This is a genomic window from Aquimarina acroporae (assembly GCF_023195925.1).
GTDB lineage: Bacteria > Bacteroidota > Bacteroidia > Flavobacteriales > Flavobacteriaceae > Aquimarina > Aquimarina acroporae.
The window spans coordinates 1-57,671 of record NZ_JALPRE010000012.1 but is presented as its reverse complement, the minus strand read 5'-3'; the positions used below and the strand labels follow the sequence as shown (position 1 = coordinate 57,671).

Annotated in this window: 47 protein-coding genes (1 of these 47 running past the window's edge); 16 read left to right on the top strand and 31 right to left on the bottom strand. The window is 34.1% G+C overall.

Annotated features, from left to right (window positions below; genetic code table 11):
• From M0D21_RS17580 to M0D21_RS17475, 22 genes are all read right to left on the bottom strand, one after another.
• Positions 1-287: the 5' portion of an outer membrane beta-barrel protein gene (locus tag M0D21_RS17580; RefSeq protein WP_248332000.1), read on the bottom strand. Its footprint begins 268 nt before the window's first position; 287 of the gene's 555 nt are visible here — the first part of the coding sequence; the start codon lies at positions 285-287; the stop codon falls past the left edge of the window.
• Positions 288-495: 208 nt separating this feature from the next.
• Positions 496-1,761, bottom strand: a complete 1,266-nt coding sequence (gene ilvA, locus M0D21_RS17575; protein WP_248331999.1) for a threonine ammonia-lyase IlvA — start codon at positions 1,759-1,761, stop codon at positions 496-498.
• 117 nt (positions 1,762-1,878) lie between these two features.
• Positions 1,879-3,354, bottom strand: coding sequence for a ketol-acid reductoisomerase (ilvC, locus tag M0D21_RS17570; RefSeq protein ID WP_248331998.1), 1,476 nt, complete (start codon positions 3,352-3,354; stop codon positions 1,879-1,881).
• A 175-nt stretch (positions 3,355-3,529) separates the two neighbouring features.
• Positions 3,530-4,063, bottom strand: coding sequence for an acetolactate synthase small subunit (gene ilvN / locus M0D21_RS17565; RefSeq protein ID WP_248331997.1), 534 nt, complete (start codon positions 4,061-4,063; stop codon positions 3,530-3,532).
• A gap of 2 nt (positions 4,064-4,065) precedes the next feature.
• Positions 4,066-5,799, bottom strand: coding sequence for a biosynthetic-type acetolactate synthase large subunit (ilvB, locus tag M0D21_RS17560; protein ID WP_248331996.1), 1,734 nt, complete (start codon positions 5,797-5,799; stop codon positions 4,066-4,068).
• A 54-nt stretch (positions 5,800-5,853) separates the two neighbouring features.
• Positions 5,854-7,530 (bottom strand): dihydroxy-acid dehydratase, encoded by a 1,677-nt coding sequence (gene ilvD / locus M0D21_RS17555; RefSeq protein WP_248331995.1) that lies wholly within the window; start codon positions 7,528-7,530, stop codon positions 5,854-5,856.
• Positions 7,531-8,078: 548 nt separating this feature from the next.
• Positions 8,079-8,726 carry a response regulator gene (locus tag M0D21_RS17550; RefSeq protein ID WP_248331994.1) on the bottom strand — a complete coding sequence of 216 codons (648 nt, stop codon included), beginning with the start codon at positions 8,724-8,726 and terminating at the stop codon, positions 8,079-8,081.
• A gap of 16 nt (positions 8,727-8,742) precedes the next feature.
• A complete protein-coding gene (locus tag M0D21_RS17545) occupies positions 8,743-9,522 on the bottom strand; it encodes a sensor histidine kinase (protein ID WP_248331993.1) in 780 nt (259 codons plus the stop codon).
• Positions 9,495-10,199, bottom strand: a complete 705-nt coding sequence (locus M0D21_RS17540) for a hypothetical protein (RefSeq protein ID WP_248331992.1) — start codon at positions 10,197-10,199, stop codon at positions 9,495-9,497. The genes M0D21_RS17545 and M0D21_RS17540 overlap by 28 nt, the downstream gene beginning before the upstream one ends.
• 34 nt (positions 10,200-10,233) lie before the next feature.
• Positions 10,234-10,620, bottom strand: a complete 387-nt coding sequence (locus M0D21_RS17535) for a hypothetical protein (protein ID WP_248331991.1) — start codon at positions 10,618-10,620, stop codon at positions 10,234-10,236.
• Positions 10,621-10,838: 218 nt separating this feature from the next.
• Entirely contained in the window at positions 10,839-11,696 is an 858-nt protein-coding gene (locus M0D21_RS17530; RefSeq protein WP_248331990.1) for a 5-oxoprolinase subunit C family protein, read from the bottom strand.
• Entirely contained in the window at positions 11,693-12,418 is a 726-nt protein-coding gene (gene pxpB, locus M0D21_RS17525) for a 5-oxoprolinase subunit PxpB (protein WP_248331989.1), read from the bottom strand. The genes M0D21_RS17530 and pxpB overlap by 4 nt, the downstream gene beginning before the upstream one ends.
• A 5-nt stretch (positions 12,419-12,423) precedes the next feature.
• Entirely contained in the window at positions 12,424-13,155 is a 732-nt protein-coding gene (gene pxpA, locus M0D21_RS17520) for a 5-oxoprolinase subunit PxpA (protein WP_248331987.1), read from the bottom strand.
• 25 nt (positions 13,156-13,180) lie between these two features.
• Positions 13,181-14,404: an Nramp family divalent metal transporter gene (locus M0D21_RS17515; protein ID WP_248331985.1), complete on the bottom strand. Its 1,224-nt coding sequence runs from the start codon at positions 14,402-14,404 to the stop codon at positions 13,181-13,183.
• An 89-nt stretch (positions 14,405-14,493) separates the two neighbouring features.
• Positions 14,494-15,627, bottom strand: a complete 1,134-nt coding sequence (locus M0D21_RS17510) for a DUF2891 domain-containing protein (protein ID WP_394802474.1) — start codon at positions 15,625-15,627, stop codon at positions 14,494-14,496.
• 103 nt (positions 15,628-15,730) lie between these two features.
• Positions 15,731-17,269, bottom strand: coding sequence for a YifB family Mg chelatase-like AAA ATPase (locus M0D21_RS17505; protein ID WP_248331981.1), 1,539 nt, complete (start codon positions 17,267-17,269; stop codon positions 15,731-15,733).
• Between the two features lie 81 nt (positions 17,270-17,350).
• The gene (locus tag M0D21_RS17500; RefSeq protein WP_248331979.1) at positions 17,351-19,510 is read right to left on the bottom strand and encodes a hypothetical protein; all 2,160 of its coding nucleotides are present in this window, start codon (positions 19,508-19,510) and stop codon (positions 17,351-17,353) included.
• Positions 19,511-19,524: 14 nt separating this feature from the next.
• Positions 19,525-20,730: a DUF4249 domain-containing protein gene (locus M0D21_RS17495; RefSeq protein ID WP_248331977.1), complete on the bottom strand. Its 1,206-nt coding sequence runs from the start codon at positions 20,728-20,730 to the stop codon at positions 19,525-19,527.
• A 14-nt stretch (positions 20,731-20,744) separates the two neighbouring features.
• Positions 20,745-21,950 carry a DUF4249 domain-containing protein gene (locus M0D21_RS17490; RefSeq protein ID WP_248331975.1) on the bottom strand — a complete coding sequence of 402 codons (1,206 nt, stop codon included), beginning with the start codon at positions 21,948-21,950 and terminating at the stop codon, positions 20,745-20,747.
• Positions 21,951-21,956: 6 nt separating this feature from the next.
• Positions 21,957-24,716, bottom strand: coding sequence for a TonB-dependent receptor domain-containing protein (locus tag M0D21_RS17485; RefSeq protein ID WP_248331973.1), 2,760 nt, complete (start codon positions 24,714-24,716; stop codon positions 21,957-21,959).
• Between the two features lie 2 nt (positions 24,717-24,718).
• Positions 24,719-25,459 (bottom strand): hypothetical protein, encoded by a 741-nt coding sequence (locus tag M0D21_RS17480; RefSeq protein ID WP_248331971.1) that lies wholly within the window; start codon positions 25,457-25,459, stop codon positions 24,719-24,721.
• Between the two features lie 283 nt (positions 25,460-25,742).
• Positions 25,743-27,077, bottom strand: coding sequence for an aspartate kinase (locus M0D21_RS17475; protein ID WP_248331969.1), 1,335 nt, complete (start codon positions 27,075-27,077; stop codon positions 25,743-25,745).
• Positions 27,078-27,212: 135 nt separating this feature from the next.
• Here M0D21_RS17475 and M0D21_RS17470 point away from each other — a divergent pair, with 135 nt between their 5' ends.
• Positions 27,213-27,857, top strand: a complete 645-nt coding sequence (locus M0D21_RS17470; protein ID WP_248331966.1) for a hypothetical protein — start codon at positions 27,213-27,215, stop codon at positions 27,855-27,857.
• A gap of 53 nt (positions 27,858-27,910) precedes the next feature.
• Here the strand turns inward: M0D21_RS17470 and M0D21_RS17465 are convergent, their stop codons facing one another.
• Positions 27,911-29,974: a M13 family metallopeptidase gene (locus M0D21_RS17465; protein ID WP_248331964.1), complete on the bottom strand. Its 2,064-nt coding sequence runs from the start codon at positions 29,972-29,974 to the stop codon at positions 27,911-27,913.
• A 542-nt stretch (positions 29,975-30,516) separates the two neighbouring features.
• Here M0D21_RS17465 and M0D21_RS17460 point away from each other — a divergent pair.
• The 5 genes from M0D21_RS17460 to M0D21_RS17440 all read left to right on the top strand — a co-directional run bounded on the left by M0D21_RS17460 (position 30,517) and on the right by M0D21_RS17440 (position 36,548).
• Entirely contained in the window at positions 30,517-31,050 is a 534-nt protein-coding gene (locus tag M0D21_RS17460) for a hypothetical protein (protein ID WP_248331962.1), read from the top strand.
• Between the two features lie 201 nt (positions 31,051-31,251).
• Positions 31,252-32,652 (top strand): ATP-binding protein, encoded by a 1,401-nt coding sequence (locus tag M0D21_RS17455; RefSeq protein ID WP_248331960.1) that lies wholly within the window; start codon positions 31,252-31,254, stop codon positions 32,650-32,652.
• A gap of 142 nt (positions 32,653-32,794) precedes the next feature.
• Positions 32,795-34,069 (top strand): carboxypeptidase-like regulatory domain-containing protein, encoded by a 1,275-nt coding sequence (locus tag M0D21_RS17450; protein ID WP_248331958.1) that lies wholly within the window; start codon positions 32,795-32,797, stop codon positions 34,067-34,069.
• A 166-nt stretch (positions 34,070-34,235) separates the two neighbouring features.
• The gene (locus M0D21_RS17445; protein WP_248331956.1) at positions 34,236-35,699 is read left to right on the top strand and encodes a S41 family peptidase; all 1,464 of its coding nucleotides are present in this window, start codon (positions 34,236-34,238) and stop codon (positions 35,697-35,699) included.
• Between the two features lie 336 nt (positions 35,700-36,035).
• Positions 36,036-36,548: a lipocalin-like domain-containing protein gene (locus M0D21_RS17440; protein ID WP_248331954.1), complete on the top strand. Its 513-nt coding sequence runs from the start codon at positions 36,036-36,038 to the stop codon at positions 36,546-36,548.
• A 130-nt stretch (positions 36,549-36,678) separates the two neighbouring features.
• Here M0D21_RS17440 and M0D21_RS17435 read toward each other — a convergent pair whose 3' ends face one another.
• From M0D21_RS17435 to M0D21_RS17425, 3 genes are all read right to left on the bottom strand, one after another.
• On the bottom strand, positions 36,679-37,005 hold the full coding sequence (locus M0D21_RS17435) for a hypothetical protein (RefSeq protein ID WP_248331952.1): 327 nt from the start codon (positions 37,003-37,005) through the stop codon (positions 36,679-36,681).
• 385 nt (positions 37,006-37,390) lie between these two features.
• On the bottom strand, positions 37,391-38,839 hold the full coding sequence (locus M0D21_RS17430; protein WP_248331950.1) for a rubredoxin: 1,449 nt from the start codon (positions 38,837-38,839) through the stop codon (positions 37,391-37,393).
• A 2-nt stretch (positions 38,840-38,841) separates the two neighbouring features.
• Positions 38,842-42,360, bottom strand: a complete 3,519-nt coding sequence (locus M0D21_RS17425; RefSeq protein ID WP_248331948.1) for a nitrate reductase — start codon at positions 42,358-42,360, stop codon at positions 38,842-38,844.
• 570 nt (positions 42,361-42,930) lie between these two features.
• Here M0D21_RS17425 and M0D21_RS17420 point away from each other — a divergent pair.
• Genes M0D21_RS17420 through M0D21_RS17385 form a run of 8 tightly spaced genes read left to right on the top strand, consistent with a single transcriptional unit; the run spans position 42,931 to position 50,114 of the window.
• Entirely contained in the window at positions 42,931-43,359 is a 429-nt protein-coding gene (locus M0D21_RS17420; protein ID WP_248331946.1) for a globin family protein, read from the top strand.
• A 51-nt stretch (positions 43,360-43,410) separates the two neighbouring features.
• Positions 43,411-44,259 (top strand): c-type heme family protein, encoded by an 849-nt coding sequence (locus M0D21_RS17415; RefSeq protein ID WP_248331944.1) that lies wholly within the window; start codon positions 43,411-43,413, stop codon positions 44,257-44,259.
• A 12-nt stretch (positions 44,260-44,271) separates the two neighbouring features.
• On the top strand, positions 44,272-44,754 hold the full coding sequence (locus M0D21_RS17410) for a hypothetical protein (protein ID WP_248331942.1): 483 nt from the start codon (positions 44,272-44,274) through the stop codon (positions 44,752-44,754).
• An 11-nt stretch (positions 44,755-44,765) separates the two neighbouring features.
• The gene (locus tag M0D21_RS17405) at positions 44,766-45,806 is read left to right on the top strand and encodes a ferredoxin--NADP reductase (RefSeq protein WP_248331940.1); all 1,041 of its coding nucleotides are present in this window, start codon (positions 44,766-44,768) and stop codon (positions 45,804-45,806) included.
• Between the two features lie 3 nt (positions 45,807-45,809).
• Positions 45,810-46,532, top strand: a complete 723-nt coding sequence (locus M0D21_RS17400; protein ID WP_248331938.1) for a cytochrome c3 family protein — start codon at positions 45,810-45,812, stop codon at positions 46,530-46,532.
• Between the two features lie 9 nt (positions 46,533-46,541).
• Complete coding sequence (locus tag M0D21_RS17395) at positions 46,542-46,904, top strand: hypothetical protein (protein WP_248331936.1); 363 nt, start codon at positions 46,542-46,544, stop codon at positions 46,902-46,904.
• A gap of 4 nt (positions 46,905-46,908) precedes the next feature.
• Positions 46,909-48,312 (top strand): cytochrome c biogenesis protein ResB, encoded by a 1,404-nt coding sequence (locus M0D21_RS17390; RefSeq protein WP_248331934.1) that lies wholly within the window; start codon positions 46,909-46,911, stop codon positions 48,310-48,312.
• Positions 48,309-50,114 (top strand): cytochrome c biogenesis protein, encoded by a 1,806-nt coding sequence (locus M0D21_RS17385; RefSeq protein ID WP_248331932.1) that lies wholly within the window; start codon positions 48,309-48,311, stop codon positions 50,112-50,114. The genes M0D21_RS17390 and M0D21_RS17385 overlap by 4 nt, the downstream gene beginning before the upstream one ends.
• A 292-nt stretch (positions 50,115-50,406) precedes the next feature.
• Here the strand turns inward: M0D21_RS17385 and M0D21_RS17380 are convergent, their stop codons facing one another.
• The 4 genes from M0D21_RS17380 to M0D21_RS17365 are packed head-to-tail and all read right to left on the bottom strand — an operon-like array spanning position 50,407 to position 54,671.
• Positions 50,407-51,225 (bottom strand): ABC transporter ATP-binding protein, encoded by an 819-nt coding sequence (locus tag M0D21_RS17380; RefSeq protein WP_248331930.1) that lies wholly within the window; start codon positions 51,223-51,225, stop codon positions 50,407-50,409.
• 12 nt (positions 51,226-51,237) lie between these two features.
• On the bottom strand, positions 51,238-52,101 hold the full coding sequence (locus tag M0D21_RS17375) for an ABC transporter ATP-binding protein (RefSeq protein WP_248331928.1): 864 nt from the start codon (positions 52,099-52,101) through the stop codon (positions 51,238-51,240).
• A 15-nt stretch (positions 52,102-52,116) separates the two neighbouring features.
• Complete coding sequence (locus M0D21_RS17370; RefSeq protein WP_248331926.1) at positions 52,117-53,214, bottom strand: ABC transporter permease; 1,098 nt, start codon at positions 53,212-53,214, stop codon at positions 52,117-52,119.
• 53 nt (positions 53,215-53,267) lie between these two features.
• On the bottom strand, positions 53,268-54,671 hold the full coding sequence (locus M0D21_RS17365; protein WP_248331924.1) for a CmpA/NrtA family ABC transporter substrate-binding protein: 1,404 nt from the start codon (positions 54,669-54,671) through the stop codon (positions 53,268-53,270).
• Positions 54,672-55,054: 383 nt separating this feature from the next.
• On the opposite strand from M0D21_RS17365, the gene M0D21_RS17360 reads away from it, so the two are divergent.
• On the top strand, positions 55,055-55,876 hold the full coding sequence (locus tag M0D21_RS17360) for a type IV pili methyl-accepting chemotaxis transducer N-terminal domain-containing protein (RefSeq protein ID WP_248331922.1): 822 nt from the start codon (positions 55,055-55,057) through the stop codon (positions 55,874-55,876).
• Positions 55,877-55,886: 10 nt separating this feature from the next.
• Here the strand turns inward: M0D21_RS17360 and M0D21_RS17355 are convergent, their stop codons facing one another.
• On the bottom strand, positions 55,887-56,573 hold the full coding sequence (locus M0D21_RS17355) for a response regulator transcription factor (protein ID WP_248331920.1): 687 nt from the start codon (positions 56,571-56,573) through the stop codon (positions 55,887-55,889).
• 257 nt (positions 56,574-56,830) lie between these two features.
• Here M0D21_RS17355 and M0D21_RS17350 point away from each other — a divergent pair.
• On the top strand, positions 56,831-57,671 hold an 841-nt coding region (locus M0D21_RS17350; protein WP_248331918.1), incomplete at its 3' end, for an alginate export family protein.

Genomic DNA, 57,671 nt, shown 5'->3' with positions numbered 1-57,671 from the left:
TTAATCATATAACTACCTACTGCTACATTACCAATTTCTGCACTTGGACCAGCACCATCAACAAGGTCTGCTCCAACAAGGAAATCACCTGAATACATAAGAGAAACATCAATATTATCGGTAACTCCATATCCAACTTCTAGGTGTGCAGAAAGACCTCCGTCGGTAAAATCTGCAACATCTCCAGAAGGAATCGCGTACCCTACTCCAAATCCAAGCTTAACTTGAGCATTTACAGATGTTAATCCTAGTAATGCAACTGCTGTTAGTAATAAAATTTTTTTCATAATAGATTTAGGTTTAATCGTTAAAGTGCACGAATATATCGATAAAAAACACATTTTAACAATTTTTTATACTAAAAATTCATCAATAAAAACGTAAAGCGTTAGCAAACAAACGATTACATTTGTATTGTTTTTACTTGTAAATAATAATATTTCCTTAAAAATTATAGTTTGAAAGTGATTTATGGAAAGATATGATACTTAAAATTTATACCAGAAACTGGAATAAGTCTGGTTTGTCATTAAGGTAATCACCGAAGAAATTCAGTTTTTTCATTCTCGTAATGAGAGGCTCCAGATCGTTTTTATCTTTTAATTCTATTCCAACTACGGCAGGACCATTTTCTCTGCTGGATTTTTTAGAATATTCGAAATGGGTAATATCATCATTTGGTCCTAACACTTCTCCTACAAATTGTTTTAGCGCTCCTGCGCGTTGAGGAAACCTTACTATAAAGTAATGTTTCAAATCCGCATATAGCAGTGCTCTTTCTTTAATTTCTGCCGTACGAGTAATATCATTGTTACTCCCACTAATAATACACACTACATTTTTTCCTTTAATTTTATCTTTATAAAACTCCAGAGCTGCAAGCGTTAGTGCCCCGGCTGGTTCAACAACTATCGCATCTCTATTGTATAAATCTAGAATAGTTTGACATACAAGCCCCTCTGGCACCGTATACATATCAGACAAGTGTTCCTTACAAATTTCAAAATTGAGATCTCCTACCTTTTGCACGGCAGCACCATCTATAAACTTATCAATATCAAAAATTTCAGTGTTTTTGTTATTTCTTATGGAGGTTAACATTGAAGGCGCTCCTTTAGGTTCTACACCTATAATTTTTGTTTTAGGAGATAGTGCTTTCATAGCTCCACATAAGCCAGATGCCAATCCACCACCACCAATAGCCACAAAAACATAATCAATAACAACATCACTTTGTTTAAATATTTCCAAACCTATCGTTCCTTGACCTTCAATAGTCTTAGGATCCTCAAATGGATGTACAAAAGTTTTACCTTCTAACTCACAGGCTTTCATAGCTGCCTTAGAAGAATCATCAAAAGTATCCCCTTCTAAAATTATATCAACATGCTCACCTCCAAACATTTTGGTTTGCGCTACCTTTTGCGAAGGTGTAACCGATGGCATGTAGATAGTACCTCTTATACCTAAATGGTTACAAGCAAAAGCAACACCTTGAGCATGATTTCCTGCACTTGCACAAACCACACCTCGTTTAAGCTCTTCTTCAGAAAGGGAGCTAATTTTGTTAAAAGCGCCTCGGATTTTGTAGGATCTTACGCGCTGCAGATCTTCTCTTTTCAACAAAATATTGGCCTGGTACCTTTTTGAATACCGTATACTATTCATCAAAGGGGTAACCATAGCTACTTCATGAATTGTTGAAGCGGCTTTTTGAATATCTTCTAGCTCTGGAAAGTACGCAGTGGTTACTGTACTCATAACTTATTTCTCCTTCCTTATTTTTGTCAGCCAGGATCTATCGAAGGTCACACAATACACATCTCAATACCTTAACAGATCCGGCCGTACAAAAAATCATTGGTTATTAATAGTTGGTTATACTATTGGTTTCATTGCAGTCATAGATGCTCTAAGTCTTGCTCCTACAACTTCGATAGGGTGATTTCTTAATTTAGCATTCACCTCTATAAGTTTGGCATTATCAACTCCATTTAATTTTCCTGCATGATAAGGTTTACCGATAACATCAGTATCTATATTTTTCATAAAATCTGTCAATAAAGGCTTACAAGCATGGTCAAAAAGGTAACAACCATACTCAGCTGTATCAGAAATTACGCGATTCATCTCAAATAACTTCTTTCTTGCAATAGTATTTGCAATAAGCGGTGTTTCGTGTAGTGATTCATAGTAAGCAGATTCTTCAATAATACCAGAGTCTGTCATAGCTTCAAAAGCAAGCTCTACTCCTGCTCTTACAAAAGCAACCATAAGTACTGCATTGTCATAGAATTCCTGCTCAGATATCTCTACCTCTCCAGCAGGTGTTTTTTCAAAAGCAGTCTCCCCTGTCGCTGCTCGCCAAGACAATAAATTTTTGTCGTCATTGGCCCAGTCTTCCATCATAGTTTGAGAGAAATGACCAGTCATGATATCATCCATATGTTTTTCAAACAATGGGCGCATAATTTCTTTTAGTTCTTCAGATAAATCAAATGCCTTAAGCTTAGAAATATTTGGTAAACGATCCATCATATTGGTGATACCGCCGTACTTCATTCCTTCTGTAATCGTTTCCCATCCATATTGTATAAGTTTTGACGCATATCCAGGATCAATACCTTTTTCAACCATTTTATCAAAACACAAAATAGATCCGGTTTGTAGCAATCCGCACAAAATAGTTTGCTCGCCCATTAAATCCGATTTTACCTCGGCAACAAAAGAAGACTCAAGCACGCCTGCTCTGTGTCCTCCAGTAGCAGCAGCATAAGCTTTTGCCTGTTCTAACCCTTGACCTTTTGGATCATTCTCCGGATGTACCGCAATAAGTGTAGGAACTCCAAAACCTCTTTTATATTCTTCACGAACCTCAGAACCAGGGCATTTAGGAGCTACCATGATTACCGTAAGATCTTCTCGTACTTTCATCCCCTCTTCGACAATGTTAAACCCATGAGAGTAGGATAAAGTTGCTCCTTCTTTCATAAATGGCATTACCGTTTCTACAACTTGAGTATGTTGTTTATCAGGTGTTAGGTTGATTACGACATCTGCCTTAGGAATTAATTCTTCATAAGTTCCCACAGAGAAACCATTATCTGAAGCATTTTTAAAAGACTGTCTTTTTTCTTGAATAGCAGTCTCACGCAGTGCATAAGAAATATCTAATCCAGAATCTCTCATGTTAAGTCCTTGGTTAAGACCTTGAGCACCACAACCTACTATTACAATTTTTTTACCTTTCAGAGCTTCAACTCCTGTTGAAAACTCCTCAGCATTCATAAATCTACATTTCCCTAATTGGGTTAATTGATCTCTTAATGATAGCGTATTAAAATAATTTGCCATTTCCTATTTAATTAGTTGTCTTTTCCGTTCGGAAATTTGATTTTAATTTTGATTGTATATGATTACTTTTTTATGGTGTATCCCTTTCGGGTCGGGCTATTCGCTATATCTTTTTGTAATTACCTTTTTGACAAAATCAAGATGTTAAAAACAAAAAGGATGTCACTATTATCCCTTACACAGCTTCTTCTGTAAAATTTTCTAATATTTTAGAGATATGCATTTTCTCCTTGGTTACCGCAATTCTTCCAGATCGGGTAAACTGCATTAGCCCATAAGGATCCAGTTTTCTATATAAAGCTTCTACCTCTCTTCGTCTTCCCGTTTTTTCAATAACAAAAAACTCAGGAGTTACCGTGACGATATTAGCATTACTGTTTTTAATGACGTTTTGAATTTGACGTTCTTCAAACAATAGCTTAGAAGCAACTTTAAATAGTGCCGTTTCCTGATAGATGATATCTTCCTCTTTATGGTAAAAAGCTTTAATGACCTCTATTTGTTTTTCTATTTGTCCCACAATCTTCTTTACCTGCTCTTCGGTAACTTTTACCGCTATTGTAAAGCGAAATACATCTTTTATTTCAGACTGCGAAGCGGTCATACTATCCAAGTTAATATGACGTTTCAGGAAAATCGCCGATATTCGGTTCAGCAGTCCAATGTTATTTTCGGTATAAACCGATATTGTAAAATTTTCTTTTTCCATAACTACTCTAATCTAACATCTGAAACCGATGCTCCAGTGGGAATCATCGGGAATACATTATTTTCTTTCTCTACACATACTTCCAAAAAGTATGGCTCTTTACTCTCTATCATTTCCTTAATAGCATCTTGTAAATTCTCTCTTTGTGTTACCCGTTTCGAATTGATATGGTATCCTTCTGCAATTTTTACAAAATCTGGGTTTACCATCTCTGTAGATGCATATCTTTTATCAAAGAATAACTGTTGCCACTGTCGTACCATTCCTAGAAAATCATTATTGAGCACAACTATTTTCAAAGGTACTTTGGTTTGAAAAATGGTACCTAATTCCTGAATGGTCATTTGGTATCCTCCATCCCCAATAATTGCAATAACTTCTCTTTCTGGAGCCCCCATTTTAGCTCCAATAGCAGCCGGCAATGCAAACCCCATAGTTCCTAATCCGCCAGAGGTGACATTACTTTTCGACTTCGTAAATTCTGCGTATCTACAAGCAATCATTTGGTGTTGCCCTACATCAGATACTATAACAGCATCTCCATTGGTTTCTTCATTAATTCCTCTAAGCACCTCTCCCATAGAAAGGCCTTCTTTTGTAGGGTATAGTTCTTCTTTAATAACCTTATCAAATTCAATAGTGTCATGATCCTTGAACTCCTGCAACCAATCTTGATGAGAATTTGGTTCTATCAAAGGTAAAAGTTGAGCAAGTGTGCGTTTAACATCTCCCATTACGGCCACATCAACTTTTACATTCTTATCAACCTCGGCTGGATCTATTTCAAAATGTATGATTTTTGCCTGTTTGGCATATGTTTCAAGATTACCTGTTACCCTATCATCAAAACGCATACCTATAGCGAGTAACAAATCACATTCATTAGTAAGCTTATTGGGTCCATAATTTCCATGCATCCCGACCATACCAACATTAAGAGGGTGAGCAGTTGGTAATGCCGACAATCCAAGAATGGTCCATGCAGAAGGAATTCCAGATTTCTCGACAAAATCTTTCAACTCTTCTTCTGCTTTCCCCAAAATAACTCCCTGACCAAAAACAATCATGGGTTTTCTTGCTGCGTTAATCAATTTTGCCGCCTCTTTCAAACTATTGGGATCTGTATCTGGAACTGGTATGTAACTTCTAATTCCTTTACATTTTTCATAGGCGAAGTCTAACTCACCAAACTGAGCATCTTTTGTAATATCTATTAATACCGGACCAGGTCTACCCGATCGAGCGATGTAAAACGCTTTTGCTAGTACTGTAGGTATATCTTCTGCCTTTGTTACTTGATGATTCCATTTAGTAATAGGAGTCGATATCCCAATAATATCAGTTTCCTGAAACGCATCAGAACCTAATAAATGTGATCCCACCTGACCAGTTATACATACCATAGGAGTAGAATCAATTTGAGCGTCTGCAATACCCGTTACAAAGTTGGTAGCTCCTGGGCCTGAGGTAGCAATCGCTACACCAACTCTACCACTGGTTCTAGCGTACCCCTGGGCGGCATGTGTCGCTCCTTGTTCATGCCGTGTAAGTACATGATGTAACTTATCCTGATACTTATATAGCTCGTCGTATACCGGCATAATTGCACCACCAGGATATCCGTAGATTAAATCTACTCCTTCTGCAAGAAGACAACGAATAACTGCTTCGGCACCTGTCATACGCTCGGTAACTATGTTAGTTTTCTTTTTTATCGCTTGCGTTTGTGTTTCCATACGCTTTGTTTTGTTTATAATCCTTTTTCTTTTGAGGATTATCTTCTTATATTTTTAAAACTCGTCTGTCACACATCCCTTGGATGCAGACGAAACTGTATTTGCATATTTGTAGAGTACCCCTCTTTGAAATTTTAATGGAGGTTGCACCCATGCTTCTTTTCTTCTTTGCAATTCTGCATCATCAATAGTAACTTCAATTCTATTGGTTTCTGCATCAATTGTGATCGTATCTCCGTCTTTGACTAACCCTATTACTCCTCCTTCTTGTGCTTCTGGTGTAATATGCCCCACTACAAATCCGTGAGTTCCTCCAGAAAATCTTCCGTCTGTAATTAAGGCTACATCTTTTCCGAGCCCTGCTCCCATAATTGCAGCAGTCGGCTTTAACATCTCCGGCATTCCAGGTCCTCCTTTTGGTCCTTCATACCGGATGACGACGACATTTCCTTTTTGTACTTTACCGTCTCTAATACCATCATTAGCATCATATTCACTATCAAAAACAATGGCTTTTCCGGTAAATCTTAATCCTTCTTTACCCGTAATTTTAGCAACACAGCCATCCTCTGCCAGGTTACCAAACATAATTCTCAAATGACCTGTTGGTTTAATAGGCTCTTCCAAAGGTTTGATAACATCTTGACCTTCTGCCAAATCTGGTACATCTAATAAATTTTCTGCCAACGTTTTTCCTGTAACCGTTAAGCAATCACCATGTAGTAATCCTTTCTTCAAAAGATACTTTAGCACCGCAGGAATTCCTCCTACTTTATGCACATCTTCCATTAAATACTTCCCACTTGGTTTAAGGTCGGCTAAAAACGGAGTTTCATCACTTATACGCTGAAAATCTGCTAAGGTAAATTCTACATCTGCAGCTCTAGCAATAGCTAAAAAGTGAAGTACTGCATTAGTAGAACCTCCTAAAATGGTTACTAGTCGTATAGCATTTTCTAAAGACTCTTTGGTTACTATATCTTTAGGTTTAATATCTTTCTCTAGTAAAACCCTCATTGCTCGCCCAGCATTTATACTCTCTTCCTCCTTTTCTTTACTTATTGCGGGGTTAGAAGAATTGTATGGTAAGGACATCCCCAAAGCTTCTATAGCAGAAGCCATAGTATTTGCCGTATACATACCTCCACAAGCTCCTGCTCCGGGTATAGCATTTTTTATAACGCACTTATATTTTTCTTGAGTTATAGAACCGGCTACCTTTTCTCCCCATGCTTCAAAAGCCGAAACGATATCTAACTTTTTCCCCTCATGACAGCCAGAAGCTATTGTACCTCCATACACCAAAATGGCAGGACGGTTTAATCGTAGCATTGCCATTAGGGCTCCAGGCATGTTCTTATCGCACCCCACTACAGTTACCATTCCGTCATAAGACATAGCTTGCACTACCGTTTCCATAGAATCTGCTATTACATCTCTAGAAGGCAATGAAAATCGCATTCCAGGAGTTCCCATAGATATTCCATCGCTAACTCCAATCGTGTTAAATATTAATCCAACAACATCTTCCTCTATGGTCCCCTGCTTTACCAATTTTGCTAAATCGTTAAGATGCATATTACAAGGGTTCCCTTCGTATCCGGTACTTGCAATACCCACTAGTGGTTTGTTAAAATCTTCGTCGGTAAGCCCAATAGCATGAAGCATAGCCTGAGCAGCGGGTTGTGTATCGTCTTGAGTAACTTGTTTACTATATTTATTTATGCTCATTTCTTTATAAATGTGTGTTTTTTGACAATTATTCAAAAAATTAACGGTTTAATTATCATATCATTAATAACTAAAACAAACCGTGATATAAAATTATTTCGTTGCAGTTAAACCTTTAAAAATTATTCAACACCCTTACAACATCCAATAACAATTCTAACATTATTAAACATTGATTATCAAGTATTTAAAACCAAAATATTTACAATCACTACTTGTTAATTTTATTTATTCTTTCTTTTTTTAAAACAAAAAAACTCCCTTCGATCAAGAAGGGAGTTTTTACTATAACATATATCAATACCCTTCTTTATGGTGATCGAATCACCACAATAATAATGACATTGATACTATTGTTTTTTACTATACTCATACTCTTAAATTATAAAATCCCTTTACAAATTGTAAAGGGATTTTATATATATGTTTTATAAATACCGAATCCCTTTCAAGATGAAATAATCACCTCGACAATAGATACAGTACTAATATTTATATTTTTTGCTTTCATTTAAAGGTTCAAATATATATTTTTTTCTTTAGAAACACTATTCAACTTTAAAAAGTTTATTTTTCATACAATAAATCACTAACCCCACCCTTGTTTTTACCTGTAACTTTTTAAAAACGGTTTCTCTATAATTTTCTATAGTCTTCGGACTTAAATTCATTTCTTTCGCGATATCACGATAGGTAAGTTCAGAACATGCTAGTTTCAAAAATTCCCATTCTCGCTCTGTAAGCTTCTCATGAAAATTCTTGTCCTCATAATCTCCAGAGTGACGTAATGCACTTTCTATTTTTCCTGAATAATAAAACCCTTGTTCGATTACCATTTTCATAGCAAATTCGAAATTCTCAGGATGAATATCTTTTAAGAGATATCCTTTTGCTCCAGCCCTAAGCATCTTGATAATGGTCTCTTCATCATCTTCCATGGTAAGGGCTAATACTTTTTGTTCTGGTTTATTCTCTTTTAACCATTGCATGGTCTGAATACCATCCATCACAGGCATTTTTACATCGAGTAAGATGAGATCAGGAATTTTTCTTTTGTGCAAAAAATACTGGGTAAGTTCTTTACCATTCTTAAGGATTGCTAGTACCTCATATTCTTCAAGCTTAGAAATAAGACTTTCTAAAGATTGTGCAAACAACAAATGGTCATCTACAATAACAACGGTCTTTTTTTTCATGTGAATTATTTTTTAATCAATCCTTATGCTTTGTTGGATAAGACAAGATAAGCAAAACTCCTTTTCCAGGAGCAGATTCATATTCAAAAGTCGCATTTACAAGTCCGGCGCGACTTTTCATGTTTAGCAAACCAGAATTTGCCTGAACCGAATTCATATCGAAGCCTACTCCATCATCTTGTATTTTTATTATCACGTTGTCGGATGTGAACTCTAATTTTACATTTATATTGGATGCCTCTGCATGTTTTATGGTATTGGAGAAAAATTCTTGTACGATTCTATACAGAATAATCTCGTCTTTAGGATCAATATGCACTTCTTCACCTATCACCTCTAGACTAGTACTTAAAAAATTAAGTTTCTCAAATCGCTGAAGTTCTACTTGAATAGATTTTTCTAACCCGACATTCTGGATAACTTCGTGATTCAAGGTTTTAGAAAGGTTTCGTATTTCCTGAAGGCTATCACCCACCAGATTACGTACGTCTTGCAAAGATTCTGAAGCTTCTTCATTTACTGAAGTTCCTAAGATATTGATTTGCATCACTGCGGTAGATAACAATTGCCCTATATTATCATGAAGTTCCCAACTTACATTTTTAAGAGCTTGCTCCTGAATCTCAATACGAGATTTGAAAATTTCATCTTCAAAACGCTGTTCTGCTTTTAGTTTCTCAAGAAGTAATTTGTTTTTTCTTCGCTGAAAAGCAATAAAAAATATAATTCCGAATACTATAAAAAAAAGTATTATTACAACGAAATATATTATGAGTAAGATTTGTTTTTCCGGCATAATATGAACCCAATAATATAACAAGTATACATAAAAATATTAGCACAGGATAAAATGATCCATCTAATTTCAACAAATTTCGTAGACTTACTCAAATCAAAATATTCTTGATAAATAAAGAGAGGCGTCACTACCAAATGAAGAGTCAAGGAACCTATTGCAACATAAAAAGGTAATTCTCTATGAAATGAAAGGATTTTGTCACTTTTCAAAATTTCATAGAAATAAAACATTATTCCCAAAAATATCAAAATAGAACCTAAAATATGTCCAACAAAAGAAGGCCCTTTAAAAAAAACATCTGTAAAAATTAAATCTCCAAAACAGCACATCAAATAACAAACCAATGATACGTTAAGAATTTGATTCCCTAATTTAGTTTTTACATTTTCTTTAAAATACAGCACATAAAAGAAAGCATTTACAACTACATAAATATTATAGGCCCAAAGATTATTTAGTAAAAAAGTATTCTTAAGGAATTTGAATCCCTCAACATTCTTGATTAACCATGGAATCCAACCAAAAGCAATTTCATTGACTACCGTTAACCATAAAAAATAAACAAAATACCGAGTCATTCTACTTACTCGGTATTCCGCTTTTTTTAAATATATGGTTCCTGCAATAGCAGCAAGAATTTCTACAAGGTTAATTATTAATTGATAGTATAACATACTTATAATTTCATTTGAAAAATGAAGTCATTTTTCAATAAACAACTGGAGGACTTCCAAGACCACCAAAATTATAAGGTTCTATATCATAATTATTTTGAGCGCTATCCCCATCTTTACCTGTTCCAGCAGGAGCACCTGTGGGAGCAAAAAATACGGTAGCATACCCTCTATTCATTTTACACTTTGTTTCTGGATAAGCTCCAAAATAAATTCTAACTCCAGGATTATCAATCCCTTGCTTTCTAGATTTTCGCTTCACGTACTTTAAGTACTCCATTAATTCTTCTACACTCCACCAAAACTCTCTAGTATCTTCAAAACCAAGACATTTATCAATTTCCGGAGTTCTGGTATCACACCACGCTTGTTGAAGCTCTTTCGCATCTTCTATACTGATGCATTTTTTGGGTTTTCCCATAACATTTATTTTTTTAAGTTCACTCCCGCTAATATATTTAAAAATAAGCCTTATTTACAAACTCCCCTCCCCTTTATTTATGCCCATTTGCAGCAAAACCATAAAAAAAATGAATAAGTATAAAACGTACAGGAGGTTAGCATTTCTTAAAAAAATGTAAAAAAGGGTATTTATCCCCTGTCGAAACAGGGGAAATTCCCCCTACTACCACAGCCTTATTAAAATTCTATTTCTTTAAAAAAGAAATGTTCTTTGGTTCTCTTCTGTGCGATATTATTTATAGATGCTTCACCTAACTGTAAAACCCTAGGGTACCCTCCTGTAGTTTGACAATCTCTCATTAACACCATCAATTTCCCAAAAGGAGTCAATTGCACCGTACCTGGTAAAACTGGAGATGTTAACATAGAAGGGATCGAATTAGGTAATACTTCAGACAATTGTATTGCCATACGACTTGCTACATTAGAAACTGTGAATTTAGAGGTGAATAACAAATCCTTTTGTTCTTCAGTCAATAGATCAAACTCCGGTCCTTTATAAACTTTAATAATAGTCGGTTCATACTTCGATTCCCTTATGGCAACCTTTGCAGAATGACCTTCATAGCCATCCCACTTTTCATAACTAACTTCATCTCCTTTAGCCAATCTATCTGAGCGTGTAATACCTTTATAAAACGATCTACTACCTAATATAACTTCAGACAAAAAACCTTTCTTAATTCCTACATAACCATATTTTTTATTCTTACAAAAATCACCTTTTAAAACATCATTTTCAAAAACCTGTATCTGACGATTATTCTCTATCTTTTTACCATTCAGAAAAAAGTCAGTTTGTGCACCAGTTAACGTTATACAAGTAGATTCAGAAAATCGTAAAACGGGAGGTTTAAAAACCCATTCTAAACAAGCACAATCTTCATCATTATTTAAAAGTAAATTTGCAAAATCGTATGCGCTTTGATCCATTGCTCCACTTTTTGGCACACCCATCTCTCCATAACCCAGACGCCCTCTATCCTGAATAGATGAATAAAATCCTGAATTCAAAATTTCTACAATGCCCATCATAAAAAATTAGGATTTAAATCAAAATTATTCATTTCTACTTTAGCACTTATATCGTTATAAATTTTTTCTTCTATCGATACAAATTGAATACAATCTCCACATCTAACGAAGACAGGATTTTCCTTTTTAACATCGAAAAAACTCAACGGGGATTTACCAATAACATGCCAGCCTCCAGGACTATCTTGTGGATATATACCTGTCTGACTTCCACCAATAGCCACAGCACCTTTTTCAACTGTCAAAGAAGGTGATTTTTTACGATCCAAAAACAACTTTTCGTCTAATCCACCGAGATAACAAAAACCAGGTAAGAACCCTAAGAAAAATACCGTATACACATTACCCGTATGCAGTTGAATTACTTGATCTACGCTAAGTGATTTTGTTTCGGCAAAACTTTCAAGATCTGGCGCTAACGAAGCAGAGTAGCAAACAGGAATTTTCCAAAGTCTTTTTTTAGACACTCCTAGAGAAGAAGAGTCATCATACAATGATCTTAACACCAAAACCTCGCTATAGACATCTTCTATAGTAGACATATAACAAATTAACATCGAGTTATATGATAAGATTACCTCAACAATTAGTTTATCACAGTATTTTTCTATATTTTTTTTATAATAGAGCTGGTCTTTTAAGGTTTTTTCACTGATTTTTGCAGGCCATTCTATCAGAATTGACTTTTCATTATACTGCCTATACCGTAATTCAAACTTCATAAACCCTATCTAAAAACATAATTCAATTGAGAAAATTTTGCATGTAAAAATTTTAATATATCTACAGATTTTGGGTTATCCCCATGAACACAAATAGTATCAAAATCAACAGCTAAATCCTCCCCTCCTATAGTTGTAATTTCCCCTTTAGAAACCATTTTATACACATGCTCAAAAACTTTGTTTGGGTCGGTGATAACAGCATCTTTTTTTTGACGTGACACCAAGGTCAAATCCGCATTATAATTCCTATCTGCAAACACTTCATTTTTCACCAACAAAACACCTTCAGCAGAGACCGATAATCTAGAGTTTCTTTGCGTTAAAACAACTAAACTTTCATCGATATTTTTAACTACACTAACAATAGCTGTGGCAACATCACGATTTTTCACTGCATCATTATAAAGCGCCCCATGTGGTTTAACATGATGCAACTCTCCACCACAATCTTCAACAATATTTTTCACCAACTTCACCTGTCTTGATAATTCTTCCACCAGATCATCTTTTGAAAAAGTCATAGATATTCTACCAAAATTTTCTCGATCTGGATACGATGGATGTGCCCCTATTTTCACTTCATGCTTCAAAGCAAGTTCAACTGTTTTCCTTATCACCTTTTCATTACCAGCATGACTCCCGCAGCTAATATTACACCAAGATATATATGGCATGATTTGTTCATCAAAACCAGCCTCTTCACCTACGTCTGCATTAAAAATCAACCTCTTCATTTCCTACAATATGTATTTTATATTCCTACAAATTTTCGATTACTTTCCAAATACTTCTAACACCCAAAAACAATGTTATCAAGACAATCAATACACCAACCATATTTTGAATCTTAGTGTTTGTATATTTTCCTAGTAACTTTTTATTATTTACCACCCATAAAAGGAAACCTGCAATAACTGGAAGAAGAAGTCCATTTGTGACTTGAGCAAACTGAATGATCTCTATAGGTTTAATCCCTAATGATGAAAAAATAACTCCTAAAACAAGGATAAAAACCCAGACTAACCTAAACTTAATACTCTTTAGTCCTCCCCCCCATCCTAAACAGCCTTTAACAACATATGCGGCCGCTAAGGGAGCTGTAATAGCAGAAGTAATTCCTGCTGCAAAAAGACCTAAAGAAAGAATGTATTTTGCTGCAACTCCAAAAACCGGCTCCAAGCCTTTTGCCAAATCTGCAGCATTGGCAACCTCTATATCCTTAATAGAAGCTCCAGAAACAATAATAGCCATAGACATTACTCCTCCCAGAGCAATAGCCAAAACCGTATCGTTTCTCACCATATTAAGTTCATTGGGATCTCTCCATTTCTCTTTCACCAACGAAGCATGTAGAAAAAGGTTATAGGGAACTACAGTAGTTCCTATCAAACCGATTATAGTAAGAAGTTTTTCTGATTCTAAACTAGGTACAAATCCCTTTAAAATCATCATAATGTCTGGTTTTGTGACAATAGCTGTAAGCAAAAAAGCAACACTCATTAAAAGCACTAAGACAATTAAGCTGCGCTCCAGAATCTTATAGTTTCCCAAATACAACAGTATAAACGCCAATACACCTATAATCAAACTCATATAATTGAAAGTATACGCCCCAACTTGAACATCTGGCCGTCCTAAAACCGTAGACAACCCAAGAACCCCTCCACTTATATTACCGGCTTCGTAAGCTGCGTTACCTATAAAGATCGCAGATATTATGATCACTATAAAACTCCACTTAGCAATTGGATGCTTATCAAATTGAGTTCTTATTACTTCACTCAAACCATTTTGAGTAACCACTCCCAACCTAGCTGCCATTTCCTGAAGTACAATACAGGCGACAACAGACAGCGCAAGTGCCCACAGTAGGGTAAATCCAAATTTTACACCGGCAATAGTGCATACTGTTACTGTTCCAGGGCCAATAAAAGCTGCCGTCACCAAAGTTCCCGGGCCAATTCTTGAGAATAACCTTTTCATATGTTTATCGTACAATTTTATAGATCACATAGCATTCGAAAAACAATTATTACCCTATGTGTTCAAAATTTAGTTGTCACTTATCTCAATTATTGAGTATTGGCATCCAAGGCATAAATAGCAAAAGAACCTAACCAATGTCCTCCTTCATAAGCATCGCCTACCAGATTTGGCAAGGAATAATTGACATGCCTATTTGCCACGTAAAAAAGATGTTCATACTCTTTATATTGTTTAGCTAACCCATACAACACCCAAGCTCTACTAAAATTCAACCCATCTAAATGCACCAATTTTCCATCATTACGATCTGATACTTCTCCCACTTCGATATTGAAGTTTTTAGCTTTTAACTGTGGCATGAAATCAGAAATCCACTGTTCAAATTCTTTTTGATCAAGCACCCTTCTCATAATGTCTATTTCTTCAAAACAAGGAGACAAAAAATCATACCCACTTGGCTCCCATGTAATAGGACATCCTTCGTCGTTTGAATAGAATTCCCGGGCTTTATTCTCAATACTTTCTTTAAGTTTAAGGTTACTCATGGTATTTGCATAATCCCAGGCAAAAGACAACCCAAACGCTGTATTTGTATGTTCACCTACACGGATAGGATATCTAAGCTTAGGTAAAAAATCAATAAACTTTTGAGCGATAAGGTCTGTTAGCGGTTGCAAATTAACCTCTAATTCTCTGGCTACGGGATCATCCCATGTATGCAGCTCCTCTGCCAACTTAAGTAACCAGGCCCAGCCATATGTTCGTTCATATGATTTGTTATGTTTATCTCCAAAATATTCTATTTCTTTCTCAATATTTTCTTTTGAAATATTCTCTTTTAGTTTTACAATTGCCTCTTCTCTTTTCTCTAGTTTTGGAAACTTTTTCAATAACTTAACCAAAGACCAGTGCCCATGTACCGAAGAATGCCAATCGAAACACCCATAAAACGCAGGGTGTAATTCTTTAGGTTCTCCCAGGTTTTCTTTTCCGCCTAACGTTTGATTCAATTTATTTGGATATTCTACTTGCACACATTCTAGAGGTAAATTTGCAAGGGTATTTGCCTGATCAAAAGTGAGTTTTAGAGGTTTTTCAATAGGGTTTGGAGTCTCTACTGAATTAGCAACCTCTTCCTCAGAGTTTTTTTCTTCTGATGCGGTTTCATTTTTACAACATACAACTAAGAATACTATAGCCAAAAAAGATATTGGACGCATTAATGATATTCGTAACATTTTAGAACATTTATTTCTAAAAATATCATTTTTGAAAGGGTTACGAATCAGATTGTTAATAACAACCACAAATAGTTCATAAAATCTATCCCAACCAACCTTCCCGGTCAAGACTTCTGTACTGAATTGCTTCAGAAATGTGATGTTCCTGTATATCTGAAGACCCTTCTAAGTCTGCAATAGTCCTTGATACTTTTAAAATTCTATCATACGCTCGAGCTGATAAATTCAGCTGTTCCATTGCTGTTTTAAGAAGTATTTTTGAAGAAGCATTTAACTCACAAAACTCACGTATTTGCTTTACTCCCATTTGCGCATTATAGTGTATATTTTGAAATTTTAAAAACCGTTGTGTCTGGATATCTCTAGCTACAATTACCCGTTTACGTATTTCTACACTTGACTCTCCATTTCTTTCTTCACTCAATTTATCAAAAGGTACAGGAGTCACTTCGATATGAATATCTATCCTATCCAACAAAGGCCCCGAAATTTTACTTAAGTATCTTTGCATTTCAGCTGGAGAAGAAGTAACGGGAGCATCTGGGTCATTAAAATACCCTCCTGGACTTGGATTCATACTTGCCACCAACATAAAACTTGACGGATAGGTTACAGTGAATTTTGCTCTTGAGATTGTCACTTCTCTATCTTCAAGAGGTTGCCGCATCACCTCCAGCACACTCCTTTTAAACTCTGGTAATTCATCAAGGAATAAAACTCCATTATGAGACAATGAAATCTCTCCAGGTTGTGGATAAGCACCCCCTCCTACTAAGGCCACATCGGAAATCGTGTGATGAGGGCTTCTAAAAGGTCGTTGAGCCATTAAACCCACATTATCTTTAATTCTCCCTACCACGCTATGGATTTTAGTAGTTTCTAAGGCTTCTTGTAGTGACATGGGTGGCAAAATACTCGGAAGCCTCTTGCTCAACATTGTTTTACCACTTCCAGGAGGCCCCACCAATATAATATTGTGACCTCCAGCCGCCGCAATCTCCATACATCGCTTTATGCTTTCTTGCCCTTTTACATCTGCAAAATCAAATTCAGGATTGTTTAATGCGGCATAAAACTCTTGACGAGTATCAACTTCGGTTCGCTGTAACCCCTTGTTACCATCAAAAAAATCAATTACTTCCTTGATATTTTCTACCCCATAGACTTCTAAATTATCTACGATTGCAGCTTCTTTTGCATTTTGCTGTGGAAGAATAAACCCTTTAAACCCTTCCTCTCTGGCTTTTATTGCAATAGGTAACGCCCCTTTAATAGGCTGTAAGTTTCCATCTAAAGATAATTCACCCATAATAAGATACTCTGAAATCGACTCAGCTTTCATTTGAGAACTTGCCGCCAAAATACCCAAAGCCAAAGTCAGATCGTAGGCAGAACCTTCTTTTCTAAGATCTGCCGGAGCCATATTAATTGTAATTTTTTTTCCAGGAAGTTTATATCCGTTATTCTGAAGTGCAGCAGCAATACGGTAACTGCTTTCTCTTATTGCGTTATCTGGCAACCCTACCAAGTGATACCCAATTCCCTTGGCTATATTCACCTCTACAACTACTGTAGTGGCTTCTACCCCAAAAACAGCACTACCGAATACCTTAATTAACATAGTTCCTTATTTTTACTTTTCAGCAAAAATAGGATGAGTCAGTTTCAATTTTTGAAACTGATTATAAATACAGTAATTTACTTATTCTACCTCTAATATTTCTCTTGCAGAAACAGAAATACCATCCTTAGTAAACCCTTCCAAACACACCTCATAGATACCAGGATTATCAGACGTGAAAAATTCTATATTTAAATTCTCATCTGTAAAATTGACACTAGGCACCCATAAAAGTTGCTGTCTAAAATCAGGAATATGATTAGATACTTCGGCATTATTGTCATTGTAGAATTGAACAAAATAATTTTTCCTTATTTCTGGTAAGAATAACTCAACCTTTTTAAGGTAACTCTTATTATAACTTTTGTAAAAATCTTTGTTGTATGTTGTTATATCAAGAACACCTTGAAAAATCTGGGAACTCATAAAATATGGTTCTCTTGAGAAATTAATCTTCTCTACCCTATTGGCATTGAAGTTTACGATATCATTATGATCCTGAATCATCAAACCATCTACCATTACGAGAGGAAGAAAATCTGCTCCGTTAAAAATTGGTTTTTCTTTTTTGATTTGAAAAATATAATTTTCATTACCTATTTCCTTTGTCCTAACATTGTCTACAATTTCTACAACGGTTTCTTTTACCGTTGGAAATCTTGTAAATTCATCAAGATTATACCCACTCAAACGACCTCCATAAAACGGTAATTGTGGTTTTGGCAAATTTATAGTATCTGGTTTTGCACTAAAATACCCATTACTAATCTGGTTTTGAACACTTCTGTCTAAGATCATTTGCTTCATATTTTCTGAAATCGAAAAATCTGAAGTAAATGATATTGTATCATAATCTAAAGGGGAGTGACCAAATATTTCAATGGTAAAATTAGTGGGATCCCCTAACACTTGCAGGTATGCTTCATTTTCTACAAAAGGTCTATCAAGATTCATATAAAAAACACCATCCTTATCGGTAGTTGCAACCTTAAGATCGTAAGAACTACCTGGAACAGAAAGCACCACCTTTTTATTCTCCAGCTGCAGATCAGGCTTAACACCTTTGATTTTTCCTGAAAGCAAACTACCTCTTAACTCTGGAAGAAAAAATGCACTTGAAGAAGTTACTCCTAAATTTCTTTTAGACAACCCTCTTGCCCACTTTTCGAATTTTTTGGTTGTTAACCGTGCTGGAATAGCAATAGTATCAATTTTTCGTACAGATAACGAGCCGTAAATCTCAAGAGAAGGGTTGTTCTTTTTCAAACTTAGTGTTACTTTTTCTCTTCTATTAAATTTCTGACTGTCTAACTCCATGCTCACCAGAGCATCTTTTAATACCTGAGTAATACTATTCTTATCGGCTAACGCCTTGGTATTTTTATTCTGTTTATTTACTCTTTTGGTATTAGAAGCTACTGCCCTTACCTCTTTTTCCTCACCTTTACCATTCTCTTCGACAACTATATCTCTCTGAAAAACCATTTCTTTCCCTGAACTCTTCACCCATTGAGGGTATACTTTAAGTTTATAATTCCCAGAAGGTATATTTGAGGGAACAAAAAAGTCACTTTGCCCCTTTTCTGATTCAAAATTAATCTCATGCCGAAAAACGGTTTTACCATCCTCATCAACCAACTCCATTAAAGTCATTTTTACAGCAACTTCTTTTTCTTTTTGAGGACTCTTCTTCGTTTCCTGATTTTTTACTGTTGACACCTCCGTGCTCTTTACCTCACTCTGATCCAAAATCTCCTCTAACACTGAAGCCGTTTCCTCTTTCAGAATCTTTTTTTGATCTCCTTGATATGGATTGACTATTACAATATCAGATTGAAAAAAGGTGTTTATACCATAATTGCGCATCCATTGTGTATAGCAAATTAATTTATAATTACCTGAAGGTATCGAGGTAGGTATGAAAAAATCTCCTTGGCCTTTTCCTAATTCCAAACTTACCTTATGTCGAAATATCAAGTCTTTATCCTGACTTACCAATTCAACATAAGCTACTTTACTAAGACTACTTAGTTTCTTATTGTTGTCTGACAAACAATACACCCTGTAATACATATATTCTCCAACAAAAAACAAGGACGAGTTGTAATGAACATACGTCGTTTCTGTTGGAATATTCTCAAAACCTTTTTGAGAACTAGTTTGTTTAATTCCAGTCTGAGCTATAACTAGCTGACATATCGAAAAAGAAAAACCTATTAAAAAAAATATACACTTATTCATAATCAATTTTGATATTATTCTTCCCAGAAATCTGGAACTTCACTACTACCTAATTCTCTACAGTCCCCACATATTTTAGGAACCAGTTTATATGGCCCCTGTCCATCTGGAGCATTATCATCGTTAAAACCTTCAAAAACAAACAAACCAGTATTTAATGCATCAATCAATGGCGAAAAGCCAAATAGAAAAAGATCCGGTGCCAGTATATCACACTCATCTACAAAAGGGGGCAAAGGACCTTCAGGAAAAAAGTCTGCGTGCTCAATAAATATACGTTTAGATGATACCGATGATACATCAAAAAAACCAACTACTTTTTCATCTGGATTAGTAAGAGATCTTAAATTTCCGGCTATAAAACCAGGTTGGGTTTGAGCAAAAAGACTTTCAAAATCAGAAAACTCCTGCAATGTTTCATAAAAGGAATAGGCTTCTGGCGACTGCACCAATTGTTTTACCAAAATACTATATCTATTTTGTATCAAGTAGTTATCAATAGCCAAAAACCTGACAGGAAATCGACTCACTTTATTCTCACTAAAATCTACCGTCGAAGCAAGTATAATATCTGTAGAGGCATTAGTAGCATAACACACTCTTGTTTCGTCTGGCCTTGGAACAAAATCAAAAACTGGAGGGTTTTCTGACACTACAACAATATCTAATGGAGTCCACTCTGGAGGAATAATCTCATTAGTTTCCTCATATATATATCTAAAAAACTTTGCATTTCCCGAGAGATCCTCAGTATCTACAAAAACATTAATACCCTCACCATTCTCATCGTTGGTTACTCGTTCTGCGTATACATCTCCAATCTCTACTGCCGGAGTCAATGATCTTAAGCCTGAAACATATTCATTATCAGAAGTCCTCACCATCAACTGATATTCACGTCCTGCTACTGCCATAAAACTTGAGGAAGCCACATATCTTCCTGGTGCTACTTCATTAAAATCGTATTGTGTAGATAGATTTTCTATTATGGTAACTTGAGCACCGGTTTCAAACTCCTGTTCTTCATTAAAGCGATAGGTTCTGGATAATATTACCTCGTGCTGTTTCATTTCGTTAGTTAGCGTAGCATCAATGATTAAAAGGCTTTCAAAACTTTCTATTCCTTCTTCAAAAGGTTCTACACAAGTTGTCATTAGCAATGCCACACACAGTGCTGAACCTAATCGACATATTTTTTTTATAACAAACTTATATTGCATGTAAAATTTTGATATTATTCTTCCCAAAAATCTGGAATTTCACTACTACCTAATTCCCTGCAATCCCCACACACCTTGGGAACTATATTATAAATGCCCTCACCTTCTAAAGGATCTTCATTAAATCCCTCAAAAACAAATAAATTAGTACTTAATGCATCAATAAGAGGCGAAAAACCAAAAAAGGAAAGCATTGGTGCTGTTACATCACATTCATCTACAAAAGGAGGTAAAGGTCCCTCGGGGAAAAAATCTACATGTTCAAAAAATATACGTTTAGATGATACTGATGACACATCGAAAAAACCAACTACCTTTTCCTCTGTATTTGTAACAGCCGTTATATTTCCAGCTATAAACCCGGGCTGAGTTTGAGAAAACAAATTCTCAAAATCTGAAAATTCTTGCAATGTTTCATAAAACGAATACGCTTCGGGAGATTGAACTAATTGTTTCACCAATATACTATACCTATTTTGAGTCAAATAATTATCTACGGCAAGAAACCTTACAGGGAAACGATTCACTTTATTCTCACTAAAATCTACCGTAGAGGCAAGTATGATATCTGCAGAGGCATTAGTAGCATAACAAACCCTACTCTCTACTGGTCTATCAACAAAATCGAATGTAGGAGGGTTTTCAGACACAACAACAATATCTAACGGAATCCAATCAGGCGCAATAATTTTATTGGTTTCTTCATATTCATATCTAAAAAATTTTGCATTACCCGTAGGGTCTTCAGTATCTACAAAAACACTAATCCCTTCTCCATTTTCATCGTTGGTTACTCGTTCTGCATATACATCCCCTATTTCTGCAACTGGAGTTAAAGACCTTACATCTGAGACATATTCATTATTATTAGAGGTTCTAACAACCAACTGATATTCACGCCCTGCTACGGCCATAAAACTTGAAGAAGCTATATATCGACCTGGAGCAACTTCGTCGAAATTATATTGAGTAGATTGATCCTCTACAATGATAACTTCTGCCCCCGTTTCAAATTCCTGCTCTTCATTAAAGCGATAAGTTCTTGACAATATCACCTCATGCTGTTTCATCTCATTGGTTAAAGTAGCATCAATAATTAAAAGGCTTTCAAAACTTTCTATTCCCTCTTCAAAGGGTTCTACACAGGTACTCATTAACAATGCCACAAATAACACTGAACCTAATCGACATACTTTCTTAACAACAAACTTATACCACATGTCTAGTTAGAATTTAAGGTTATAGGTAATGGAAGGGACAGGTATTGAAAAAATAGAACTCTGTAAGGGTTTTATCTCCCCATCTTCGGCTACAAAAAACACCGAGAACGGGTTGTTTCTTCCCAATACATTATATATAGAAATGGTCCAAAAACTATGCGCCAATTTCTTATTCTTATGATTCCCTTCTACATTAAACCCAAGATCAAGTCTATAAAAATCAGGGATTCTAAACCTGTTACGATCACTAAACACCACGAATTCAGATCCATTTAGGGTAAATTGCCCTACAGGAAAGGTAACAGGTCTTCCCGTTTGATATACAAAATTTGCAGATAGACTAAATCGTTTAGTGAACTTATAATTGGTCACCAAACTTATATCGTGAGGTTTATCATAATTGGCGGGGAAGAAATTTCCATTATTCACCACTTCTTCTGGAAATTCACTATCAAGCTTAATCAGTGACCTTGAATAGGTGTAGCTTAACCACCCATTGAGCTTACCGCTATTTTTTCGTAGTAGAAACTCTACTCCATAAGCTTTACCTTCACCTTGCAGCACCTCGGTTTCTACATTTTCGTTCAGTAATATTTGCGAACCAACTTTAAAATCTAAAATATTATCAAGCTTTTTATAAAAACCTTCGATACTCAATTCATACACTCCTTCATTAAAATTTTTAAAAGCTCCGAAAGAGATTTGCTGTGCTCTTTGAGGTTCTATGTTCAAGTCTGAAAGCTTCCAAGTGTCTATTGGTGATACTGTTGTATTATTGGATAACGTATGAATATATTGATAAGTATTACTATACCCTGCTTTCAGTGAGAAATTTGGCCAAAGAATATATCGTGCCGAAAATCGTGCCTCTAAACCATCATAGGTCTGTATCACTTCATTATTCTTATATTGAATAGTATCGATTACTGTACCTTCATTTCTTGGTCTATTCTCCTCATATCGCCTTTGACTACCTTCTCCTAAAGCATTGTATAATGAGTATCTAATTCCAGCATTTACTGAAAACTTAGGTGTAAAATCAAACTTCCCAGAAATAAAAGCAGCAGACTCCAACGCTTTTTCTTTATCGATAGTTAAAGGAGTAATAATGGAGCCGTCACCATCGGGCTCTATACTTCCTGGTTGTACCTGATATAGCTTATTAGACAGTCCATAATTGAATTTATATTTAGGACTATGGTTATAATCCATTTTAAGTTTTAACTCGGTTTCGTTTACACTATATCCCAGTTTAAAATCATCATTTGTTTCTCCATCAAAATTAATATCAAACTCGTATCGACTATTTGCTAGCAAGACATTACCTTGATGTTTATCATTAAATTTATGATCCCATTTTAAAGAGATCGCTTGATTACTATACACATAGGTTGAATCTGAAGTTATACTAAAGTCGTCTCTACTGTAGTATCCTGTTGCTTTAATGTTATTCTTCTCATTGATCTTGTGATTATAGGTAATAATACCATCATAGAATGAAGCTTCACTATTATTTAGAGCTTCATCATCCAGCGATCTTAAGATCCAATTGGCATATGCACCTCTCGCACCAATCATAAGGCCAGATTTTTCCTTTACAACTGGTGTTTGAACCGTAATATTACTGGTGACTGGCCCCAAAGAGGCTTCTACCTCTAGCTTTTCTGTATTTGGGTCTTTGGTTTTAATATCAAACACCGATGAAAGTCTACCTCCATATTCTGCAGGTATGGCTCCCTTATAAATATCTACTTTACCTATTGTAAAAGGATTCAATGCCGAGAACAACCCAAAAAAGTGTTGGGGGTTATAAATTAATACATCATCTAAAAGTGTAAGGTTTTGATCTGCTTTACCTCCACGTACATTCAGTCCTGCAGCTCCTTCTCCAGCTGTGGTAATACCAGGTAAAGCGGTAGCAACTTTTAACACATCACGTTCCCCAAGAACAAGCGGAATATTTTTTGAAGCTTCAACATCGACCTCTTCCTTACCGGTGACTACATCCTTTACATTCTGGTCCCTATTTGATTCTAAAATCACGGCATCTAGAACTTCTAAACTTTCATCTAGATTAAAATCTAATTCTCCGTCGTTGAAAATAATTACTCTTTTTCGTGAGTCTGCTATTCCCAAAGAAGCTGTACTTAAAATATTTTCTCCTGCCGGTAATTCTATTTCGTAATATCCATTTTGATCTGTGCTGGTCCCTAAATCTTTTCCTTCTACCACTATAGCTAAATTTGATATAGGTTTACCTGTATTCGCTTTTCTTGCATACCCTTTAAGGACATAAGTATCTCTATTATCCTTAGTGGCTTTTCCAATTCTTACCGTAGGAGTTTTAACCTTTGAAGAACGTTGCTTTTTATCATAAAATATAGGTGCAATTCTACGCTTCTTTTGGGTTTCAATTATACTATCTTTTTTCTCTCCAAAAAAGCGTTCAGGAAGTTCATCATAAATGATAATATTTCTTGTAAGAACAACTTCTTTCTCCTTCAGAATATAATAGTTTAACAGAGTATCTTTAAATAGATCATCTAAAATAGTCTCTAAAGGTACATTTGTATAAGTGCCCGATACTACTTCTTCTTTCAACCATTCATCTAGGTAGTAAAACTGTAAACCTGTTTTTTCTTGAAGCTGTTTTATAGCTGTTTTTTGGTCTGTGTTTTCAAAAGATATTGTTACTAAATTAGTAGTATCTTGCCCTTGAGCGATTTTAGAAAAAAGCAAAAGAGTTACTAGTAAAAAAAACCTCATTATTAAGATTGGGTATTAGTTTTTGAAAGATGAGAGTGAATCATAGAAAAAAGTGACTCAATAAACTTGTCCGGCTTTAGTTTACGTAGTGCCTTGTTTTTGACGTAAAACGCCTTTATTTCAGACTTTTGCTCCGGAAACAATTTAACAACATCACTTTTACCATCAATATTATGATAAATATTATCGTAAAAAAGGATGTATGAATTCTTATTTGAAAACTGATAAAAAACCCGTCTATTTTCTATCACATCTCTTTTTACAAGGCCATTTTTTTTGTACACATCTAAAAGTCCTTTATGCAGCAGAACCTCAAAATACCCTGACACCCCTGTACTCAGAATTTTTTCATTATTAATATGAAGAAATTTATGACCATCTATGAAAAAATAATCGACTTTCTCCTTCAGAAGTTGAAGCATAACTGCTCCATAACTATCAGGAAGTTTTAATAGAATTTCGTCATGATAAACATCGTAGCGAAGTTTTAGATCAGGATATGATTGCCCATTGTAATTGACTGACCCCGAAAGAAAGTCATAGGACTTAAAAAATTGATGCTGATCATCATAGATATTTTTATATTCTATCTCTAATATCACACCATTGGAAATACCAATATTCTCTATTCCCACATAGTTGTCAAATAAGGCATAATGTTTATTATTCACCTCATTTGCCGACTGGCCAAACATTAGTAAAGAAGATAAAAATAATGATAAGAAAAGTAGTTCTTTAATCATTAGAGTTATTTATTTCCTTTAATATTTATATAAGTATTATAATTTTTTTAGGCAGTGGTGCAGGACATACGAAATGTACGGATTTCCCTTACTTGATCCGAAAGTACATATTTTAAAATCTCATAAAAATTTTTGTGGTGTTAAATATTAGTTAATTAAGATTTGTCACAAAATTTAACACTGGTAACCAAAAGTTTAAAAAAAAGTAGGGTAATAACTTCTATAAATATATTACGCATGAAATAGAAGTCCCCTACTTTTATCGAGATTACATAACAAACAATTATAGAACTACTTCATTAGGTACTTGAAATAGTTTATCGTTTAAAAACCTAAGTGTTGGTATTTTATCTTTGGTATCTACCAAAATAGATATGTTATTATTACTACCTCCATATGATACCATTCTTACAGGTATATAATTGAGTATTTCAAAAAGTTTATATGAATTTTTATCATTAATGACAGATTCACCTACTATACAGATTATACTGTGATTTTGATCTACAGTGATCTCGGCATAACTTTCGATTTCTTTTACAATTTTATCTAAGTTTTCGGTATTATCAATTGTTAATGATATTGCAATTTCAGAGGTTGTGATCATGTCTATTGAGGTTTCATAGTTATCGAATACCTCAAATATTCTTCTCAAATACCCATGTGCCATCAACATTCTATTAGACTTAATCTTTATAGCTGTAATACCATCTTTTGCTGAGATAGCTTTTAATCCCTTTCTATAAGTTTTGTTAGAAATGACTGTTCCGGGCGCATCTGGCGCGAATGTATTTTTAAGTAATACAGGAATATCTTTATCAACCACAGGTGAAACCGTTTGAGGGTGCAAGATTTTCGCTCCAAAATAGGCTAGCTCTGCAGCTTCGTTATATGTAAGATGCGAAATAGGCTTCGTACCTTCTACATATCTTGGATCGTTGTTATGTAACCCATCAATGTCTGTCCAAATTTGTACCTCTATGGCATTGATAGCCGCACCTATTATGGTAGCAGTATAGTCGCTACCTCCTCTTTTTAGGTGGCTTATGTTATTTTCCTTATCCCTACACACAAAACCTTGAGTAATAAATAGTGATGCTTGTGGAGAGTTTTCTATAATTCTATTCAGTTTTTTCCCAACTTTCAGAATATTTGGGTTTTCTACAGATTCGACATGCATAAATTCCTTGGCATCAAGTAAAACATTGGATACTCCAATAGCATTTAAAAATCCAGAAAATATGTAGGTTAGAATAGTTTCACCATAGGTTACAATTCTTGAATAAACGGTATCTGAATATCCCTGATTTGCAATTTCAAAAAGATCTGTAATCATAGAAGAAACTCCTTCTTTAAGAACACTTCTTATCGCATCGTCTTCTACTAATTCATGGATAACCTCAATATGCTTATTTTCCAGCCAATGAAGACTTCTAGTAATTGCTTCAGTATCATTGAACTTTACATTGTCAACAATTTTAACCAATTGATCTGTTACTCCTGACATTGCAGAACAAACCACCATTTTATCTTCCTGATCCGAAATTAAAATTTCCTTTACCTTATGTAAATTCTCAACCGATCCTACTGACGTCCCTCCAAACTTTAAAACTTTCATTCTTCTAAATTTCTAGATTTTGTATTTAGCTTCTTTTCAAATTGAATAACAATGCATAATTAATTAAATAGCTATTAAGTATAAATTATTTAAAAGAAAAAACATAAATTTGTACATAGTGTTAAATATATAACAATGAAAACAATTACAGATTGCGTACATAATATTCTTCGTCATCAACCTTTTCTTGAAGACGCTCTATCAAGGAATATTATCAATTTCAGTTCTTTAGCGATAGATATGTTACCTCAGGTAGAAAAAATAATGCGAAAACCTGTCAAGACAGGTTCAATTGTCATGGCACTTAGACGTTACCATCCAAAAAGAATTAAACATATAGATAATCTTAGGAATCTTGGTGATATTGTGGTACGATCTGGTATTACAGAATATACTTTTTTGAACTCAAATACAATCTTAACCAGTCAAACAAATCTTTTAAACAGCGTAAAAAACGAAGCGAAAGCCTATTTTACATATTCCAGCAATTTTCAGGAAAGTAACATTCTAGTTGCCTCTTCTCTAAAAGACACAGTAGAGAAACATTTTAAAGATGAAAGTTGTATTTCTGTAACAGACAATCTTTCTTCAATTTCAATTGCCCTGCCTCAAGACAATTCAAAAGTTATTGGGTTATACTTTTACATTTTTAAATTGTTAGCATATGAGGGCATACCAGTTTTTGAAGTTATTTCTACATCGAATTACTTTACACTATTTCTCGAAAAAGAGTTTGTAAATAGTGCCTTTCTTTTGATGAATGAAATAAAAGAAAGCTAAATAAAAAAACCCTGCAAAAGCAGGGTCTTTAAGTTGTTTATGTATTTGGAATATTACCAAATTCTCACTCTTTCCTCTGGAGCTAAATACATTTTATCTCCTTCTTTAATATCGAAAGCTTCATAAAAAGCATCAACATTTAATAAAGGCTGTATAGCACGTACCTTACCAGGAGAGTGTGGATCTGTTTTAATTTGTGTTCTTAAAGCATCATCTCTAACTAAAGTTCTCCAAACCGTTGCCCAAGACATAAAGAAACGTTGTTCAGGTGTAAAACCATCTATGTTCTCTGGCTTACCATTCTCTGCAAAGAATTTCTGTAATCCATCATAGGCTCCTAATACCCCACCTAAATCTCCAATATTTTCACCAAGTGTAAATTTACCGTTTACAAAAACACTATCTAAAACTTCAATATTGTCGTATTGTTCAGCCAAAGCGTTTCCTCTTTCTGTGAAAGATTTTAGATCTTCTTCTGTCCACCAGTTCTTAACGTTTCCATCTGCATCAAAACGAGCACCAGAATCGTCAAAAGCATGAGAAATTTCATGACCGATAACAGCACCAATACCACCGTAGTTTACAGCTTCATCTGCCGTGTAATTGTAAAACGGAGGTTGCAAGATAGCTGCTGGGAAAACGATTTCATTATTAAGAGGGTTGAAATATGCATTTACCGTTTGAGGAGACATTCCCCATTCAGATTTATCAACTGGCTCTCCTATTTCTTCAAAATTCTTATCCTGAGACCATTTGCTAACTGCTGCCATATTTTCAAAATACGTCTTATCTGCAGACACATCCATTTTTGAGTAATCTTCCCACTTATCTGGATATCCGATTTTAACCGTAAACTTATCAAGTTTCTCAATCGCTTTAAGCTTAGTTTCTTCACTCATCCAATCTAATTTTTGGATTCTTTCTTTGTAAGCTTCGATTACGTTAGCAATCATTTTTTCTGCTTTAGCTTTTGCTTCTGGCGGAAATTTCTCATCAACATACAATTGACCTAATGCTTCTCCTACCGTTCCGTTAACAGTAGCTAAAGCTCTTTCATCTGCTGGACGTTGTTCTTTTTGACCTCTTAAGTATTTACTGTAAAATTCCCAGTTTGCCGTTTCTATATCAGTTGTAAGTCTACCTGTAGCACTGTTAAACGTATCCCATCTTACCAAAGTTTTTAAATCCTCGATAGGAGTATTCTTCAAAATCCCATTAAGCGCTTTAGTATAACGCAAATGAGCTACCATAATAGTATCAAACTTCTTTGTCATACCCAAATCAACAATCATTTTCTTCAAATCTACTGAAGGTAACAAAGCATCTGCTTCGTCTACAGTTCTTGGGTTGTTGTAGTTACGAACATCTCTACTTTCAACTTTATCTAATCTAGGTTCTGCCAATTGAGTCTCAAGTGCTAATATTTTATCTGCAGCAGCAGTAGCATCAGCTTCAGCATCACCAAGCATTTGTAACATTCTTACAATATGCTTTTTATATTCTTCGCGAATTTCTTTAGATTTTTCATCTTGGTCTAAATAATAATCTCGATCCGGAAGACCCAGTCCATTTTGCCCCAGATACACGGCATTCATTTTACTGTTATTCAAATCTGCTTGTACCCCGAAACCAATAAATGGAGAAGACACAGATGGGTTTTTAGCCAAAACCGTTTGTAAATCTTCTAAGTTTTTGATAGAAGCAATATCATCTAATGCTGGTTGTAGAGGTTTAATACCCGCAGCATTTCTTGCAGTAGTATCTAGTTTGGTATCAAAAATAGCCAAAGCCTTAGCTTGATCTGTTTCTGCTCCATATTTACCACTCTCTTTAGCTTTTGCTAAAATATCCAGTACATCTTGGTCTGTTGCTTTACGAAGTACTCCAAAACCTCCCCAACTTGTTCTATCATCAGGAATTTGAGTATTCTTCATCCAAGTACCATTAACGTAATTGTAAAAATCATCTTTTGGACTAACGCTGGTATCCATATTTTCCAAAACTATTCCTGGAATTTTTTCTACTTCAGCAACTTCACTATCGCTTTCCTTTTTTGCTTCGTTTTTACAACTAGCAAAGGCAATAGCAACTGCAGCCAAAAAATACATTTTTTTCATTTTTATATTCATTCTATTAGTAAATTAAGATTAGTTATCTCACATATGACGTAAAAATTGATAATTTGTTACGTGATATGAGCGCGTAATTTATACAAAATGAAACTTGTGATAGGTTTGACAACAAATTTTTAACGAAAAAATAAGAATTGACAAACTATAAAGATCTAGTTACAAATAGATTAGTTCAAAAATTTAACTTTGTAAGAAAATCCACTACAATTTTACATAGGAAATACCTTCAATCTTTTAAAACACATTACTTTTCTAAAAATCAATGAAATACGAAGCTTAAAGCATATAAATGTTAAAAAAAAACAAAAATTTAACATTTATCAAAACTACTGCAAACACTGGGCTTAGACATTTTTTATGTATTCTACCGTACCTTAAAATCGATATAAAGCATAATAAAAGTGTGTTTTTAACATAAAATATTGTATATTGTCGTTGATTTTGTGTTTTACAACGAAAAAAAACCATTTTTTGTAAGTAAAAACTCACAAATTAAGAATTGAGGTTTAACCCTAAAACCAAACTTTATGAAAACACTATTACCCCTAATTGCCTTGTTCTTAACAAGCGTTGTATTTGCAAATACAAAAATTGACATTTCCTACAAATTGATGTCGGTTACCGAAAATACCGTGATCAATGGATTAGACGAAAACACTGAAGAAGGTGTAATTTTCATTACCGAAAGCTTGCATATTGAAGATGGAGCGCGTATTAAAATTAGAAATGCATGTTTAATCATCTTAGGTGACCTTACTGGAAACGGAGTTATTGATATCGACTCAAGTGCTACCGTAACTCTTGAAGGAGAAGAGCAAGGAAGAATTACATTTATCAATAGATTTCTGGCAGATAATACTTGCCAGCAAAGTACAGATCAAAAAACGTTCAGACATATTATTGAAGTTCCTCAAGGACTCAACTATACATTATATACTATGGATGGAAGGTTATTAGACAAAGGACAAATCGATGATTACATCCAGTATCTAGTGGACCCAAAAACATATTTAATAAAAATAGAGGGATACAAAATCAAAAAGTACGTTTTCAAAGGATAAGAATATTACACAATCATTAAAAGTAAGGTAAAATCTATGGCAGAATTATTCTGCCATGGATTTTTTTATGGTTTATCTAACTCAACATTTCGCAATACTTTTCGAAAGAATTAGAAAAAACTTATATTTAACCTCACAACCCTAGTTTTACCCCCATACCTCCGTAAACAGAAAATCTGAACTAAACCAAACATTTTTGATATGGGAACATCATGGCTAAAAACAGAAACTACAAAATACACACTATATGGAGTGTGCTTCGGTTTTATGTTTCCGATTTTGGCGACTTGTCTTGATATTTCTAAGCTTGGACTAGAATTTTCCTGGGAGTCTGTTTTCTTTGTTCAAAAAAACTATCCGATACATTATATAATAGATACTGCACCTATTTTCTTAGGTCTTTTTGCAATGTTTGGAGGTAAAAACCTTGATAAACTCAAAGAAAAAAATGCTCAAATTCTTAAAGCTTCAAAATTCAAACAAGATTTTCTGGCGAATATGAGCCATGAAATAAGAACTCCTATGGTAGGGGTTATTGGTATGATTGATCTTCTCTTTAAAAACACAGAGTTGAATGATCTCCAGAAAGAATACGTAAGCACCATTCACCAGTCTTCTCATAACCTACTAGATATATTAAATCAGATCCTAGATCTTTCCAAGATTGAAGCTGGTAAATTTAAATTATCAGAAAAGCCAATAAATCTAAAAGAACTTATTCAGCAAAATGTAGATCTTTTCCTCGCCACAGCAAAAGCCAAAGAGATAACAATTATTCCTGAATATTCTCAAGACCTTCATGAAAACATAATCGCTGATAGAAACAGGTTAACGCAAATTATATCTAACCTTATAGGCAACGCTATTAAATTTACTGATCAAGGTAATATTCTTGTAAAGGCTTCTGCGAAATCTCAAAAAAATGATGACCTAGTTATTAAAATTGAGGTTGTAGACTCTGGTTTGGGAATTAGTAAAGAAGATCAAGAAGCTCTTTTTAATCGATTTACTCAACTACATGATGACACTCCTGTTATGGGAGAAGGAAGTGGATTAGGCCTTTCTATAAGTAAAAAACTGGTGAACCTTATGAATGGCGAACTAGGGGTTAAAAGTGAACTAGGTAAAGGGAGTAATTTTTGGTTTACTTTCAAAACAAAAATTACTACTGCCCTACCCGTAAAAACAAATAACACTTCTGCGCAATCTGAAAATCCTCAATATGACCTTCATATTCTTTTAGTTGAAGATTCTGAAACTAATATTTTGGTTTCAAGTCAAATTTTAAAATTTCTAGGATGCACTGTAGAAGTTGCAAAAAACGGTAAAAAAGCTATCGAAATGTTTGGAGAAGATCAATTCGATCTTATTCTTATGGATATTAACCTTCCTGATATCGATGGTGTACAAGTTTGTAAGGAAATTCGAAAAAGCTACACTAAAGTACCGCCTATTATCGCGTTAACATCAAATGCTCTACCTGGAGATGCTGAACGTTTTATCGCGAAAGGGCTTGATGATTATATCACTAAACCTTTTACAACTGAGATTATGAATATAAAACTCAAAAATTGGTTCGGTGACCATTACAAATACCATTAACAAAAAGCTTAAGAGAAGTGCGACAAGGCATAACAAATAGTCTTTTTTAACTATTTTGTAAATATATACCTCGTCAAAATTTGTTATCTTGTCTGTTAAGATTTTTGTGTTATAAAGAGAATTTGAACCTAAAACTCGAGCTATGAACAAAAAAAGTATTTTTCAAACTACTAACTATCCGGCTTTTTTACTGTTCCTTTTTTTGATAATTGGCTTTTCTGCACCTATAAGTGCCTTTCAATCTAATCATACCGAATATAAAGGAATAGTAGTCGATAATGAAACCAACCGACCTATTGTATCTGCCACCATATCTTTAAGCAATAGTAATATATCTACCGTTACAAATGATGAAGGAGAATTTTTATTAAAAGTTCCTGCAGATCAAAACAACGGAGAACTAACCATATCTCATTTGGGATACAATAACGAGGTAATAAAACTCTCTAACTTTACCAGTGAGCTAAAAATAAGACTAAATCTTTCGGTTACTGAACTTTCTGAAGTAAATATAGATCCAAAAAATCCAGAAGCGCTTATTAGGGCAGTAATGAAGAAAAAAGGTGATAATTATCTAGATCACAGTGCAATTATGACCGCTTTTTATAGAGAAACCATTAAAAAAAGAAGAACTTATGTATCGCTCTCTGAGGCTGTAGTAGATGTTTATAAAAACCCATACAGTTCTAAAAAAACAGATATCGTTAAGCTTTATAGAGCTAGAAAAAGTGCAGACTATAAAAAACTGGATACCCTAACACTGAAGCTACAAGGTGGGCCAACAACCACTTTGTATATTGATGTGATGAAGAACCCTGAAAATGTATTTACTCAGGAAATGTTGAATTTTTATCAATTCGCCTTTGATAAATCTACCAAAATCAACAATAGATATATCTATGTTTTGAACTTTAAACAACGTCCTAATATCGAAGAACCTCTATATTTTGGTAAATTATATATTGATGCAGAAACTCTAGCACTAACAAAAGCAGTATATAGTCTGAACATGGAAGATAAGGAAGAAGTAAGTAAAATGTTTGTTAGAAAAAAACCTAACAATGCTAGAGTTTATTTCACAGAAGCAACTTATCATATCGATTATCGACAAAAAAATGGTAGATGGTATTATGGTTATGGTAGAATAGATTTAGCTGTTAAGATTAATTGGAGAAAGAAATTATTTAATTCTAATTATAAGCTTAACGTTGAAATGGCTATTACCGACTGGAGAAAAAATATCGACAATGAAACCTTAAAACCCAAAGAACGTTTAAAATCTTCTGTAGTAATTAGTGATGAAGCCTCTGGTTTTTCTGATCCAAAGTTTTGGGGAGAATATAACGTAATAGAACCAGAAAAATCTATCGAATCTGCAATTAAGAAAATACAAAAACAGTTAAGAAAATTAAATTAACCAAATAACGATAACTTTTTAGAAAAGAGAGTGTCAAAAATCGACACTCTTTTTTGTTTACAACAAATCAAAATACAATTCGTTACCTTTACCAAGGGAAAACAAAGTTTGCAACACCGTTGCATAAAAATAAGTTAATAGTACACAAACATTCTAGGTTCTAATAATGCAAAAAATACATTTTCTTGTACTTTTTTGGATCACCATCCATTCTATTTCTGCTCAAAAATCTATTGATTCTACAGCTTTAAGGAAAGATTTAGATATTTTCGAGCGTATTCTAAAAAAAGGACATCCTGGCCTATATGAATATATCACTCAAGATTCGCTCGATATTATATTCGAGACAACCAAAGATTCTATTAAAGAAGGGCTTACTGATTTAGATGGATATAAAAAAATGGTAGCTATTGCTGATCAAATTAAGGATGGTAATTTAAAGCTTTTAGCCCCACAAACCTTAAAAACCGATAGATATTATTTTCCACTCATTTTGAAAATAATTAATGCAAAATTCTACACAGATACAGAAGATCATGATATTCCTATTGGATCAGAAATTAAAAAAATAAATCATAAGAAAACTTCTAAAATAATTCATGATTTAAAAAAATACACTCCGAGTGATGGTAACAATTTAACCAAAAAGTATAGAGATTTAGAGCTGAAATTTGGTTTGTTTTATGCATATGAATACGGTGTTACCAAAACATTCGAAATTTCTTATATCACTCCAGAAGGAGATGAAAAAACTACAACTATTGAAGCCGAATCTTTTGTAAAAGTTAAGCTGAGAAATTTGAAACGCAACTCTTATTTCGCAAGCTATCACCAGAAAAAAAATGGTTTCGATTATTTTGATAAATATATTGGAAACCTACAACCTTTTGTATATTATAAAAATGAATCCAATACAGCTATTCTAGTCATCAATTCTTTCCGAAATGACGTCCAACTATTTCAGTCCAACCTTACCAAAATATTCAAGGAAATAAACGCTAAAAAGGTAAAAAATCTGATTATAGATATTAGACAGAACGATGGCGGTTATCGAGCAAATGCAGTACACTTATTTTCATTTATTACTTCTAAAACTTTTAAACAATATCAAAATGAATATGTTGTTTCTCTATCTATCCCAGAAAAAAAATATGTTGTTAAGTCATTTTTAAATGAAAAAGAATTTCTTGAGAACAAGTTTAGATACCATCCTGTTTATGATGGATGGAAATTAAATTTTGATGATATGGAAAGCCTTATGGTGCCCGATGAAAATCGTTTTAAAGGAAAAGTTTATGTACTTGGTAGTGGCATCAATACTTCTGCCGCAGCCAATTTTGCTTTAAATGTAAAGAACGATCCAAATATCGTATTGTTAGGTGAAGAAATTGCAGGAGGTTACTATTTCCACATAGGAGAATTTCCAGCTTACTATGAATTACCCAATACCGGTATACAACTTATATTGTATATGGAGAAAATAACCCATTATGTTAAGGATCTGAGTATTACCAGGGGTTCGGGAATACCACCAGATAAATATATTTCGATAACCAGGAGTGATTTAATTCAAGGAAGAGATCCTGTTCTGGACTACATTTTTAAACTTGTCGGTGGAGGGAATAAGTAAAATTCACCTACCCTATGTAAGTATTGACACTAGTTACTAATTCACATGATTTATGTAACATATGCTTAAAGCGTAAAGCAAGATTCTCATCGTTAAACTTCATGGCCTCACTTATACTATTGGACAAAACCAATTCACCGATTAGATATTCAACAAAATAATTTTGGTCCTCTGTCAAAAGTACGTATTCTGTCATATTACCATTATGATTATTCTGCTAAAATAGAACTTAAACAGCGTCATATTTGCATATAAAGAGAATACTTTTACACATAAGTATTAACAATTATCTATATTGCTTATCTAGAACTCATCTCACTATTTCAATTCTTTCCAATGAAAAAACCATATATCAATTTTACACTAATAGCAATGTTTATCCTTTTTATTTCCTGCTCGACCACTAAGGAGAAACCTTTTGAATTACCCAAAAATGCATTGTCTTTGATAGCACATGAGTCCGGAAAAACCTGGAAACTTGCCTGGAGATATAATAATGGTACTCGAATGAATATGAGTGGATGCTTTCTCTCCTATAGAATAACCTATAAGCCCGACTTAAGTTTTAAAGATAACAGTGAAGAACATGCGAATTGCGGTGCATCATTAAGTGGTAACTGGGAAATAACTAAAGACAAAAAAGGATATTCATTTATTAAACTCACCAGTGCACAGTTACCAGAACTCCTTAAGACCAAAACGAATTATAAATATTTCAAAATTCTTCAACTCACCAAAGACACTCTTAGAATTAGATTTAGGCACAAACAGTTTTCATCTGAAAGTACATTTGAAGATACTTTGGTAGCAGAAGACATCGAGGTAAAAGACCGAGATTTTCACAGATAAAAAAAGATCATGGCGGAAAGCCATGATCTTAAAACTTAAAAACTAATTATGCAATCTTATGTATTTATTGTGGTTGATAATATATCTTAAGAATTGCAAATCTTTCAAATATACTAATAACTAATGTTTGTTAGCTGTATTGCGCTTCTATTTTCCTTAATAATCCTATTTCAATGTATTCTGAAATTTCATCTTCTTTTCCTAATTTATCGGTTTCAATAGGAATCCAGCCATCAATTTTGATCATGTCATTTGGGTTACTGCTGAAAAACATTTCATATTCATAACTTTTTAAACCGTTACTGTAGGCAGCAGTAGTGGTATTTCGAAGTTTTTCTGCCATTCTTTTTTGCACAATTTCAATCTTTGATGATAAATCTAAAGTCTCAGTATCTCTATGTACCTCAACATTTAAAAACTCTGATATAGACGCTATTATTACTTCTTCTAAATTCATAGACATAAAATTTGGTTACTAATTCTGTTTTTTAAAAGGGTTCTTTGTTCATAATTCACACTTTTAAAAATTACACCCTATAAAAAATAGGGTTAAAATCAAAAAATAATAAATATTTAATCTATTACCCCCTTATTTTCATAACAAATCTATGCATTAATGTTTAAAAAAATAAAACATACCCCCAAAAAAACAGGGGTCATGTCAAATTATTGCATTTTATAAAAAAAAGATTTATATAAATTATTTATTTCCTAATTCATAAACTAAGAAATTTCATTTTTTTTAGAGTTACATGACAGGAAAACATCGCTAAAGGCAACAATAATCTCCCTAATACTGTTAACGAAATATTAAATTAAGAGGTAAGAATGCTTATTATTGTTTATGAAGTAACTTCTAAGGTGATTCTTTCGAAACTGGATTTTGGTGACTCACACAAAGAACAACAATAATCGTCAGGCAAATCCTTAAAGTCTATTCCCGCAGGAATATTGTTTACCAAATCCCCTATTGAAGGGTCATAGAGAGTTTTACAATCCATACATTGAAATACCTCAACCTGAACAACTTCTTTTTTCTTTGATAAATTAACATTTTGCTCGCTATCATCTGTCCCAAGATTACTAAAATAGGTTTTGGTAAGTTCTAGAAGAAGCCCTGGCAAATCCATCTGATCCACATCTTGTGCATAAGAAACATATGTTTTAGAATTAGGATTAAAGTTCTTTGCATATAAAACATTATAAGTAGGTCTTATCACAAAATCTGATATATCTTCAGGCATTTTGTTTTCCTCAATCATCACAGAGGTAAAGTAGCGTTTTTGATTTCTGTTCGCTGTGATACCAAAAGTTAGACCATAGGTACTTATATCATTTTGATCAAAATTCATTACCAAAAATTTCTTGAGATCAAATGCACGTTTATTATTTACAGGTAAATGCCAATTTAACTCCAGCGCAGAATGTCTTATATTTATCCCAAATTGTCCTAACAACTTTTCTAGAGCTAACTTACTTTCTTTTGGTATTCCTTTTAGAATAAATGATTTCCAAGGAGTAAGACATATCTTTCCTATTCTGTGCTCTACACAGAACTCGCACAATACCTTCAAAAAATCAATATCATATTGATTATTTCTCCAATAAAGTCCTAACCAGTATTCATTAATCCCCATTTTGTTCATTCCTTCATAATAGGGAAATGGCCTAAAACTCAATTGAAGTTCCTTTTCTACTACTCTATTATTTGTTTGAAGCTTTTCATTAAGCACATAAAAAAGCTCATTTATATCATTTAAATTACCATATTCTTCTTCAATCGCCTTGGCTATTTTTGCTATATCCCAAGTATAAATTAACGCTGGGTAATAACCTTCACCCCAACCCGGCAACTTCAAAAACAAATACCAGTAATCTTCATAGTCTGAAGCAATAAAATTCAAATCTCCAGAAAACAATGGCACTATTTGTTGTTTTGCATCTACAATATTAATTTTTAAAGTAGGTTGATATCTAAATTCCTCGAGAATATATAAATAGGTTGTCCCCCTTAACCAAACAGTAGCATTAAATATGTCTATAGAAACATATGAACAACTAATATTTTGCTTTTCGTCGGAAGTGAAAAAGGACGCATCATACGATTCATGATCTGTTAACAAATTCCCGGTCTTATCTTTCAAAGGGAAAATAATATCCTGCCGCGAACCAAAATGAAAAAAGTCTAATCCTAATTTTTTGGCATATTCTATAATATGCTGTAATTCTACCGGAGACATCACTCCTCCTTTAATATCAACTCTATGTAATGATCTATCTACTTCTTTCATAGCTAAGCCATTTGTAACATCTGATTCAACACTTCTTTTACCTCTGGCTTACAGCTACCACAACCTAAACCAGCACCCGTCTTGGAGCATAACTCCGCAAAATCATTACAACCAGACTTGATTGCTTCTTCCAAATTTCCTTCCCCTACTTGACTACAAGAACAAATAAGCTTACCCAATACTGGCTCTCCCGAGTTTACAGATCGTAGTAACTCTTCTCTTTTTTCAGACAACTCAATCTTCTCTTCTATCAACCTTTTAAAATCTGCGAATTCATTTTTATCTCCCATTAGTATAGCGCCTAACAATCGATCATCTTTAACAATACACTTTTTATAGAAGCGTTTTCTAACATCCATCAGGATCACTTCTTCATACGATGGATCGTTTTTAGGGATATCTATATTGCCAATACTACACAGGTCTAAATCTTCAAACTTTAAGATGTTCATAAACACAGATCCCTTATAAATAGCACTATAGTCTCCTAGTAAATACTTTGCCACAATATCGGCCTGCTGCTCTGCAGCTGCAGTAATACCATATAAATTCCCTTCGAACTCTGCTATCTCTCCAATTGCAAAAATATCTGGATCACTAGATTGTAAATATTGATTTACCAAAATCCCCCTTCTAAATTTTAAGCCATTTTTCTTGGCTAGGTCTATATTAGGGATCGTACCAATAGAATACACAACAGCGTTACAATTGAATGACTTTCCAGATTTTAAGTTCACTTGAAGATCACCTTCTTTTTGATTAAAAACAGTATCGACTTCGTTATCAAAATGAATCTGTATTCCCTTTTCAATCACATCCTCGGCTAATAAACGACTTGCTACAATATCTAATTGTCGCTCCATAAGTCGATTTCCTCGCTGTACAATGGTTATTTTTATTTCTTTTTTTCGCAGGGCAGCAGCTAACTCTAAACCTAGCAATCCTCCTCCAACAATAGTAACATGCTGCTCTTTTTCTGGCAAGCCGGTTTGATTTAAGTAATGTTTGAGTTTATCAGCATCTCCTCGATTTCTCATGGTGAACCTTCCCGGCAAATGCAATGGCACTTCTTTAGGAACAAAAGCCCTACTACCCGTTGCCATCAAAATAACATCATAAGTATGCTTTACTCCATTACTATCAATGATACATTTTTCTTCCCGGTTGATTTCTTCTATTGGATTTGAAGTAAATAAAGTCACATTAAGAGATTCCATACTTCCTTCTCGCATTTTCTGCAATTGTTCCCACTTCAATTCTTCACTTACATATTCTGGAAGCAATACTCTATTATAAAATGGATACGGCTCTTTAGAGAATACTACAATCTCATCTTCTTTATTATACTCTCTGTATGTTTGAATAAAACGATATGCAGCTGTGCCAGCACCAACGATACAAATCTTTTGTTTTTCCTTCTTATATTTTGAAACCTGTACAGCCGAAAACTTAAAATCTGGTTCCTTAGAAATAGGATCTACAATACTAGTAGTTAAGTTATTTGCCCTACCAAAGTCATTTCCTAAAACCTTACCCCAGTGCATGGGTAGAAAAACCACTCCTTTACCAATTGCATCTGATATTTTTATTTTCACCTGTACCTTACCTCGCTTACTTTGAACTACTGCAATGTTACCTTCTTTTAGCTCTCTCAAAAAAGCATCTACCCTATTTATTTCCAGATAGGGATCAGGAATATGAGTAAGCAACCTATTAACCTTACCTGTTTTTGTTCTCGTATGCCATTGATCTCTTACTCTTCCTGTAGTCAATATTAACGGGTAGCTGTCTGTTAAAAGTTCTGAAGTAGGTTTAGTAAATCTGGGAACTACAAACTTCGCATTCCCGGTATCTGTGTAGAACTTTTTATTTTCAAACAATCTAGGGGTTCCAGAATGGTTGGTTTCAGGCACCGGCCATTGAAAACTCCCCTCATTTTTAAGACGCCTATAGCTTAATCCAGAAATATCAATATTTGTTCCTTTGGTAAGCTTACAATGCTCTTTATATACTTCTTCTACAGAATTATAATCGAACCCTTTGTAGTTCATTTTTCTAGCAAAATTCCATAAAATCTCTGCATCTGGTAATGCTTCTCCGGGAGGATCTACAACTTTATTTAAATATGTAATCCTGCGTTCGCTATTAGTCATAGTCCCCTCCTTCTCTGCCCATCCAGCTGCAGGAAGCAATAAATCTGCATACTCCGTTGTTTCGGATCGATGTGATATATCCTGAACAATAACAAATTTTGCGTTTTTTAATGCTTTTTCAATTTTGTTTGCATTAGGGAGACTAACCAACGGATTGGTACAAATTATCCAAACGGCTTTTAATTTTCCTTTTTCTAAAGCATCAAACATTTCGGTAGCAGTGAGGCCTGGTTTAGCAGAAATCTCTTGACCTCCCCAAAAATTCGCGACCTCACGTCGATGAGATTCATTGGCCAAATCCTTATGAGCGGCCAATAAATTTGCCATACCGCCAACTTCTCTACCTCCCATTGCATTTGGTTGACCTGTAAGAGAAAAAGGACCTGACCCAGGCTTACCAATATGACCTGTGAGCAAGGATAAATTGAGTAAAGCATTATTTTTATTTACTCCAATAGAACTTTGATTAAGTCCCATAGCCCATAGCGTGATAAACCCTTTTGCATTAGATATATATGAGGCTGCCTTTTTAATATCACCAACGGTAATTCCACAAATTTTGGCAGCTTCACTAAGTGAAGTAGCTTGTAACGAAGTTTTTAAAGCTTCAAAGTTATCGGTATGATTGGCAATAAAGTTTTTATCTATTTTTCTTCTTTCAATTAATCGTTTTGCTATGGCATTGTATAGTACCACATCGGTACCAGGTAAAATTTGCAAGTGAAGATCTGCAATATCACATGACTGCGTTCTTCTGGGATCAACAACAATAATTTTGGTATTAGGATTTTTTTCTTTGTGCGCTTCTATTCTTCTAAACAAAATTGGATGACACCATGCTGGGTTTGCACCGGCGATCATAAAACAATCTGCAAGCTCTATATCCTCATATGCTATAGGCACACTGTCTTCACCTAACGCTTGCTTATACCCTACCACCGCGGAGCTCATACATAATCTAGAATTTGTATCTACGTTATTGGTTCCTATAAATCCTTTAGCCAATTTATTAACCAAATAATATTCTTCTGTTAAACATTGACCAGAAACGTAAAACCCAACACTATCTGGGCCGTATTTCTTTATCATTGTTTGAAACACCGAAGCCGCTCTTCCCATGGCCTGCTCCCAAGACACCCTTTGCCGTTCGTGCCCTTTACTCCATCTCATTTCCGGATAAAGAATACGATCACTCTTATCCTGAACCACATGATGTAAATTCATTCCTTTGGTACATAACTTACCGCGGTTTACAGGATGATCCTTATCTCCTTCCACAGTAATTACTCCTTTAGAATCTCTCTTTGCTATAATACCGCAACCTACACCGCAATACGAACATGTTGTTTTATATGATTTAGATACCATAGATATGTCTTAAACTACTATAAAGTACCCAAAACTAAGTATTATTACTTAAAAAAAATAGTTTTAGCTATAGAACCATATGCTAAAAAAATAGAATTACGAATTTTATAAAAGAATCAAAATATAAAATGAATCCATTAAAAAAAGTATGGGTTTATTAATCAAATTTCAAACTACTATAAATGATTAATTCTCTAAAGCAAGAAGTTAAACATGTTTATAGTAGAACTTCTCTTCTATGAAGCTATCCAAAGTAAATTTAAGATTCTTAAAAAATGATAGTTCTTTTTAGCACTTCCTTAAAACTTCAAAAATAAGTCCTAATACGTATTTTTATCAATACTGAAAATTAAAAAAATTAAAATTACAATATTTTCAATTAAAAAGTTAAAAAAATTACAATAAAATACTTTTTTATACTTTTTACACTAAAAAAGCATCAAAAAACCATGTTTACCTAACAATAATTCATTTGTAATATCAAATTTGATTAACTACTTTTAATTCATAATTAAGTATTTATACTTAAAAAAATACTCGTCAATATTAGTAATCACAAACATTTTAATTATGGAGAAAAAAACTATCGAATTGGTACAAAGCTCTTTTAACAAAGTTGCCCCTATCGCAGATATAGCTGCAGAAATTTTTTATAATCGTCTATTCGAGTTAGACCCAAACCTTCAACAACTATTTCCTTCAGACAATAAGGAAGCTATGAAAGGACAAGGAAATAAATTAATGACGATGTTAGCTTCTGCAGTGGCGGGATTAAATGATCTTGATAAACTAGTCCCCATCTTAGAAAACCTAGGTAAAAGACATGTAGAATACAAAGTAGAACCTCATCATTACGAAACTGTAGGGACTGCCTTGTTAGACACTCTTGATATAGGACTGAAAGAAGAATTCTCTCCAGAAGTTAAACAAGCTTGGACAGATGTGTATTTAACGATGGCTACAGTAATGAAAAAGGCCGCATATGATACCGTTTCATAGCCCATATTATCATCCCTCTTAAAAGTATCTAATATTAAAACCTGTAACGAAATGAAAAATCAAAAAAACATATTTCCCTTTGTACTTTTTATCTCATGTCTATCCTTAACACTTACAAATTGTGGTGGTGTTCCTGAGGAATCCTCTATGTCTTCTCCTTCTGATAAAATTTTCAAAGTAGAAGATGTACTTACTATGATTGCAGAAGAGAACGATGTTACTCGCACCCTGTACACTAAAGGGATTGTTGGAGCCGGTAAAAAACAAGGTTTAAAATTTGACGAAGATTGGCAGGATGAGGATGTAGAAGCTGGACCACTACCCGCATTATTCTTAAGAGGAATTTCTTCAGACATTAGAAAAAGCCCAGTACCCTTAGGGTTATATTTAGGCTCAGATTTTCCTATTAACGCATCTAACAAGTTTACTGGAAAACAGGCTGAACTCTTTAAAAAAATAAAAGAGACTCAAAAGCCTCAACACTTTTATGAAGAAGACCAGAAGTTGTACACTTCTATGTTTGCAGACTTAGCCGTTGCAGCCCCATGCGTAAATTGTCACAATGATCATAAAAACACCACTAAAACCGATTGGAAACTGGGAGATGTTATGGGAGCAACCACATGGCAATATCCCTCAGATTCTCTTTCTATTAAAGAAACTATCAATGTGATTCAGGCTTACAGAAATGGAACCAAAGCTATTTATAATGCCTATTTGGCAGAAATATCAAAGTTTAAAATAGATAGCACAAAACCAGAAATAGGTCAAAAATGGCCTTCAGAGGGGTTTTTCCTTCCTACAGCAGAAGTTTTTATCGATAGTGTAAGAAAACTAACATCTTACCATACCTTAGAACTTCTACTATCAAAAAAAGGATCTGAAATAGCTTCAAATTAAAACGAAAAGCGAATGACAAAAGGGTCATATAACCTACTTTACACAGGAATCATCTTATTTGTTTTATATGTCACACAATACATATTTGATCTAAAATGGCAGTGGCTTTACACACTCCAGCTAGATGAAAACTATAAAAGATGGTCAGGGTTACTAATTTCAATTTTCATACTATTTCAATGGGTGCTTACCATTACCAGAACATCTAAAAAACTAAGACCATACTCTCAAAAATATGTTGTTTTACATAAATGGATAGGAGTAATTTCACCAGTGTTTTTCTATGTACATGCTCTAGAGTTTGGGTATGGATATTTAGCCTTATTATCATATGTATTTTTTACCAATATGCTTTTAGGAACCGTTAATCTAGACATTATTAAAAGTCATAAAAACTGGGTGTTTCAATCTTGGATGATTACCCACGTAGCCCTTTCTATTGTTATCACCTTTATAATGTTTTTTCATATAGGAGTTGTTTTCTATTACAAATAAACTAAACAATTATGATACTAACAGTAAAAGAAATCATTCATGAAACTGATGATGCCGTAAGTGTTGTTCTCAAAAACAACAGTTTTTTCAATAAGATTAAATATAAAGCAGGACAGTTTTTAACAGTCAAAATTCCTTTTAAAAACAAGATTGAAAAAAGAGCTTATTCTTTTAGCAGTAGCCCCGTTACAGATAAGTTTTTAAAAATAACTGTCAAAAAAGTAAAAGAAGGATTAGTCTCAAATTATATCTGCAATTCTTTAAAGGCTGGTCAAAAGTTAGAAATCGAAAAACCTGCAGGTAGTTTTTTCATAGAACCGGATAAAAATGCAAAAATCAAATATGTACTTTTTGCGGCCGGAAGTGGAATCACCCCCATTTTCTCGATTATCAGGACTGTTTTAGAAAAAGAACCTTTGTCCTCTATAGTATTAATATATGCTAATAGAGATGAACGTTCCATCATATTCAAAAAACATCTAGAAGATTTAAGCCAACTTTATGCTGATAGATTTGCAGTTGAGCATATTCTTGAAAAAAACCAAAATGACGCCTCAAACTACCATCAAGATTTACTTAACGAAGAGTTAACCACAGATATACTTACAAAACACGACTTACAATATTCTGATGGGAAGTATATGATGTGTGGCCCTCCAGGTTTTATGGAACAAGCAAAGAAAATACTTGCCAATAACGGGATACAAAGAAATCGTATAAAACTTGAAGCTTTCAAGGCGGATTTTGTTACTTCAAGTGACGCCAAAGACCTGTTAAGCAATGTAACTCTGTATTTTGACAATAAGAAGCATACTCTTGATGTCCCTGGTGACAAGACCATACTGCAAGCGGCTCTTTCTAACAATATTTTGTTGCCCTACTCCTGTAGATCTGGAATGTGCAGTAGCTGTAAAGCAAAATGTGTTACTGGTGAGGTGAAAATGATAGATGGTCATTTTCTTTCAGATGATGAAGTAGCAGAAGGTAGTATCCTTACCTGTGTTAGCTTTCCGAAATCGAGTACAATTGGAATAAGTTTTATGAATGATTAATTTATGTTTTCAAAAAACCCATTACGTAAAAGACAATATATTGGATCATTAACAGGGATAAGTATTGGTATTTTAATCTATATTCTACTCCCTCTCAAACAATCAGAAACCTATTTAAGTCTAGGCCCTTTAAACACTGGACACGAAGGGTTATCATGTAGCTCATGCCATACTGATGCTAAAGGAAATCTTTGGCAACAATTACAATCAAACATGGCGTATACCTTTGGAATGAGAAAAACCATGACCGACTTTGGAACCGAAAATGTTGATAACAAAAAATGTCTCGACTGCCATAATCGACCAAATGACAGACATCCTACTCACCGTTTTTTAGAACCGAGATTTAAAGAGGCAGTTACCAATATTAACGCCACTCAGTGTGAAACTTGTCATAGAGAGCATAATGGTACTCGAGTAGTACTAAAAACCGCAAATTTTTGCATGAATTGCCATTACGACTTAGAAGTAAAAAATGACCCCATAGATGTCCCCCACGAAAAACTGGTAGCTCAAAAACAATGGAGCACCTGTTTACAGTGCCATGATTTCCACGGAAACCATATTTACAAAGTGGCAACGGTAATGAAAGACACTATTCCGTTACAAAAAATACAAAACTATCTACAAGGAGGAACAGATCCTTTTTCAAGTGAAAAAAGTCATAACCCATTATCAGAAAAAGAATGGTTAGCATTAAAACAAAAATACATCCCCTCTAAATAATAGCGCACTATGAAAAGAGAAAGAATTCTACAGAACATATCTTTAACTAGTATCCTATTGTTATTAGTTAGCTGCTCAAAAGTACCTGACTGTAATTTACCTGAAACTGTACATTACAATTCTCATGTAGCAGATCTTATCGAGATTCACTGCTTCAAATGTCATGCACAAGATGTTTATAAAGAAAAAGCATCAAGAGTTAAAATATTCAACTATGAAACCTTACGAGAAATGGGAGAAAGTGGTCAGTTAATGGGATCGGTTACTCATAAAACAGGTTACATCGCGATGCCTTACAAAAGAGAAAGCAAAATCGATAGTTGCACTATAGAACTTTTAAAAAAATGGGTTGAAACCGGAATGCAGAAATAACAGAATGAATCTTTTAAAACATGTACTTAACATTCTTTTTTCAACCAAAGTTACGGGCACTTTATTAATTATTTTTGCAAGTTCAATGGCGATTGCCACTTTTATAGAAAACGACTACAATACAGAAACTGCAAAAGCACTGGTTTACAACGCAACTTGGTTTGAAGTTTTATTGCTACTTATTAGTGCAAACTTCATTGGCAATATTTACAAATACAAATTATTCAGCTGGAAAAAAGCTCCCATATTTCTTTTCCATATTGCATTCATCATCATTATTTTGGGCGCTGGTATCACAAGATATAGAGGATATGAAGGGTTAATTACCATAAAAGAGGGAGAGCTTAATGATAAAATGGTCTCTGTAGATAGTTATATCCAAGCTCAGGTTAGCAATGGCAATATTGTTACTAATTTCATCAGTTCTCCTCTATTTATGAGCGAATTAGGAAGTAATACTTTCCAGAAAGAAATTATGCTAGATAGTTCATTAATCAAAATTAATTTAAAAAAATACATTCCAAAGGCAAAATACATTCTTGAAGATAATAAAAAAGGCAAAACTAACTTACATATAGTTATTGCCAACAATCAGGAAAGAAAGGACTTTTATATTGAAGAAGGAACCCGTGAACATATGTATGGAATACCCATTTCATTTAATTATCACACTCCTTTACAAAATGATATTATTATTAAAAAAAAGAATAATCAGTGGCTCATTTCATACCCTGAAATAACAGACTATTTCGATATGTTATCTAATAAAGCTAGTTCTTTTCCTAAAGACACATTGATACCATTACAGCTAAAAGTTCTAAACAACTTCAAAGGTTCTTCTCTAGTATTTAACGAGATAAGAGAGTCTTCAAAGAGAGCTTTAATTTCCGATCTAAGCTACGCAGCAAAAAAAAACCCCGAATCTGCCATTATTCTTGAAGTAGCTTCTGGCAAGATTACAAAACAAATCACTTTATTTGGAGGTCCGGGTTATGCCAATCCTCCCACTAATGTATTCATAAATGGATTTCATTTAAACCTGAGATACGGCTCCAAAGTCATTAAACTTCCTTTTAACCTATATCTATCAGACTTTATTTTGGAACGGTACCCAGGTTCAGAAAGCCCCTCCGCCTTTTACAGCAAATTAGAAGTTCAAGACAAAAACAAACTTTTTTACCATACCATATTCATGAATAATGTTATGAACTACCGAGGATACAGGTTTTTTCAATCTGCCTATACCCCAGACGAACTGGGAACTATTTTATCTGTAAATCACGATTATTGGGGAACTTTGGTAACCTATATAGGGTATGGGTTACTAGGGCTAGGAATGCTCCTAACTCTTTTATGGAAAAGCTCTCATTTCGGCACAACACTCACGATTATAAAACAAAACCATTGAAAAGAATACTCTTCTATATTTTAGTGCCTTTTTTAGGCTTTTGTCAAACCTCAAAAGCACAACAACTACATAACCTAAAACTATATGAATTAATAGAACGACAATGGATAGATAACGAACATGCCAAAAAATTTGCAACCATTCAAGTTCAAGATTTTCAAGGACGAATAAAACCTATTCATACCTTGTCTTTAGAACTTTTGAGAAAAATATATGGAAAAAGTAGCTTTACATACACTAGCGACAATAACCAACAAAAGACAATATCTCCAACACAGGTATTTCTTGGCATGCAATTTAAACCTGACTCCTGGCAATTAATCGAATGCATAAAAATTAGCAGTAAAATTGTTCCATTGCTGCAAAAACATATTAACATTAACAATAAAGGGTATAGTTCTGCATCGCAGTTTTTTGATTTTAGTGGCGCATACAAGATAAAATCACTTGTAGACAATGCGTATGCCAAAGCACCAGGCAAAAGAACTACATTCGATAAGGAAATCATAAAGGTAGATGAGCGCGTCAACATTTTGTTAGGAATCTTCAATGGTCAATTCTTAAAAATCTTTCCCAAGAAAAACGATCCCAATCAAAAATGGTATGCTCCGTCGAACAACGAAAACAAATTTTCAGCAAACGATTCTATAGTATTCAGTACATTTTCAAGAATTTATTTTAGTCAACTACAACAAGGATTAAATAAAAAAAACTGGGCTCATGCAAATGAAACGATTGAACTTATTAAGGGATTTCAATCCCAAAACGGAGAGAACAATTTGATAAAAGCAACGAAGATAAAATGGGAAATCTGGTATAACAATCGTTCGATTTTTCTTTTCTGTTTAATTGCCTACTGCTGTTTATCTGTTTTATTACTCACTATTGCCTTTGTCTCTACATTTTCTGAAAGATCATCTACACTTATAAACCTAATTGCAAAAGTATTGCTATTCTTGTTCCTCATACTCTTTTTATATCACGGGTTTGGGTTAGCACTAAGAACATATATTTCTGGCCATGCCCCTTGGAGCAATGGTTACGAAGCTACTTTATTTATAGCTTGGGTGACTGTTCTAGCCGGTTTAGTATTTTCAAAAACCAATCTTTTCTCTATTTCCGCCGCATCTATGTTAGCTACTTGTTTATTAGGAATCGCTCATGGAAGTTTAATGAATCCAGAAATTACAAATCTTGTTCCTGTGCTTAAATCATATTGGCTCCTTATTCACGTAGCAGTAATTACAGGAAGTTATGGTTTTTTGGCTTTAGGATCTATACTAGCTTTGATTTGTTTAATTCTACTAACAACCAACCACTACCGCTATAAGGAAAAAACATTACTTTCGATTCATCACTTAACCTATATAAACCAACTAACTACTACAATTGGTCTTTTTCTATTGACTGCAGGAACCTTTCTAGGCGGTATTTGGGCTAATGAATCCTGGGGTAGATATTGGGGATGGGATCCAAAAGAAACCTGGGCATTAATAAGCATTATGACTTACTCATTTGTTCTTCATTTAAGGCTTATGTTGTCTAAAAATTTTATTTACCTGTATAATGTGTGTTCTCTTTTCGCAATCGCCAGTATTATTATGACGTTCTTTGGCGTAAACTTTTATTTATCAGGCCTGCACTCTTATGCCAAAGGAGACTCTTTTCCCATTCCTGATTGGATATATATAGCTGTAATACTACTCATTTCAATTTCAATTTCACCGCTCATATTTCAAAAATATTTCGCTAAAAAAACCGGTTACAATAAAATTGTAACCGGCAACACAAGAAACACTTAAAGCTACTCAATGTCTTTAAGGTTTCAACACTAAGTCTTCCTATTTATATATTTTTTAAGTGCAACACATAAACGTTACACATATTTATTAAATGTTTCATAAACTTCAAGGTGGGCGAATAATTTATGTCTTTACCAATGTTGATTATATCTACAACATGTAGTATCCCTTTATAAACATTTCTTATTCTACTTCTAAGATACCAATAATAGTTAAATAGTAGGGAAAATAAGTAAATTTTTAGCAAAAAATAAAGGACTAATAAATAGCCCTTTATAATTCTATTATGCTTTTAATGCTCTAGAAAGTTTATAAGATGCTCTCTATAATTGTAGTAATCGGGATGATCCAGAACATCTTTTCTTAAACGAGGCCTCTCAAAATCTATCTCCAAAATATCACCAACTTTGGCTCTAGGACCGCTGGTCATCATAATAACTCTATCTGCTAGAAATATAGATTCATCTACATCATGCGTAATCATGATAGCAGTTATTTTTTCTTGATTCCAGACTTCTATCAAAACATCCTGTAGTTCTCCCCTGGTTAAAGAATCTAGCATTCCAAAGGGCTCATCTAACAACAACACTTTAGGTTTTATAGCAAAAGCTCTTGCTATACCTACCCTTTGTTGCATTCCTTGTGACAAGTCCTTTGCTTTTTTATACATAGCATCTTCGAGACCTACTTTTGAAAGGTAATACTTTACAATATCATCTCTATCTCTTTTTGTACCATGCGCAAAAACTTGTTTTACGCCTAGCATAACGTTTTCATAGGCCGTCATCCAAGGCAAAAGACTTGGTGATTGGAAAATCACTCCCCTATCAGGACCAGGACCTTTAATGGTTTGATTATTAACCACGATAGTTCCTCTAGAAATTGGGTTTAATCCTGCGATCATAGTCAACAAAGTAGATTTACCGCAACCAGAATGCCCTATTATAGAGATAAACTCTTCATGCTTAATCTTCAGATCAAGGTCATCTAACACCACATAGTCCCCTTTGGGTGTAGGATAAATCTTTGTTAGCTGTGATATATCCAGCATATATTTATCCTCAAAAATCCCATTATCTGTTCTTCGAGTTGTTTTTTCAATTGTTTCCATTCTACTTTGCTTTTAGCTAAAACTTAATCTTCCAAACGGAGTTGGCTTAATTCTAGGCTTGATATCTGGCAAGGTGTACGTATTTTCCTTTTTAGAAGCTCTTTGCTCACCTATTTGAATAAGATATTCTATAATCCCGTTTCTCAACTTTTTATACTCCTCATTATGATTTAATGCTGTTTTATCTCTAGGTCTCTCTAAATTGATTTTATACTCTGGCCCTAGAGTTGCTTTTGGTCCAGGTTTTAAAGGAATAATGCGATCTGCCATTAAGATTCCCTCATCAACATCGTTGGTAATTAATAAAGCAGTTTTCTTATCCTTATTCCAGATCTTTAAAATCTCCTGTTGCAAATTACCTCTGGTTAGTGCATCCAAAGCACTCAATGGTTCATCCATGAGAATTACTTCAGGACTCATAGATAATGCCCTAGTAACAGAAACTCTTTGTCTCATACCTCCAGAAAGTTCTTTGGGCAATTTGTTTATCGCAGGAGAAAGGTTCACCATTTCAACATAATCTTCTACCCTTTGAGACCTATCTTTTTTACTCATTTTACCAAACGCTTCTTTTACAGCCATTCCGACATTATTTCTAACATTCAACCATGGCAGTAGTGAGTAATTCTGAAAAATCACTCCACGTTCATGACTTGGCCCAGTAACAGGCTCTCCTTTAAAAAGCACTTGTCCTTCATCGGGCATCATTAATCCTGAAATTAAATTAATTAGAGTTGTTTTACCACTACCTGTGAAGCCTACTATAGCCACAAACTCACCTTCTTCTATTTCCAGATTTATATTTGACAATACTTCGGTGCGGTCTTTTCCTGTGCCGAAGGATTTCGAAACATTTCTTAATTCTATATAGGCCATATGCTTAAACTTTAATTATGCAGTTTCTTCTGTAAACGTGACAAACTTTTGAATTGTTAACATGATTCTGTCTAAAAGGAATCCAATAATCCCAATCACAAACATGGCTACGATAATTTTTGAATTAGAATCATTGGCTCCGTTTTGAAACTCTTCCCAAACGAATGATCCAAGACCAGGACTTTGTGCTAATAACTCAATAGCAATAAGTACCATCCAGGCCACAGATAATGTAATTCTCAATCCTGTAAATATCAGCGGAAACGAAGACGGTAAAATAATTTTAAAAACTTTTTGCCCCACACTTAACTGAAGTACCTTTGCCACATTGATATAATCTTTATCTACAGACGAAACTCCCATACTGGTATTTACCAAAGTTGCCCACATAGAACATAGACCTACACTTATAAATGATATAATAAATGAACTATCTGAATCTGAGTTTCGAGTTAATGTTTTAACGATCATAAAGACTAACAACAACCATACTACGGGCGAGACGGGTTTAAAGATTTGAATCAACCAATTCACTGAAGAACGTAACGTTTGACTTAATCCTAACATTATTCCTATGGGAACTGCTATAAAGAAAGCAAGCAAAAACCCTGCAAACACCGTTTTTAAACTTGTAAATATTTGATCGACAAAAGACGGTCTTCCTGTGTACTTTATAGGTGTAAGTCCTTGCGCTTCTCTCTTTTCATTTGTAGCTGCTACTTTTTCTGCAAAAGCAGCTTTCTTCTCAGTGATTACTGCATGATCTGCCAACAGCGCTTTGTAAGCGGTCCAAACCTGAACCGGAGAAGGCAGTGTATTTGGCTGACAACTTACATCACCAGATTCTATACATGTTCTCATTTCTAATGCTGCTGCTTCACCTCTATCGGTTAATGCTTTTTCAATTCTTGCATCCTTTTCTATATTATAAAGGTATGTAGCACCGGCATGCCAGAGAATCAAAAACAAAACAACAGAAACAATTGGTAGCAACACCTTTTTAAAAAGGGCAATAATATTTTTCTTAACTTCTTCTCCACTTGCTAAACGAATTGCAGGTTCGAAAAAACCAAGTCCTACAAAATTCAGAATGTGAATTGATTTATCTTTCATCTTTCTAATTTTTAAAATTTAAAGAGCGATCCTAAAAGTTGTGATTTGTTATCTTATTCGATACTAGATACTCCTTCTGTATTTTCTTTATTTCCGATAGAGAAACTGTTAATATATCCTAACGGATCCTTAGCATCATATTTTTTTCCATCGATAAAGTCTGTAGTAGCTGGCTTATACCCATCTGTCTTAGGTAATTCTGAAGCTTCTAGATGACCTTCTTCTACCAATAGATTTGCAGCTTTTTCCCAGATATCTGGACGATAGATTTCTTTAATTTTATTAGCATACCATTCTGCAGGTTTGCTTTCTGGAATTTGTCCCCATCTTCTCATTTGAGTTAAAAACCAAATTCCATCAGAGTAAAAAGGATATGTCGCATCGTAACGATAGAACACGTTGAAATCTGGCATTTCTCTTTTATCCCCTTTTTCAAATTCAAATGTTCCAGTCATAGAATTTGCCAAAACCACTTCATCTGCTCCAACATACTCTGGCATTGATAATATCTTTACAGCTTCTTTTCGATTTCCTGGAGCGTCTAACCATTTACCTGCTCTTATTAAAGCTTTTGTTACTGCAACAGCAGTGTTAGGGTATTCTTCCATAAATTTTTTGGTCATAACAAATACCTTTTCTGGGTTGTTTTTCCAGATATCATAGTTTGTAGTAACTGGTACACCTATACCTTTAAAAACCGCCTGCTGATTCCATGGTTCTCCAACGCAATACCCATAAATCGTTCCTGCTTCTAGAGTTGCCGGCATTTGAGGTGGAGGTGTTACAGACAATAACACATCGGCATCGATTTGTCCTTGAATATTATCCTTCGAATACATTCCTGGGTGAATTCCTGCTGCGGCTAACCAATATCTTATTTCATAATTATGTGTAGATACTGGAAAAACCATACCCATCTTAAATGGTTTTCCATCATTTTTATAACTATCTATTACTGGCTTAAGTGCTTTTGCAGAAATAGGATGTACAGGCTTACCATCTTCTCCGACGGGAACATTTGGTTTCATCTTAGACCAAACATCGTTAGAAACCGTAATACCATTTCCATTTAAATCCATTGAAAATGCAGTAACTAATTCTGCCTGTCTTCCAAAACCAGCTCCAGCTGCAATAGGTTGACCTGCCAACATATGTGAACCATCAAGCTGACCATCTATAACACGATCTAACACATTTTTCCAATTTGATTGTGCCTCAACAGAAACAAAAAGACCTTCATCTTCAAAAAAACCTTTTTCTTTGGCTATAGCTAATGGAGCCATATCCGTTAACTTAATAAACCCAAATGTTAGTTGCGGTTTCTCTATAAGTAATTTAGAAGTTTCTTCTTTGGTCTCTTCTCCCCCAGAAGCAACCGCTTTTTCTTTTTTACCACCACATGATACTAGTACCATGGCAGTAATCATCATTATAATGTTAAGATGTAATTTTTTCATAACTATGTGTTTTGATAAATTCGCTAATAGAACATTTCAAAACTACGTATAATTACTTATTTATGATGGTAATTTATTTCAAAAAACAAGTATTAAGCTCATTATTACGTATATGAAAATTATACCCTCCCTTAATTCAAGATTCAATAATTTTAACTTCCAAAAATTATGTATATTGAAAAATCAAAAAACTTCTACCATACAAAAACCTGTAAGTAAGTTATTTACGTATAAAAAATACGGCTAGCCCCTTGAGGTATCTAAATATTAATTCCTAATTTCACCTCAAAATACTACGCTACATCCAGATACTTACTCAATATCAAGTGTTACGTATTTTTACTTACATTTTATAACCCACAAAATAATTAAACGCTATGAAAATGAGATTTTTAAACACCCTAATAATCATTACTCTTATTTGCTCGGTTAATGCAACAGCGCAAACACAGAAATTTGGTTCTATAGACTATAGTAAAGCAATAAATATCTCTGGGAAGCAACGAATGTTGTCTCAAAAAATGTCTAAATCTTATCTTTTAATATCAAAAGGAATTGTAAACGATAATATTAAAAAGGAAGTAAACTCCAGTAAGTTCATCTTTGAAAAACAATTAGACATACTAAATCAAAATGCTACGGGGTCTGCGATAAAACTATCAATAAAGAATGTAAAAAAAATCTGGGAAGAATTTAAACCCATTATAGAATCAACACCAAGCATTGAAAATTCAAGTAGAATTATGCAATTAAACACTAATCTTTTAAGAGCTAGTAACGAACTTGTTCTTAGTATTGAAGCGAGTTCAAATTATAACAATCAGTTCTTTAATAATAAGAATCAAGATTTAATAAACACTATCAATGTTTCCGGAAAACAACGCATGCTATCACAAAGGTTATGTCTTTATTATACAGGACTTACTATGTTCGAAAACAAAAAAATAGATTACAGAAGGATATTAACCACTGTATTTGATGAGTTTGACAGTGTTATAGGAGACCTTTTAATAAGTAGTTATAACAATACCGAGATAGAAGAAGAACTTGGTTCTGTGATGTCTATGTGGGAAAAATTTCAGTTAAATAAACGAGCATTTTTAAACGGAGAATTTACTCTGGAAGAGGTGTACAACACCACAAATGAACTCACAAAGAGCTTTAACAAGATCACAGGTGCTTATGAATTAATTGCAGGAAAATAGCAGTGAAGTATTATTGAATTATTCCAAACTCCCTGGCTTTGTTACTTAGTTCAAGAACGTTCTTAACTCCCATTTTTTTCATCAAATTAAATCTATGAACTTCAATAGTACGTTTACTTATATTCAATTCTTCGGCAATATCTTTATTGGTTTTTCCAGATACCGCCAAATGCAGTATTTGATTCTCCCGCTTGGTAAGGTCAAAAGGATTTGTATTAACTTTCTCAGAATCATCAGAAATAGTTTCTTGAGAAACTTGATTTTGATTTGTTACATCTCCAGATTTAATTCTCTTAATCAAAATGGAAGAAACATCTCCGCTAAAGTATTTTTCTCCATTACTTACGGCAGTGAGTGCTTTCAAGAATTCTTCTTTACTAGAACCTTTCAACAAATACCCATCTGCTCCCGCATTAATAGACTGTAAAATGTACTCATCAGAATCATGCATCGACAGCATAATAGTTTTAATAGGTAAGTTTTTGGCCACCACTTCTTGTACCATTTCTATACCCGACATTTCTGGCATTCTTATATCACAAATAGCAATATCTGGTGATAGGGAAGCAATCATATCTAAGCCTTCAGAGCCATTTGCCGCCTCACCTACTACTTCGTATGATTTTTCCTCTTCAAGAATGGCACGAATACCGTCTCGAACCATAAAATGGTCATCTACTAAAACTATTTTAACCATAAATAATCGAATAACTTTTTTAATTGATGGTTCTTTACTCAAACCCCTCAAATATATGAATATTTCAAAAGTAGACACTTAAAATTGAACAAATGAGAAATAAAAGTACGTATTTTTATCTAATAAAAACATTAAAATTAAGTATTAATACTTAGTTTTGTCTAGGTATTTTTAATAATTAACCATTCGCTAATAGAATTATAGAAATATCAATTATGTACAAATAGTAAATAAGTACAACAACAAAAACTAGTCAAATGAGAAACAAATTATACTTCGCCTTACTACTTACGGTAGTGGCATTTAAGGGAAAAGCACAAGAATTAAGTATCGATGCAGATATTAGGCCACGATTTGAATACCTGAATGGTTTTGGGAGCTTAATTCCTGATGGAGTCGATGCTGGAACATTTGTGCAACAACGTTCAAGATTAAATTTTGGATACAAACAAGAGAAATTTTCTGCTCTTGTGAGTGTTCAGGATGTAAGTATTTGGGGAGACACTCCACAAATTGCTGCAGCCGATGGTAATGATAGTTTCTCTTTGGCGCAGGCCTGGATAGATTTTAAGTTTGGTAGCGGTTGGTCTACAAAGCTAGGAAGACAGGCATTGGTATATGATGACCAAAGAATATTTGGAGGTCTGGATTGGGCAATGCAAGGAAGATTTCATGATGCTGCCTTATTAAAATATGCCAAAAACGGTTTAAAATTAGACATTGGTATTGCTTTTAATCAAAATGGAGTACGTACACAAACTACATTATTTGATCCTAATAACGGCGGTAATGCCAGAGCGGTATTCGATTATAAAGGAATGATCTATGCATGGCTACATAAGGACTGGGAAAAATTCTCAGGAAGTCTTTTAATTGCGAATAACTCTTACCAAAATCTTGAAGGACAAACCCCTGTAGATGGTACTGTAAGACGACAAACTTTTGGAACTCACTTGGTAGCAAAACCAGCAAAAGGATTATCTATAGCAGCCAATATATATGGACAAACAGGTGATTTTACCGAAGATGTAGAGCTTTCTGCATACAATGCGTTACTAGAGCTTACCTATAAGCCAGGGAAAACATTATTTGGTTTAG

What these genes read in the sequence shown, in the direction of transcription:
- ilvA (WP_248331999.1), bottom strand. Translation starts at nt 1,761, where the DNA reads ATGAGTACAGTAACCACTGCGTACTTTCCAGAGCTAGAAGATATTCAA.
- ilvC (WP_248331998.1), bottom strand. Translation starts at nt 3,354, where the DNA reads ATGGCAAATTATTTTAATACGCTATCATTAAGAGATCAATTAACCCAA.
- ilvN (WP_248331997.1), bottom strand. Translation starts at nt 4,063, where the DNA reads ATGGAAAAAGAAAATTTTACAATATCGGTTTATACCGAAAATAACATT.
- ilvB (WP_248331996.1), bottom strand. Translation starts at nt 5,799, where the DNA reads ATGGAAACACAAACGCAAGCGATAAAAAAGAAAACTAACATAGTTACC.
- ilvD (WP_248331995.1), bottom strand. Translation starts at nt 7,530, where the DNA reads ATGAGCATAAATAAATATAGTAAACAAGTTACTCAAGACGATACACAA.
- M0D21_RS17550 (WP_248331994.1), bottom strand. Translation starts at nt 8,726, where the DNA reads ATGAAAAAAAAGACCGTTGTTATTGTAGATGACCATTTGTTGTTTGCA.
- M0D21_RS17545 (WP_248331993.1), bottom strand. Translation starts at nt 9,522, where the DNA reads ATGCCGGAAAAACAAATCTTACTCATAATATATTTCGTTGTAATAATA.
- M0D21_RS17540 (WP_248331992.1), bottom strand. Translation starts at nt 10,199, where the DNA reads ATGTTATACTATCAATTAATAATTAACCTTGTAGAAATTCTTGCTGCT.
- M0D21_RS17535 (WP_248331991.1), bottom strand. Translation starts at nt 10,620, where the DNA reads ATGGGAAAACCCAAAAAATGCATCAGTATAGAAGATGCGAAAGAGCTT.
- M0D21_RS17530 (WP_248331990.1), bottom strand. Translation starts at nt 11,696, where the DNA reads ATGATGGGCATTGTAGAAATTTTGAATTCAGGATTTTATTCATCTATT.
- pxpB (WP_248331989.1), bottom strand. Translation starts at nt 12,418, where the DNA reads ATGAAGTTTGAATTACGGTATAGGCAGTATAATGAAAAGTCAATTCTG.
- pxpA (WP_248331987.1), bottom strand. Translation starts at nt 13,155, where the DNA reads ATGAAGAGGTTGATTTTTAATGCAGACGTAGGTGAAGAGGCTGGTTTT.
- M0D21_RS17515 (WP_248331985.1), bottom strand. Translation starts at nt 14,404, where the DNA reads ATGAAAAGGTTATTCTCAAGAATTGGCCCGGGAACTTTGGTGACGGCA.
- M0D21_RS17510 (WP_394802474.1), bottom strand. Translation starts at nt 15,627, where the DNA reads ATGCGTCCAATATCTTTTTTGGCTATAGTATTCTTAGTTGTATGTTGT.
- M0D21_RS17505 (WP_248331981.1), bottom strand. Translation starts at nt 17,269, where the DNA reads ATGTTAATTAAGGTATTCGGTAGTGCTGTTTTTGGGGTAGAAGCCACT.
- M0D21_RS17500 (WP_248331979.1), bottom strand. Translation starts at nt 19,510, where the DNA reads ATGAATAAGTGTATATTTTTTTTAATAGGTTTTTCTTTTTCGATATGT.
- M0D21_RS17495 (WP_248331977.1), bottom strand. Translation starts at nt 20,730, where the DNA reads ATGCAATATAAGTTTGTTATAAAAAAAATATGTCGATTAGGTTCAGCA.
- M0D21_RS17490 (WP_248331975.1), bottom strand. Translation starts at nt 21,950, where the DNA reads ATGTGGTATAAGTTTGTTGTTAAGAAAGTATGTCGATTAGGTTCAGTG.
- M0D21_RS17485 (WP_248331973.1), bottom strand. Translation starts at nt 24,716, where the DNA reads ATGAGGTTTTTTTTACTAGTAACTCTTTTGCTTTTTTCTAAAATCGCT.
- M0D21_RS17480 (WP_248331971.1), bottom strand. Translation starts at nt 25,459, where the DNA reads ATGATTAAAGAACTACTTTTCTTATCATTATTTTTATCTTCTTTACTA.
- M0D21_RS17475 (WP_248331969.1), bottom strand. Translation starts at nt 27,077, where the DNA reads ATGAAAGTTTTAAAGTTTGGAGGGACGTCAGTAGGATCGGTTGAGAAT.
- M0D21_RS17470 (WP_248331966.1), top strand. Translation starts at nt 27,213, where the DNA reads ATGAAAACAATTACAGATTGCGTACATAATATTCTTCGTCATCAACCT.
- M0D21_RS17465 (WP_248331964.1), bottom strand. Translation starts at nt 29,974, where the DNA reads ATGAAAAAAATGTATTTTTTGGCTGCAGTTGCTATTGCCTTTGCTAGT.
- M0D21_RS17460 (WP_248331962.1), top strand. Translation starts at nt 30,517, where the DNA reads ATGAAAACACTATTACCCCTAATTGCCTTGTTCTTAACAAGCGTTGTA.
- M0D21_RS17455 (WP_248331960.1), top strand. Translation starts at nt 31,252, where the DNA reads ATGGGAACATCATGGCTAAAAACAGAAACTACAAAATACACACTATAT.
- M0D21_RS17450 (WP_248331958.1), top strand. Translation starts at nt 32,795, where the DNA reads ATGAACAAAAAAAGTATTTTTCAAACTACTAACTATCCGGCTTTTTTA.
- M0D21_RS17445 (WP_248331956.1), top strand. Translation starts at nt 34,236, where the DNA reads ATGCAAAAAATACATTTTCTTGTACTTTTTTGGATCACCATCCATTCT.
- M0D21_RS17440 (WP_248331954.1), top strand. Translation starts at nt 36,036, where the DNA reads ATGAAAAAACCATATATCAATTTTACACTAATAGCAATGTTTATCCTT.
- M0D21_RS17435 (WP_248331952.1), bottom strand. Translation starts at nt 37,005, where the DNA reads ATGAATTTAGAAGAAGTAATAATAGCGTCTATATCAGAGTTTTTAAAT.
- M0D21_RS17430 (WP_248331950.1), bottom strand. Translation starts at nt 38,839, where the DNA reads ATGAAAGAAGTAGATAGATCATTACATAGAGTTGATATTAAAGGAGGA.
- M0D21_RS17425 (WP_248331948.1), bottom strand. Translation starts at nt 42,360, where the DNA reads ATGGTATCTAAATCATATAAAACAACATGTTCGTATTGCGGTGTAGGT.
- M0D21_RS17420 (WP_248331946.1), top strand. Translation starts at nt 42,931, where the DNA reads ATGGAGAAAAAAACTATCGAATTGGTACAAAGCTCTTTTAACAAAGTT.
- M0D21_RS17415 (WP_248331944.1), top strand. Translation starts at nt 43,411, where the DNA reads ATGAAAAATCAAAAAAACATATTTCCCTTTGTACTTTTTATCTCATGT.
- M0D21_RS17410 (WP_248331942.1), top strand. Translation starts at nt 44,272, where the DNA reads ATGACAAAAGGGTCATATAACCTACTTTACACAGGAATCATCTTATTT.
- M0D21_RS17405 (WP_248331940.1), top strand. Translation starts at nt 44,766, where the DNA reads ATGATACTAACAGTAAAAGAAATCATTCATGAAACTGATGATGCCGTA.
- M0D21_RS17400 (WP_248331938.1), top strand. Translation starts at nt 45,810, where the DNA reads ATGTTTTCAAAAAACCCATTACGTAAAAGACAATATATTGGATCATTA.
- M0D21_RS17395 (WP_248331936.1), top strand. Translation starts at nt 46,542, where the DNA reads ATGAAAAGAGAAAGAATTCTACAGAACATATCTTTAACTAGTATCCTA.
- M0D21_RS17390 (WP_248331934.1), top strand. Translation starts at nt 46,909, where the DNA reads ATGAATCTTTTAAAACATGTACTTAACATTCTTTTTTCAACCAAAGTT.
- M0D21_RS17380 (WP_248331930.1), bottom strand. Translation starts at nt 51,225, where the DNA reads ATGGAAACAATTGAAAAAACAACTCGAAGAACAGATAATGGGATTTTT.
- M0D21_RS17375 (WP_248331928.1), bottom strand. Translation starts at nt 52,101, where the DNA reads ATGGCCTATATAGAATTAAGAAATGTTTCGAAATCCTTCGGCACAGGA.
- M0D21_RS17370 (WP_248331926.1), bottom strand. Translation starts at nt 53,214, where the DNA reads ATGAAAGATAAATCAATTCACATTCTGAATTTTGTAGGACTTGGTTTT.
- M0D21_RS17365 (WP_248331924.1), bottom strand. Translation starts at nt 54,671, where the DNA reads ATGAAAAAATTACATCTTAACATTATAATGATGATTACTGCCATGGTA.
- M0D21_RS17360 (WP_248331922.1), top strand. Translation starts at nt 55,055, where the DNA reads ATGAGATTTTTAAACACCCTAATAATCATTACTCTTATTTGCTCGGTT.
- M0D21_RS17355 (WP_248331920.1), bottom strand. Translation starts at nt 56,573, where the DNA reads ATGGTTAAAATAGTTTTAGTAGATGACCATTTTATGGTTCGAGACGGT.